The sequence below is a fragment of the Enterobacter wuhouensis genome (genome assembly GCF_004331265.1).
In the GTDB taxonomy this organism is placed as follows: Bacteria; Pseudomonadota; Gammaproteobacteria; order Enterobacterales; family Enterobacteriaceae; genus Enterobacter; species Enterobacter wuhouensis.
Genome location: NZ_SJOO01000001.1, coordinates 451,976 through 508,143 on the forward strand (window position 1 = coordinate 451,976; position 56,168 = coordinate 508,143).

Annotated in this window: 55 protein-coding genes and 1 pseudogene (2 of these 56 running past the window's edge); 35 read left to right on the top strand and 21 right to left on the bottom strand. The window is 57.4% G+C overall.

The genetic code is table 11. The features are described 5' to 3' along the window. Both cydB and E0L20_RS02325 read right to left on the bottom strand, forming a co-directional pair. Positions 1–762 carry the 5' portion of a cytochrome d ubiquinol oxidase subunit II gene (gene cydB, locus E0L20_RS02320; RefSeq protein WP_131632498.1) on the bottom strand. The gene continues 249 nt to the left of window position 1, outside the view, so the window shows 762 of its 1,011 coding nt (coding positions 1–762); it begins with the start codon at positions 760–762; the stop codon falls past the left edge of the window. Beyond that, a complete protein-coding gene (locus E0L20_RS02325) occupies positions 762–2,162 on the bottom strand; it encodes a cytochrome ubiquinol oxidase subunit I (RefSeq protein ID WP_131632499.1) in 1,401 nt (466 codons plus the stop codon). The genes cydB and E0L20_RS02325 overlap by 1 nt, the downstream gene beginning before the upstream one ends. A gap of 393 nt (positions 2,163–2,555) precedes the next feature. Between E0L20_RS02325 and ymcF the strand changes: the two genes are divergently transcribed. The 7 genes from ymcF to patD all read left to right on the top strand — a co-directional run bounded on the left by ymcF (position 2,556) and on the right by patD (position 9,876). Next, positions 2,556–2,744: a cold shock small protein YmcF gene (gene ymcF, locus E0L20_RS02330; RefSeq protein ID WP_131632500.1), complete on the top strand. Its 189-nt coding sequence runs from the start codon at positions 2,556–2,558 to the stop codon at positions 2,742–2,744. An 80-nt stretch (positions 2,745–2,824) separates the two neighbouring features. Beyond that, positions 2,825–4,234, top strand: coding sequence for an aminotransferase-like domain-containing protein (locus tag E0L20_RS02335; RefSeq protein ID WP_131632501.1), 1,410 nt, complete (start codon positions 2,825–2,827; stop codon positions 4,232–4,234). A 274-nt stretch (positions 4,235–4,508) separates the two neighbouring features. Next, positions 4,509–5,654, top strand: coding sequence for a putative ABC transporter substrate-binding protein YdcS (ydcS, locus tag E0L20_RS02340; protein WP_131632502.1), 1,146 nt, complete (start codon positions 4,509–4,511; stop codon positions 5,652–5,654). A gap of 17 nt (positions 5,655–5,671) precedes the next feature. Beyond that, on the top strand, positions 5,672–6,685 hold the full coding sequence (locus E0L20_RS02345) for an ABC transporter ATP-binding protein (RefSeq protein ID WP_131632503.1): 1,014 nt from the start codon (positions 5,672–5,674) through the stop codon (positions 6,683–6,685). Position 6,686: 1 nt separating this feature from the next. Then, positions 6,687–7,631 carry an ABC transporter permease gene (locus tag E0L20_RS02350; RefSeq protein ID WP_131632504.1) on the top strand — a complete coding sequence of 315 codons (945 nt, stop codon included), beginning with the start codon at positions 6,687–6,689 and terminating at the stop codon, positions 7,629–7,631. Further along, the gene (locus E0L20_RS02355) at positions 7,621–8,427 is read left to right on the top strand and encodes an ABC transporter permease (protein ID WP_131632505.1); all 807 of its coding nucleotides are present in this window, start codon (positions 7,621–7,623) and stop codon (positions 8,425–8,427) included. Before E0L20_RS02350 ends, E0L20_RS02355 begins: the two co-directional genes overlap by 11 nt. A gap of 24 nt (positions 8,428–8,451) precedes the next feature. After that, on the top strand, positions 8,452–9,876 hold the full coding sequence (patD, locus tag E0L20_RS02360) for an aminobutyraldehyde dehydrogenase (RefSeq protein WP_131632506.1): 1,425 nt from the start codon (positions 8,452–8,454) through the stop codon (positions 9,874–9,876). 39 nt (positions 9,877–9,915) lie between these two features. Here the strand turns inward: patD and E0L20_RS02365 are convergent, their stop codons facing one another. The 3 genes from E0L20_RS02365 to E0L20_RS02375 are packed head-to-tail and all read right to left on the bottom strand — an operon-like array spanning position 9,916 to position 10,809. Then, positions 9,916–10,098 carry a DUF1869 domain-containing protein gene (locus tag E0L20_RS02365; protein WP_131632507.1) on the bottom strand — a complete coding sequence of 61 codons (183 nt, stop codon included), beginning with the start codon at positions 10,096–10,098 and terminating at the stop codon, positions 9,916–9,918. 3 nt (positions 10,099–10,101) lie between these two features. Beyond that, positions 10,102–10,455: a TehB family protein gene (locus E0L20_RS02370; RefSeq protein ID WP_131632508.1), complete on the bottom strand. Its 354-nt coding sequence runs from the start codon at positions 10,453–10,455 to the stop codon at positions 10,102–10,104. Positions 10,456–10,482: 27 nt separating this feature from the next. After that, positions 10,483–10,809: a TehB family protein gene (locus E0L20_RS02375; RefSeq protein ID WP_131632509.1), complete on the bottom strand. Its 327-nt coding sequence runs from the start codon at positions 10,807–10,809 to the stop codon at positions 10,483–10,485. 244 nt (positions 10,810–11,053) lie between these two features. Between E0L20_RS02375 and E0L20_RS02380 the strand changes: the two genes are divergently transcribed. Then, a complete protein-coding gene (locus E0L20_RS02380) occupies positions 11,054–11,227 on the top strand; it encodes a GhoT/OrtT family toxin (protein WP_003856960.1) in 174 nt (57 codons plus the stop codon). 86 nt (positions 11,228–11,313) lie between these two features. Further along, positions 11,314–12,072: an alpha/beta fold hydrolase gene (locus E0L20_RS02385; protein WP_131632510.1), complete on the top strand. Its 759-nt coding sequence runs from the start codon at positions 11,314–11,316 to the stop codon at positions 12,070–12,072. Between the two features lie 30 nt (positions 12,073–12,102). Here E0L20_RS02385 and E0L20_RS02390 read toward each other — a convergent pair whose 3' ends face one another. The 3 genes from E0L20_RS02390 to E0L20_RS02400 are packed head-to-tail and all read right to left on the bottom strand — an operon-like array spanning position 12,103 to position 18,597. Further along, a complete protein-coding gene (locus E0L20_RS02390) occupies positions 12,103–14,274 on the bottom strand; it encodes a virulence factor SrfC family protein (protein ID WP_131632511.1) in 2,172 nt (723 codons plus the stop codon). Next, the gene (locus tag E0L20_RS02395) at positions 14,271–17,252 is read right to left on the bottom strand and encodes a virulence factor SrfB (protein WP_131632512.1); all 2,982 of its coding nucleotides are present in this window, start codon (positions 17,250–17,252) and stop codon (positions 14,271–14,273) included. Before E0L20_RS02395 ends, E0L20_RS02390 begins: the two co-directional genes overlap by 4 nt. Positions 17,253–17,256: 4 nt before the next feature. Further along, on the bottom strand, positions 17,257–18,597 hold the full coding sequence (locus E0L20_RS02400) for an SrfA family protein (RefSeq protein ID WP_131632513.1): 1,341 nt from the start codon (positions 18,595–18,597) through the stop codon (positions 17,257–17,259). A 282-nt stretch (positions 18,598–18,879) separates the two neighbouring features. Here E0L20_RS02400 and E0L20_RS02405 point away from each other — a divergent pair, with 282 nt between their 5' ends. Both E0L20_RS02405 and E0L20_RS02415 read left to right on the top strand, forming a co-directional pair. Further along, a complete protein-coding gene (locus tag E0L20_RS02405) occupies positions 18,880–20,478 on the top strand; it encodes an ABC transporter substrate-binding protein (RefSeq protein WP_131632514.1) in 1,599 nt (532 codons plus the stop codon). Between the two features lie 97 nt (positions 20,479–20,575). After that, on the top strand, positions 20,576–20,809 hold the full coding sequence (locus E0L20_RS02415; protein WP_131632515.1) for a YdcY family protein: 234 nt from the start codon (positions 20,576–20,578) through the stop codon (positions 20,807–20,809). Here E0L20_RS02415 and E0L20_RS02420 read toward each other — a convergent pair. Both E0L20_RS02420 and E0L20_RS02425 read right to left on the bottom strand, forming a co-directional pair. Continuing rightward, positions 20,806–21,255, bottom strand: a complete 450-nt coding sequence (locus E0L20_RS02420; RefSeq protein WP_131632516.1) for a DMT family transporter — start codon at positions 21,253–21,255, stop codon at positions 20,806–20,808. The two genes, E0L20_RS02415 and E0L20_RS02420, sit on opposite strands and share 4 nt — an antisense overlap. After that, a complete protein-coding gene (locus E0L20_RS02425; protein WP_131632517.1) occupies positions 21,255–21,770 on the bottom strand; it encodes a GNAT family N-acetyltransferase in 516 nt (171 codons plus the stop codon). The genes E0L20_RS02420 and E0L20_RS02425 overlap by 1 nt, the downstream gene beginning before the upstream one ends. Positions 21,771–21,920: 150 nt before the next feature. On the opposite strand from E0L20_RS02425, the gene E0L20_RS02430 reads away from it, so the two are divergent. The 3 genes from E0L20_RS02430 to E0L20_RS02440 all read left to right on the top strand — a co-directional run bounded on the left by E0L20_RS02430 (position 21,921) and on the right by E0L20_RS02440 (position 24,520). Continuing rightward, a complete protein-coding gene (locus E0L20_RS02430; protein WP_131632518.1) occupies positions 21,921–22,496 on the top strand; it encodes a helix-turn-helix domain-containing protein in 576 nt (191 codons plus the stop codon). Between the two features lie 65 nt (positions 22,497–22,561). After that, positions 22,562–23,602, top strand: a complete 1,041-nt coding sequence (locus E0L20_RS02435) for an NADP-dependent oxidoreductase (RefSeq protein ID WP_131632519.1) — start codon at positions 22,562–22,564, stop codon at positions 23,600–23,602. Positions 23,603–23,851: 249 nt separating this feature from the next. Further along, positions 23,852–24,520, top strand: a complete 669-nt coding sequence (locus tag E0L20_RS02440; RefSeq protein ID WP_131632520.1) for a GntR family transcriptional regulator — start codon at positions 23,852–23,854, stop codon at positions 24,518–24,520. A gap of 127 nt (positions 24,521–24,647) precedes the next feature. Here E0L20_RS02440 and pqqU read toward each other — a convergent pair whose 3' ends face one another. Then, positions 24,648–26,762, bottom strand: coding sequence for a TonB-dependent receptor PqqU (gene pqqU, locus E0L20_RS02445; RefSeq protein ID WP_131632521.1), 2,115 nt, complete (start codon positions 26,760–26,762; stop codon positions 24,648–24,650). A 242-nt stretch (positions 26,763–27,004) separates the two neighbouring features. Between pqqU and yncE the strand changes: the two genes are divergently transcribed. After that, positions 27,005–28,066: a 7-bladed beta-propeller protein YncE gene (gene yncE / locus E0L20_RS02450; protein WP_131632522.1), complete on the top strand. Its 1,062-nt coding sequence runs from the start codon at positions 27,005–27,007 to the stop codon at positions 28,064–28,066. A 92-nt stretch (positions 28,067–28,158) separates the two neighbouring features. Here yncE and ansP read toward each other — a convergent pair whose 3' ends face one another. Continuing rightward, a complete protein-coding gene (ansP, locus tag E0L20_RS02455) occupies positions 28,159–29,655 on the bottom strand; it encodes an L-asparagine permease (RefSeq protein ID WP_131632523.1) in 1,497 nt (498 codons plus the stop codon). 426 nt (positions 29,656–30,081) lie between these two features. Here ansP and E0L20_RS02460 point away from each other — a divergent pair, with 426 nt between their 5' ends. Next, the gene (locus tag E0L20_RS02460) at positions 30,082–31,065 is read left to right on the top strand and encodes an aldo/keto reductase (protein ID WP_131632524.1); all 984 of its coding nucleotides are present in this window, start codon (positions 30,082–30,084) and stop codon (positions 31,063–31,065) included. A 1-nt stretch (position 31,066) separates the two neighbouring features. Here the strand turns inward: E0L20_RS02460 and E0L20_RS02465 are convergent, their stop codons facing one another. After that, on the bottom strand, positions 31,067–31,957 hold the full coding sequence (locus E0L20_RS02465; protein ID WP_131632525.1) for a LysR family transcriptional regulator: 891 nt from the start codon (positions 31,955–31,957) through the stop codon (positions 31,067–31,069). A 112-nt stretch (positions 31,958–32,069) separates the two neighbouring features. On the opposite strand from E0L20_RS02465, the gene E0L20_RS02470 reads away from it, so the two are divergent. The 12 genes and pseudogenes from E0L20_RS02470 to E0L20_RS02530 all read left to right on the top strand — a co-directional run bounded on the left by E0L20_RS02470 (position 32,070) and on the right by E0L20_RS02530 (position 42,518). After that, on the top strand, positions 32,070–32,468 hold the full coding sequence (locus tag E0L20_RS02470) for a (R)-mandelonitrile lyase (protein WP_131632526.1): 399 nt from the start codon (positions 32,070–32,072) through the stop codon (positions 32,466–32,468). A gap of 74 nt (positions 32,469–32,542) precedes the next feature. Further along, the gene (locus E0L20_RS02475; RefSeq protein WP_131632527.1) at positions 32,543–33,082 is read left to right on the top strand and encodes a P-loop NTPase family protein; all 540 of its coding nucleotides are present in this window, start codon (positions 32,543–32,545) and stop codon (positions 33,080–33,082) included. Positions 33,083–33,192: 110 nt separating this feature from the next. Next, positions 33,193–34,194: an LLM class flavin-dependent oxidoreductase gene (locus E0L20_RS02480; RefSeq protein ID WP_131632528.1), complete on the top strand. Its 1,002-nt coding sequence runs from the start codon at positions 33,193–33,195 to the stop codon at positions 34,192–34,194. Next, positions 34,191–35,312 (top strand): amidohydrolase, encoded by a 1,122-nt coding sequence (locus tag E0L20_RS02485; RefSeq protein WP_131632529.1) that lies wholly within the window; start codon positions 34,191–34,193, stop codon positions 35,310–35,312. The genes E0L20_RS02480 and E0L20_RS02485 overlap by 4 nt, the downstream gene beginning before the upstream one ends. A gap of 16 nt (positions 35,313–35,328) precedes the next feature. Then, a pseudogene (locus tag E0L20_RS23980) lies at positions 35,329–37,592 on the top strand (NtaA/DmoA family FMN-dependent monooxygenase). A gap of 9 nt (positions 37,593–37,601) precedes the next feature. Further along, complete coding sequence (locus E0L20_RS02500) at positions 37,602–38,111, top strand: GNAT family N-acetyltransferase (protein WP_131632532.1); 510 nt, start codon at positions 37,602–37,604, stop codon at positions 38,109–38,111. Positions 38,112–38,120: 9 nt separating this feature from the next. Further along, entirely contained in the window at positions 38,121–39,047 is a 927-nt protein-coding gene (locus E0L20_RS02505; protein ID WP_131632533.1) for an amino acid ABC transporter permease, read from the top strand. Continuing rightward, positions 39,031–39,804: an amino acid ABC transporter ATP-binding protein gene (locus tag E0L20_RS02510; protein ID WP_131632534.1), complete on the top strand. Its 774-nt coding sequence runs from the start codon at positions 39,031–39,033 to the stop codon at positions 39,802–39,804. The genes E0L20_RS02505 and E0L20_RS02510 overlap by 17 nt, the downstream gene beginning before the upstream one ends. Before the next feature lie 9 nt (positions 39,805–39,813). Next, positions 39,814–40,701 (top strand): ABC transporter substrate-binding protein, encoded by an 888-nt coding sequence (locus E0L20_RS02515; RefSeq protein ID WP_131632535.1) that lies wholly within the window; start codon positions 39,814–39,816, stop codon positions 40,699–40,701. Between the two features lie 166 nt (positions 40,702–40,867). Then, a complete protein-coding gene (locus E0L20_RS02520; RefSeq protein ID WP_131632536.1) occupies positions 40,868–41,485 on the top strand; it encodes a glutathione S-transferase family protein in 618 nt (205 codons plus the stop codon). Between the two features lie 37 nt (positions 41,486–41,522). After that, positions 41,523–41,753 (top strand): tautomerase PptA, encoded by a 231-nt coding sequence (gene pptA, locus E0L20_RS02525; protein WP_039028695.1) that lies wholly within the window; start codon positions 41,523–41,525, stop codon positions 41,751–41,753. 129 nt (positions 41,754–41,882) lie between these two features. After that, positions 41,883–42,518, top strand: a complete 636-nt coding sequence (locus E0L20_RS02530; protein ID WP_131632537.1) for an ECs1377 family protein — start codon at positions 41,883–41,885, stop codon at positions 42,516–42,518. A gap of 27 nt (positions 42,519–42,545) precedes the next feature. Here E0L20_RS02530 and pdxR read toward each other — a convergent pair whose 3' ends face one another. Then, entirely contained in the window at positions 42,546–44,024 is a 1,479-nt protein-coding gene (gene pdxR, locus E0L20_RS02535; protein ID WP_131632538.1) for a MocR-like pyridoxine biosynthesis transcription factor PdxR, read from the bottom strand. Between the two features lie 162 nt (positions 44,025–44,186). Here pdxR and E0L20_RS02540 point away from each other — a divergent pair, with 162 nt between their 5' ends. Next, on the top strand, positions 44,187–44,642 hold the full coding sequence (locus tag E0L20_RS02540) for a GNAT family N-acetyltransferase (protein WP_427854498.1): 456 nt from the start codon (positions 44,187–44,189) through the stop codon (positions 44,640–44,642). A gap of 61 nt (positions 44,643–44,703) precedes the next feature. Here E0L20_RS02540 and E0L20_RS02545 read toward each other — a convergent pair whose 3' ends face one another. Next, positions 44,704–45,180, bottom strand: coding sequence for a GNAT family N-acetyltransferase (locus tag E0L20_RS02545; RefSeq protein ID WP_131632540.1), 477 nt, complete (start codon positions 45,178–45,180; stop codon positions 44,704–44,706). An 85-nt stretch (positions 45,181–45,265) separates the two neighbouring features. Here E0L20_RS02545 and E0L20_RS02550 point away from each other — a divergent pair, with 85 nt between their 5' ends. Further along, on the top strand, positions 45,266–46,201 hold the full coding sequence (locus E0L20_RS02550) for a LysR family transcriptional regulator (RefSeq protein ID WP_131632541.1): 936 nt from the start codon (positions 45,266–45,268) through the stop codon (positions 46,199–46,201). Here E0L20_RS02550 and E0L20_RS02555 read toward each other — a convergent pair. Then, entirely contained in the window at positions 46,196–46,498 is a 303-nt protein-coding gene (locus E0L20_RS02555) for an ArsR/SmtB family transcription factor (RefSeq protein ID WP_131632542.1), read from the bottom strand. The genes E0L20_RS02550 and E0L20_RS02555 overlap by 6 nt on opposite strands. 160 nt (positions 46,499–46,658) lie before the next feature. On the opposite strand from E0L20_RS02555, the gene fusA reads away from it, so the two are divergent. Then, positions 46,659–48,758 carry an elongation factor G gene (fusA, locus tag E0L20_RS02560; RefSeq protein WP_131632543.1) on the top strand — a complete coding sequence of 700 codons (2,100 nt, stop codon included), beginning with the start codon at positions 46,659–46,661 and terminating at the stop codon, positions 48,756–48,758. 42 nt (positions 48,759–48,800) lie between these two features. Here the strand turns inward: fusA and E0L20_RS02565 are convergent, their stop codons facing one another. From E0L20_RS02565 to E0L20_RS02575, 3 genes are all read right to left on the bottom strand, one after another. Beyond that, positions 48,801–49,253: a DUF3828 domain-containing protein gene (locus tag E0L20_RS02565; protein ID WP_131632544.1), complete on the bottom strand. Its 453-nt coding sequence runs from the start codon at positions 49,251–49,253 to the stop codon at positions 48,801–48,803. A gap of 1 nt (position 49,254) precedes the next feature. Next, positions 49,255–49,614, bottom strand: coding sequence for a CHAP domain-containing protein (locus E0L20_RS02570; protein WP_131632545.1), 360 nt, complete (start codon positions 49,612–49,614; stop codon positions 49,255–49,257). Between the two features lie 125 nt (positions 49,615–49,739). After that, the gene (locus E0L20_RS02575; protein ID WP_131632546.1) at positions 49,740–50,312 is read right to left on the bottom strand and encodes a flavin reductase family protein; all 573 of its coding nucleotides are present in this window, start codon (positions 50,310–50,312) and stop codon (positions 49,740–49,742) included. A gap of 135 nt (positions 50,313–50,447) precedes the next feature. Here E0L20_RS02575 and E0L20_RS02580 point away from each other — a divergent pair, with 135 nt between their 5' ends. The 4 genes from E0L20_RS02580 to nhoA all read left to right on the top strand — a co-directional run bounded on the left by E0L20_RS02580 (position 50,448) and on the right by nhoA (position 54,716). Continuing rightward, entirely contained in the window at positions 50,448–51,140 is a 693-nt protein-coding gene (locus tag E0L20_RS02580) for an ABC transporter ATP-binding protein (RefSeq protein ID WP_131632547.1), read from the top strand. Beyond that, entirely contained in the window at positions 51,137–52,105 is a 969-nt protein-coding gene (locus tag E0L20_RS02585) for an ABC transporter substrate-binding protein (protein ID WP_131632548.1), read from the top strand. The genes E0L20_RS02580 and E0L20_RS02585 overlap by 4 nt, the downstream gene beginning before the upstream one ends. 38 nt (positions 52,106–52,143) lie before the next feature. Continuing rightward, positions 52,144–53,799, top strand: a complete 1,656-nt coding sequence (locus E0L20_RS02590) for an ABC transporter permease (protein ID WP_131632549.1) — start codon at positions 52,144–52,146, stop codon at positions 53,797–53,799. A gap of 71 nt (positions 53,800–53,870) precedes the next feature. Continuing rightward, a complete protein-coding gene (gene nhoA, locus E0L20_RS02595) occupies positions 53,871–54,716 on the top strand; it encodes an N-hydroxyarylamine O-acetyltransferase (RefSeq protein ID WP_131632550.1) in 846 nt (281 codons plus the stop codon). A 118-nt stretch (positions 54,717–54,834) separates the two neighbouring features. Here nhoA and narI read toward each other — a convergent pair whose 3' ends face one another. Continuing rightward, entirely contained in the window at positions 54,835–55,515 is a 681-nt protein-coding gene (gene narI / locus E0L20_RS02600; protein ID WP_131632551.1) for a respiratory nitrate reductase subunit gamma, read from the bottom strand. Next, positions 55,512–56,168: the 3' portion of a nitrate reductase molybdenum cofactor assembly chaperone gene (gene narW, locus E0L20_RS02605; protein WP_131632552.1), read on the bottom strand. The gene runs 39 nt beyond the window's last position; the window shows 657 of its 696 coding nt (coding positions 40–696); its start codon lies off the right edge, out of view — the gene reads right to left on this strand; the stop codon is at positions 55,512–55,514. The genes narI and narW overlap by 4 nt, the downstream gene beginning before the upstream one ends.

A 56,168-nucleotide genomic window follows, 5' to 3' on the forward strand; every position in this document is an offset into this window, starting at 1 on the left:
AGGATTGTTCAGGCTTCGCCACTGGCACAGGCTCAGCAACACCACCAGGACAGGAACGGGCAGCAGATAAAAGAGATTTGGCAGCGTGAACCAGCGCTCGGCGATTGCCGGTTGCGCCAGCGGCGTCCACAGGCTGATTGCCGCAATAAACAGCAGCAGGACGATCAGCAGGGTTTTCGATACCTGGCGCATCCGCACCTGCAGGCTATTTCCACTTTTCATTACCAGCCACGTGGCGCCTAACAGCGCATAGGCCACGACAAGCCCCGCGCCGCAGAAAAGGTTAAATACGGTTAACCAGTCAAACGGGCCGCCGCTGTACGCGCGGCCCGTGACGGCGAAACCGTTAATCACAGCCCCCACCGTGATGCCCTGCGTGAAGGTGGCAAGGATCGACCCGCCAATGAAGGCTTTATCCCAGAAGGGACGGTGGGCCGGCGTGGCTTTAAAGCGAAATTCAAACGCTACTCCGCGGAAGATAAGCCCGATCAGCATTAACGTCAGCGGGATGGTCAGCGCGTCGACGATCACCGCGTAGGCCAGCGGAAAGGCGCCGAAGAGCGCCGCGCCGCCCAGCACCAGCCAGGTTTCATTTCCGTCCCAGACGGGGGCGACGCTGTTGACCATCACGTCGCGATCGTCGGCGTTCTGCGTTGCCGGGAACAGAATGCCAATCCCCAGATCAAAGCCGTCCATCACGATATACATCAGCGTGGCGAAGACGATAATGACAAACCAGATAATGGAAAGATCGATACCCATTATGGCTGCTCCTTATGTTCAGTTGTGACGGCAGAAAGCGGGCGCGCGGGACGTCCGTCGGACTCGGTGGCGAATGATTCATGCGGCTGCGGGCCTTTTCGGATGAGGCGAACCATATAGCTGTAGCCCACGCCGAATACCGAGGTATAGACGACGAAGAAGGCCAGTAAACTCACGCTCATGTGCAAATCGCCATGGGCGGAAACGGCATCCCTGGTTCTTTGAAGCCCGTAGACGACCCAGGGCTGACGGCCTACCTCGGTGGTGATCCATCCGGCCAGGATGGCAATTAATCCGGACGGCCCCATCAGGAGGGCAAACCACAGGAACGGTCGCGAGGTATACATCCGCTTTCTGTAGCGCAGCCAGAGCGCCGCAACGCCCAGAAGCAGCATCAGCATGCCTAAGCCCGCCATGATACGGAACGACCAGAAGACGATGGTAGAATTGGGACGGTCCTCCTTCGGGAATTCCTTCAGTGCCGGGACCTGCTTATCGAGACTGTGCGTCAGGATCAGGCTACCCAGCGCCGGGATCTCCAGGCCAAAACGGGTGCGTTCCTGTTCCATATCCGGCCAGCCAAACAGCAGCAGCGGCGTAGGCTCACCCGGCGGGTTTTCCCAATGGCCTTCTATGGCGGCAATTTTTGCGGGCTGGTGCTTTAAGGTATTTAGCCCGTGCATGTCACCCACCATCGCCTGGAGGGGTGCCACAATCAGGGTCATCCACAACGCCATTGAGAACATGGCGCGAACGGCTGGCATAGTATTGCCCCGCAGCAGGTGCCAGGCGGCGGAAGCGCCGACAAACAGGGCGCTGCTCAGGAACGCCGCAATCGACATGTGCAGCAGGCGATAAGGGAAGGAAGGGTTAAAGACCACGGCAAACCAGTCCACCGGCACCACCTGACCGTTGACGATCTCATAGCCTTGCGGGGTCTGCATCCAGCTATTTGAGGAGAGGATCCAGAAGGTAGAGATGATTGTCCCCAGCGCCACCATGCAGGTCGCAAAGAAGTGCAGCCCGGGCCCGACCTTATTCCAGCCAAACAGCATGACCCCGAGGAAACCCGCCTCAAGGAAGAACGCGGTAAGCACTTCATAGGTCAACAGCGGCCCGGTGATACTGCCCGCAAACTGCGAAAATCCGCTCCAGTTGGTGCCAAACTGATAGGCCATCACCAGGCCGGACACCACGCCCATGCCGAAGTTAACGGCGAAAATCTTCGACCAGAAATGGTACAACGAGCGCCAGACCGGATTTTTTGTTTTCAGCCACAGACCTTCCAGCACGGCGAGATAGCTCGCCAGCCCGATGGTGATCGCGGGGAAAATGATGTGAAAGGATACGGTAAAGGCAAACTGTATCCGCGCGAGATGAAAAGCATCTAAACCAAACATGCACAGCCTCAATGTCAAACGGTGTACTGTTATGGTATAGGGCCGGAAAGGGGACTATCAGACGCAGAAAAGGATTTTTTATGTATAACAGTTATCTAAAATCCGGTTTTTCCGTCATCTGATATGCCTGCGGTGAATGCATAAAAAAGTTATTTTTATGATTTTTACGCATTAAACCTCTTGCTTTGTCGTCAGCGAAGTGCGTTAATGGTCTTCTGGTTTTAAGTCCAAATAAATATCTGACGTAGTTTTATAAAGCAGTTCTCATCACGTTGTGCCTCTCCGCAGCCTCTCTTGGGTCTTTATCTACTTTCCGATTCGTTTTTGTTTAAAACCATTATTGCCCTATCGGCCCATTAGTAATTTACGTTTTTACGTTTACAGGAGAATCTTATGACTTCTTATATCCATTTCCGCTGCCCATGCTGCCATGGCTCGCAGTACCGTACCTCCGCCTTTGACGTGTCTGAGGCAAATCCGTTCGGCGCCAAATGCATTTTTTGCAAATCGCCGATGATTACGCTCGACCACCTGGCCGCTGCGCGTTCCGCACAGAGTCACGTTACCGAGTTCCGTAAATAATAACCGCGTTTTCATAACAGTTAGCAAAATCTTCTCTTTTTCTCCTGCTGATATACACTGTCGGCAATAAGGAGAATCTGATGAAAAAATACCAGCGTCTGGCGCAACAAATTATCTCGCAGATTGAGCTTGGCGTATGGCTGCCGGGCGACAAGTTGCCTTCTCTGCGAGAGCAGGTGGCGAGCAGCGGGTTGAGTTTTATGACCGTCGGCCACGCGTATCAGATGCTGGAAAGTCAGGGGCGCATCGTCGCCAGACCGCAGTCGGGCTATTACGTTGCCTCGCGCCCGACCGCGCAACAGCCTGCCCCCCCCGCGCAGGTCATGCGTGACGAAGTGGTGGACATCAACACCTATATCTTCGACGTACTGCAGGCCAGCCGCGACCCGTCCGTTGTACCCTTTGCCTCCGCGTTTCCCGATCCCCGGCTTTTCCCGCTCCAGCAGCTTAATCGTTCCCTTGCTAACGTCAGCAAAACCGCCACGGCGATGAGCGTGATTGAAAACCTGCCGCCGGGAAACGTCGACCTGCGTCACGCCATTGCCCGTCGTTATGCACAGCAGGGGATGAACATCTCTCCGGAAGAGATTGTTATCACCGCCGGTGCGCTCGAAGCATTGAACCTCAGCCTGCAGGCCGTCACGGAACCGGGTGACTGGGTGATCGTTGAAAATCCCTGCTTTTACGGCGCGCTGCAGGCGCTGGAACGCCTGAAGCTGAAAGCTTTATCTATCGCGACGGATGTTCGCGAGGGGATCGACCTGAATGCCCTTGAACAGGCCCTCAACGATTACCCGGTAAAAGCCTGCTGGCTAATGACCAACAGCCAAAATCCGCTTGGCTTTACGCTGAGCGCAGAGAAAAAAGCCCGTCTGGTTGCGCTGTTAACCCGTCATAACGTCACCCTGATAGAAGATGATGTTTACAGCGAGCTCTATTTTGGGCGCGAAAAGCCGCTCCCGGCCAAAGCCTGGGACCAGCAGGACATGACGCTGCACTGTTCGTCATTCTCTAAATGTCTGGTGGCGGGCTTTCGTATCGGCTGGGTGGCGGCGGGAAAACATGCGCGGCGCATTCAGCACCTGCAGCTGATGAGCACGTTATCCACCAGCTCTCCGATGCAGCTGGCGCTGGTGGATTACCTGGCGACCAAACGCTACGACGCGCACCTTCGCCGCCTGAGGCGCACGCTGGCCGAGCGCAAGCAGCAGGCATGGCAGGCACTTTTACGCCATATGCCGGCGGGCGTTAAAATCCATCATAACGACAGCGGCTACTTTTTATGGCTGGAACTTCCCGCCGGGCTGGATGCAGGGCTGCTGAGCGAAAAAGCGTTGCCTCATCACATCAGCATTGCACCCGGAAAGATGTTTTCAACATCCGATGTCTGGACGCCGTTCTTTCGGTTTAATACGTCCTGGGCGTGGGGGGAGCGTGAAGAACAGGCCGTGAACCAGCTAGGAAAATTAATTCGCGAGATGCTGGATTAATATTTCTCCCCCTCCCATGCCAATAATCACTCCTTATCTTTCAGATGGCCCCGCGAATATCCATCGGGGGGGCATCATAGGAAATCTGCATACTCCCGCTTACGGCTAACCCCTTGTCTATAATCCAGTTAACGGGGAATGCGCCCTCTGTCACACCTTGATGAAATTTCCTGAAGCCGCGCGGTGCGGCGCATTTGCGCGGTCTACGTTTAACTAGGGAGATATTTTTACGGCACGGCTGCCGCTAAATTTCATTGCGACAGGAGTAAACCTTATGAGCAAAAAATTTGCATGCAGCAGCCTGTGCGCGCTCGGCATGACGATCGTGACGGCGCAAGCCGCCGAGCCGCCAAAGGCAATCGGCAACGGAGAGGGGCGTCTTGATATCATCGCCTGGCCGGGGTATATCGAACGCGGTCAGACCGATAAAAATTACGACTGGGTCACCCAGTTTGAGAAAGAGACGGGCTGTGCGGTCAATGTGAAAACCGCCGCGACCTCGGATGAGATGGTCAGCCTGATGGCGAAGGGCGGTTACGATTTGGTTACCGCATCGGGTGATGCATCGCTGCGCCTCATTGCCGGTAAACGCGTTCAGCCGATTAACCCCGACCTGATCCCCAACTGGAAGACAATCGATCCGCGCATTGTGAAGGGGGCCTGGTTCAACGTGGGCGGTAAAGTCTACGGCACGCCGTACCAGTGGGGCCCCAATCTGCTGATGTACAACACCAAAACCTTCCCGACGCCTCCCGACAGCTGGAGCGTGGTTTTCGTTAAGCAGGATCTTCCGGACGGTAAAACCAATCAGGGTCGCGTGCAGGCGTATGACGGCCCTATCTATATCGCCGATGCGGCGCTGTTCGTTAAATCAACCCAGCCGCAGTTGGGCATCACCGATCCGTACCAGCTCACCGAACAACAGTATGCCGCGGTGCTGAAGGTGCTGCGCGACCAGCACGCGCTGATCCACCGCTACTGGCACGATACGACCGTTCAGATGAGCGATTTCAAAAATGAAGGCGTGGTCGCGTCCAGCGCCTGGCCGTATCAGGCCAACGCCCTGAAAGCAGAAAATCAGCCCGTCGCCACCGTGTTTCCGAAAGAGGGGGTAACGGGCTGGGCGGATACCACCATGCTTCACGCCGAGGCTAAACACCCGATGTGCGCCTACAGGTGGATGAACTGGTCACTTACCCCAAAATTACAGGGCGATCTGGCCGCCTGGTTTGGCTCACTGCCGGTGGTGGCGGAGGGGTGCAAGGCCAGCACGCTGCTGGGGGACAAAGGGTGCGAAACCAACGGCTATAACGCTTTCGACAAAATCATGTTCTGGAAAACCCCGATCGCAGACGGCGGAAAGTATGTTTCGTACAGCCGCTGGACGCAGGATTACATCGCCATCATGGGTGGTCGTTAATCGCCCGGGAGCAGAGCATGACGTACGCGGTAGAATTTAACGACGTTTCCCGTCTGTACGGTGACGTGCGGGCGGTGGATGGCGTCACCATTGGCATTCGCGACGGGGAGTTTTTCTCTATGCTGGGGCCTTCGGGCTCCGGCAAAACCACCTGCCTGCGCCTGATTGCCGGTTTTGAACAGCTCTCCGGCGGCGCGATAAAGATTTTCGGCAAAGAGGCGAGCGAGCTTCCTCCCTGGGAGCGGGATGTGAATACCGTTTTCCAGGATTATGCGCTGTTCCCCCATATGTCCATTCTGGATAACGTCGCCTACGGGCTGATGGTGAAAGGCGTCGACAGGAAAAAGCGGCACACACAGGCGCGCGAGGCGCTGGATAAGGTGGGATTAAGCTTCGCCGTTGCGCGTAAGCCTTCCCAGCTTTCGGGCGGACAGCGCCAGCGTGTCGCCATCGCGCGAGCGCTGGTTAATGAACCGCGCGTGCTGCTGCTGGATGAGCCCTTAGGCGCACTGGATCTCAAGCTGCGCGAGCAGATGCAGTTTGAGCTGAAAAAACTTCAGCAGGAGCTGGGGATCACCTTTATTTTCGTCACCCACGATCAGGGCGAAGCGCTGTCGATGTCTGACCGGGTGGCGGTATTCAACAATGGCCGTATCGAGCAGGTTGATACTCCGCGCGAGCTTTACATGCGCCCGCGCACGCCCTTTGTGGCGGGTTTTGTCGGCACCTCCAACGTTTTTGACGCCAGCTTTGCCGGGAAAGTGTGTGGAATGTCCGGCATGTATTCGCTTCGACCGGAACATATTCGCCTTAACGAAGGCGGGGAGGTTCAGGTTCAGGGCACCGTGCAGGCCGTGCAGTACCAGGGCGCGGCGACGCGCCTTGAGCTAAAGCTGGCGGACGGCGAAAAGCTGCTGGTGAGTCAGGCCAACCTCAGCGATGCCGCAATGCTAAACGGCGTTGAGCCGGGCCAGCAGGTGCTGGCGTCATGGTCGCGCGAGGCCATGGTACTGCTTCACGAGGAGAGGTGAAATGGACAGGAGCATTTCACGTTCGCCTTCATCGCGAAGCGCCTTAAGCCGCTTTACCGCGCTAGTGTGGCGTAAACCGTCGCTTGGCCTGTTCTTGCTGCTGATTGCGCCGCTGATGTGGTTCGGCATCGTCTATTTAGGCTCACTCCTGACGCTGCTGTGGCAGGGATTTTATACCTTCGACGACTTTACCATGTCGGTCACGCCGGACCTGACCTTTGCCAACCTCAAGGCGCTCTTCAACCCCGCGAACTACGACATCATCGTGCGTACCCTGGTGATGGCTATCGCGGTGACTCTGGCCAGCGCGATCCTGGCGTTTCCGATGGCCTGGTATATGGCGCGCTACACCCGAGGAAAGTGGAAAGCGTTCTTCTATATCGCCGTTATGCTCCCGATGTGGGCGAGCTATATCGTCAAAGCCTATGCCTGGACGCTGCTTCTGGCAAAAGACGGGGTAGCGCAATGGTTTCTCGGACATATGGGGCTGGAGCCGATCCTGACGTCCATTCTCACGCTGCCTGCTGTTGGGGGTAATACGCTCTCGACCTCGGGGCTTGGGCGCTTTCTGGTTTTCGTCTATATCTGGCTGCCGTTTATGATCCTGCCCGTGCAGGCGGCGCTGGAACGACTGCCAGCCTCTTTGCTGCAGGCCTCGGCCGACCTGGGCGCAAGGCCTCGTCAGACGTTTCGTTACGTCGTCCTGCCGCTGGCCATTCCGGGTATTGCGGCCGGCTCGATATTTACGTTCTCGCTGACGCTCGGGGATTTTATCGTGCCTCAGCTGGTGGGGCCTCCGGGCTACTTTATTGGCAATATGGTTTATTCCCAGCAGGGGGCTATCGGCAATATGCCCATGGCCGCCGCCTTCACGCTGGTGCCGATTGTGCTTATCTCACTCTATCTGGCGTTCGTTAAACGTCTGGGAGCATTCGATGCACTCTGAGCGCGCGCCGTTGTTCCTGAAGATTGCCGCGTGGGGCGGCGTTATCTTTCTTCACTTCCCGCTGCTGATTATTGCGGCCTATGCTTTTAATACCGAGGACGCCGCCTTTAGCTTCCCGCCGAAAGGCCTGACGCTGAAGTGGTTTAGCGTGGCGGCAGGGCGTGGCGACATCATCGATTCAGTGACGTTGTCACTTCAAATCGCTGCGCTCGCTACCGCCATTGCGCTGGTGCTTGGCACGCTTGCTGCAGCGGCGCTGTGGCGAAGCGAGTTTTTTGGCAAGAATGCCGTCTCACTTTTACTGCTGTTGCCGATTGCCCTACCGGGGATCATAACCGGGCTGGCGCTGCTGACCGCCTTCAAAACCATCAATCTTGAGCCCGGTTTCTTTACCATCGTGGTGGGGCACGCCACCTTCTGCGTGGTGGTGGTGTTTAACAACGTCATTGCCCGATTCCGGCGCACCTCCTGGAGTCTGGTAGAAGCCTCAATGGATTTAGGGGCAGACGGCTGGCAAACCTTCCGCTACGTGGTGCTCCCCAATCTGGGATCGGCGCTGCTGGCGGGGGGCATGCTGGCGTTTGCGCTCTCTTTTGACGAAATTATCGTCACAACCTTTACCGCGGGACACGAGCGCACGTTACCGCTGTGGTTGCTTAACCAGCTCGGACGTCCGCGCGACGTACCGGTCACCAACGTGGTTGCGCTGCTGGTGATGCTGGTGACAACCGTCCCCATTCTGGGAGCCTGGTGGCTAACCCGCGACGGTGAGAACCTCGCCGAAAGCGGGAAATAACGTTGAATTCAACAGGAAAATGCTATGCAAAATCTACTGCTGATTAATGGTGAACTGACTGCCGGTGAAGGGGAAAAACAGCCGGTTTATAATCCCGCCACCGGCGACGTGCTGCTGGAGATCGCGGAAGCCTCGGCAGAGCAGGTCGATGCCGCAGTGCGTGCCGCCGATCGCGCTTTTGCGCAGTGGGGGCAAACCACGCCAAAAGCCCGCTCCGAGTGTTTACTGAAGCTGGCTGACGTCATCGAGGCGCATGGCGAAGAGTTTGCCCGGCTTGAATCCCTTAACTGCGGGAAGCCGCTGCACTGTGCGCTGGGCGATGAAATACCGGCCGTGGTGGATGTTTTTCGCTTCTTTGCCGGAGCCGCGCGCACGCTGAACGGGCTGGCCGCCGGAGAGTATCTTGAGGGGCACACCTCGATGATTCGCCGTGACCCGGTGGGCGTGGTAGCGTCGATTGCCCCCTGGAACTATCCGCTGATGATGGCCGCCTGGAAGCTTGCCCCCGCGCTGGCGGCGGGGAACTGTGTGGTGATCAAACCGTCGGAAATTACCCCGCTCACGGCTTTAAAGCTCGGCGAACTGGCGAAAGATATCTTCCCTGCAGGCGTGCTGAGCGTGCTGTTTGGCCGCGGTAAGACGGTGGGCGATCCGCTTACCGGGCACGAAAAAGTGCGCATGGTTTCTCTGACCGGTTCGATTGCGACCGGAGAACATATCATTGGGCATACCGCGTCCTCAATTAAGCGCACCCACATGGAGCTGGGCGGCAAAGCGCCCGTTATCGTCTTTGACGATGCGGATCTTGATGCGGTGGTCGACGGCGTGCAAACCTTTGGGTTCTACAATGCCGGGCAGGACTGCACGGCGGCCTGCCGGATTTATGCTCAGAAGGGCATTTATGCCGCGCTGGTTGAAAAGCTCGGGGCGGCGGTGGCCGGCCTGAAGATGGGCGCGCCGGAAGATGAATCAACCGAGCTGGGGCCGCTCAGCTCCGCCGCACATCTCGCGCGCGTCTGTCAGGCTGTCGACGAAGCGAAAGCGCTGGACCATATCCAGGTAATCACCGGCGGGAGCAAAAGGGAGGGGGCAGGATACTACTTCCAGCCAACTCTGCTGGCGGGGGCAAAGCAGGACGATGCGATTGTACAGCGAGAAGTGTTTGGCCCGGTCGTCAGCGTGACGCAGTTTGACGATGAAGCGCAGGTGCTGGCGTGGGCTAACGATTCGCAATACGGTCTGGCGTCATCGGTCTGGACCAAAGATGTTGGCCGTGCCCATCGCCTGAGCGCGCGCCTGCAGTACGGCTGCACCTGGGTTAACACCCATTTCATGCTGGTGAGCGAAATGCCGCACGGCGGCATGAAGTTATCAGGCTACGGGAAAGACATGTCGGTGTACGGGCTTGAGGATTATACGGTCATTCGGCATGTGATGATAAAACACTAGGCAGTCCTGCCCGGCAGGTTATTCCGCCGGGCATTCCCTTTACCAGCCGCATACCTCGTGCTCATTTTCCGTGTCGTAGGCGCGTACCGTGTTGATTAAATCCTTCACCACGTCCGCCGCGATGTCAGGAATTAACAGCTCCATTGGGGCTTCTGTTTCGTAATCCACCGAGACACCGTTGCTGTTGTTGGTGACGGTCACGGTGTAGGTTGCCTTGCCCATGGGTTACTCCTTATGTGTGTTAACCACTTTACCGATACCGGCCCCCGTCAACGTAACGTCCGGGTCGGCAAAAAAGTCGATATTGAAATAGGTATCGTCGGTTAACAGCTCAATGCGGTGCCATTTTTGCGGCGGGGAAATACCAAATGAACCTGCTTCGATAACCAGCTCCAGATCCGGCTCGGTCGCGTCACCGTCAGCAAAGCCAAAGTAACGAACCGCACCCTGCATGACCGACAGGCGGCCATAGACGCCCGCTTTCGTATTGTGATGGGTAAATAGCGCTGCAGGCGCCGTCTCTTTGTTCCAGAAGGGGGTCGAGCGGGTATGAACAAAATTCTCAGGAATACGTAGCATAATGGTTTCCTTCTTAGCGTCTGGCGCTTACAGAGATTTCAACACCTCGGGTTCGACAAAGAAGTCGATATTGAACAGGGTGTCATCGGTCATGGCCTCAATGTGATGCCATCTCTCCGGCGGGAAAACACCGAAATGGCCCGCCTCGATAATCAATTCGCTGTCAGGCTCGGGGGTAAATTCATCAGCATAGCCCAAATAACGTACTGCACCCTGCGCAACAGAGAGGCGAGGGTAAACGCCAGGACGCGTGCCTTTGTCCAGGTGACGCTGAAAAATCCCCGCGGGTGCCGTCTCTTTATTCCAGAACGGGGTGGAGCGGGTATGAATACAACTTTGCGGAATGCGTAGCATATTTCCTCCCTTAAAAGCCTGCCTTTATTAAACCGCGTTCGGCATGTCAAAATTTATCAAAAAGTGCATTTAAGATGCATGTTATAAGAAATGATTAGTCCTGCTCCTCAAGGGATGTTAAGGGAAGTACTCAGTTGTTATTATCCTTAATATTTAAGTGGTTATGGTGTAACGAAAAAACTTGATCTGTATCAACATATGACGCATATTGCGTGCGGTTATTTTTTCGGCTCAGGTAAACAGAATGACGTTGTATCAAAAGATGTTGGTTTTCTACGCAATCATGGCGTCCATCTGTGCCCTCATTACCTGGTTCCTCTCGAAAGATCGCAAGCGCATTCGTCTGCTGAGCGCTTTTCTGGTGGGGTCCACCTGGCCAATGAGTTTTCCCGTGGCGCTGCTGATCTCGCTTTTCTGAATCACGCTTCCAGTTTTAAAAGAAGAACATAGCATTCCAGGTATGATGACTGTATAAATAAACAGTGCATCAAAAATGGAGTGCTTATGAACAGTTTTTACTCGCAACACGCTGGCTGCACCGTTCGCTGGCAAGACCTTCCCGGTTCCGGCGTACCCGTCGTGTTTATTCACGGATTAGGGTGCGCATCATCCTACGAATATCCCCGTATTGTCTGCGATGCCCAATTTGACGGACGCAGGGCCATTCTTATCGACCTTCCCGGCAGCGGTTACAGCGACAGGCCTGTGCGTTACGGCTATCGCACCAGCGAGCAGGCGCGCGTTGTTGCTGAACTGGTCGATCATCTTCAGCTCGATGCTCTCTGGCTCTACGGACACAGCATGGGCGGCAGCATCGCTATAGAAACCGCCGTTATCATGGCAGGCCGGGTAAAAGGGCTCATGGTGTCAGAACCCAATTTTCACGCCGGCGGCGGCATGTTCAGCCGATCGATTGCGGCACAATCAGAAGAGCATTTTTGCGAACAGGGGTACGACGCGTTGCTCAATGCCGAAACCTCAGCGTGGAAGGGCTGCCTGCGAAGCAATGCCCCTTATGCCGTATGGCGCGGCGCAAAAAGTCTCGTCGAAGGTGTGAAGCCCGAATGGGAGTCACTGTTCCTGTCGCTAACCTGTCCTGTGACGCTGATTTTCGGCGCGTTGTCTTTACCTGATGAAGATTTCAGTGCGCTCCAGCAGAAAGGCGTTGAGGTGAAGATTATCCCGGATGCCGGGCATTCGATGTCCTGGGAAAATCCCACTGCGTTGGCAAAAACGCTAGCGGAGTGTATGGCAGGTGGATAACGGCCCGCTCGGGTGCGGGCCGGGATTCTGCTAGCGCAATAGCGTCTGCAACGCCTTGCGGGCGGCGGGCTGGACGTCGTGCGGGTGCTGATAGTCAATGTTCTCAATGGCCCGACTATAAAGCGCAACCAGCCAGTCGTATACGTACGCGGTAGCCGCATGCACGGGTTGCTCGCCCAGGCGCGTCAGACGCGGCGTGTCACTGCTTACCACCGGCGTGACAAATATCGCCTGACCTTTATGGATTCGGCTTGCGGGGCGTTGTGCAACGGGCGTCTGGTCGTAACCCAGCCAGCCGATGAAATTGCCTATGACGGCGTGCAGCTGTGCCGCGCTGCTTTTATCCATGTCGACAATTTTTTGCAGCTGATGAGGCAGATTTAACCGGTAGCTGGTCACCACAAGAACATCGGCAATTTGCTGTAAAACTGCGGGCTCCAGCCCCAGGCGGGCGGCGGCTGCATCGTTGCGGCTCCACTGGCGCAGGTGGTTAATCCAGACTTTGTGCGCCAGGCGCGCTTTGTCCTTTGTCTGGAAAAGGCTGGCATTGTCCTGAGTGCTTTCGGCAAAGAGGTCGATGTTATCCGTGAAAAGCCCGTTTACCTGCTCCTCGCGCGGCTGCTGGACGGCCAGCAGCGTCTCAAAGGCTTTTAGCGGCGGCATTAGGCCTTCTAGCAGCTCGCCGTGGCGGGCCGCGGCGCTTTGCAGCATTCGCACCATGTTTTCTGCCTGCGCGCGTCTGATCCCCGGCTCCTCAACCAGCGGCGACAGATAGCTTTGCATGAGTGCGGAAAGCGCCTGCTTCTGCATGGACTGCAGGGTATGAAGCCGCTTCTGGCGCTGTGCGGGCAAGGTGGCCTGAGACAGCCACTCGATCACGCGCTGCATGCTATGGCTATCCAGCGCCTGTAAAGTGCCCCAGTGCAGGCCCGGTTTGCCAAGCAGATGCTGTACGGCCTCGTCGAGATTCTGTCGGGAGGTAAAGCGCGCATCCTGAGGGGTTATTGCCCATACCAGGCCCGGCAGGGCGGACTCTTCCGACGGCTGCGTCTCTTTGACCCACTGAATGAGGGCCTTCGCCTTTTTTGCCGTTTGTTCGTGCTGGGCGGTAGCATTGCAGATGACCAGCACATCGGGCTGGAGCTGCTGACGGTAATGCTCCAGCAGCCACTGGTATTTAGCCTGGCTTAACGGATCGCCGTTATCGTCTGATAAGACTGGAATATCAATGATATCAACATTATCCAGCGCGCAGCTTTCAACGGGCAATACCAGTTCTCGCGTCAGGAAGGCAAGGGTATCGACGGGAATGCTGATCGCACTCAGCGCTTCACCCTTGTTTAGCGGGTGCAGCAGCGTCTCCTGTGCCTCGGTACCGCTAAACGTGCCGTGAGTAATAAACCCTTCGCCGGGCAGGCCAAAGTTGTCGACCAGCAGGCTGAGCGGCGCGGCAAGCTCGCTGGCGTGGCTGGTCTGGTGTAGCACGTGTGCAAACTGCAGCCACTGTTGGGTTAGTTCCTGCTGCTCACCCCACAGCAACGACCAGACGCTGGCGCGCGTGCTGAGATCGAGGGATGGAACCAGCAGCGCAAACTGATGCCAAAGCGCATCATCAATTTGCTGTTTAGCGCCCGGCACCGTGCTCTGCCAGAAACGGGCGATGGCACCCACGTCCTGCGCGGTAATCCCCGGCACGCCCTGCGGCTGGCGCAGCCCGCGCCATTTTTCCAGCCGTGCCTCGATTACCGCTTTATCCACCGAGCGGATCTGCGGGTGCAGGGTAGTGCGGGCAATAAACAGCTGAACCAGCTCGGCCTCCGTTACCAGGCTCAGACGGAGTGGGAACGCTTCATCGGCGATCTCTGCGCTTTCTCTGGTGAACCGGACCGCCATATTGGTCAGGGCATGTCCCGGATTGATATGCGAGAAATAATCAAACGTCCGTTGGCCCGGCGTGACGTTAAGGCGGCCATTGCCGCTCCCGCACAGGGACAACAGCAGGTGCGCTTTCGCGTTCTGGGAATGGCCGTACAGCCCAATACTGGTCTGGCGGGTAAGTGCGCGTTCAATGGCCTGCTCACGCGCCTGCACCGCGTTGATGCGGGCGAGCAGCGCGTCGGCATCGTTATCCAGCATGGCGGCGTGGAGGCGCGTCTCGTTGATCCACCTGATTAAGGCCTGAGTGGTAGTCGTCGCAGTCATTTCAGGTATACGCTCCCGCTGTCGATCCAGTAATGGCTTCCGCTATGACGGCGATCGGCCAGGGTATTCAGTTTGAAGGTTAATGCATCCGCAGGAACCGGCGTTCCATCCTGTAGCCACGCGTCGCTAAGCTCGAAGGATTCTGGTCCTTCATGCTTGCTTCCTCCGCGCAGCTTCAGGCGCACGTTCAGCACGCCGTCTCCCGCAATGGCTTTTGCCAGCTCGGCCGAGTTGATGCTCAGGGTATAAAGCGGGGTTGCCGGCCAGCGGGCGTTTGCCAGCTGGCGGAAGCCGAGCGTCACGTTACCGCGCAGCGGGAAATGCAGACGGGCATCCAGCTTCGCGCCCGGCTTATCGAGATCGATATCCTGATACCAGACGTTTTCCTCACGCAGCGTATTTACCGTGTTATCCAGCACGCCCAGATAACGCACCGTTGAATACGCGCCAATATCGGCCGCCTTGAAGTTAAAGCGCGGCAGGCGCAGGTCAAGCGCCAGGCTGCACAGCATCGCGCCGACGGCGGCGGTTGATTTCGGGTTACCAATACGCCCCTGCTGGCTGAACGGATACCATTCGTGAACCTGGTACTTGTCCAGCCAGACGATGCGGTTAACCGGCACGGGCTGCAGGTGGCGAATCAACGCCTGAACGCCCGGCAGGCAGCCGGGACGCCCCGTGATTAACAGGATGTCGCAGCCGTAATGGGATATTGCTTCGCACACGGCATGAAGCGGTGAGGCCAGCGTAAACTGACCGGCCAGCATTGCGTCCTGCATTTCGCGGAAATTCACGTGCAGCGGGACGGCGTACAGATCGAAGGCTTCAGACCCCGCAGGCAGGGCGTGGTCAATCGCCTGCTGGAGATAGTTCATCACGTTGCGGGTTGGCTTCTGCGGCAGCAGGTCGCCAAAGGTGGCGTGCAGGCCTGCCAGCGGATCGTCAATATCGCTGGATTCCCAGGCGGCCAGAATTGCGTGACCGATCGGCATAAAGAGCTGGAGCGCCGTTTGCTGGCGCAGTACCGCCTGGGTATCAATGCGCCCGGAGTCGCCAAACAGCGAGGCCATGAGCATGGAGGCATCCGCCATGCCGGATTTCTGCAGCTGAGTTTGCAGGGCTGGCAACACGTAGCGCTGGATGACGTCCAGCAGCGTGTCATCGCCCGCAACCTTAAATCCTTCGCGGAACAGGAGCTGCGGGGTAATTTTGACGTTATTCCCGGAACCATCGTCGAGCTGATAGTGGGTAATCGCCATATCCGTAGTGCCGCCGCCGATATCGATAGAGGCCACGCGCAGCGCGCGCCCAGGCTGGACGCCCGGCTCGGGTTCGCGATCCGGGCGGGCGAGGGAGGCGAAGAAGGCCTCCGTCTGGCCGCCAAAATGTGAAATCGCTTCGTTGTACAGCCACACCAGCTGGCCGCAGCTGGCCTCGTCCCATTCCATCTGGATCTCAGGAACCGGCACCACGCTTTTTTCCTGCTGTTTGCGGCTGGCGAAATCCTCGTCCTGCGGGTGCCAGCCCATCGCCTTCCAGACGATGGCGATGGCTTCGAACATGCGGCGACGGAAGATCTCGCGCTCCTGCTTTGGCATGGCCGACGGGAGGGTGAGAATTAACGTGCGCAGCTGGCGCGGCGAGGCAGGAAAGCCCAGACGCAATCGCGTGGCGACGCTGTTAATCTGCCCCAGCGCCTGCGCCAGCAGCTCGCACAGCATGTGCGTCATGAGCGTGCTGCGGCTGTACTGCGGGGAGAACACCGGCAGACGCTCGTCCTGCGGCAGGGTAAAGAGCGGCTCGCCGTCGTCGTTCATCAGGTTCATCAGCGGGAATGCGGTAGCTAAGGGTTCTCGCTGCGTTTTGCTGTTCATCTGGCTGAAGCGCCAGTCCTGTACCACCGGCGTTTCATCCCACAGGTAGCGGCGCGGGCTGGAAATGCCGCTGTTGCCTTCGGTACCCAGACGCTGCATGGCCAGCTTGCGCGCCTCATCGCCCACGCGGACGATAGACGGCCAGACAAAGGCATCTTCCCGGCCGCTTTCAACCGAGAAGTGCTGTTTGCCGAAGCGCGCCTCGGAGAACTCCAGCCGGCTGGTAAACAAGGGTTCATTGAGGAACTGCGGTTCGCTTAACGAACGCACCTGAAGCTCGGCGGTCTGTCGAAGGCCATCGTTCGCATCCCCGTGGTCTTCAATAATAACGCCGCAGGTATGGGTGTTGCCCACGTCGAGGATCAGGTCGACGGGGATCGCGGGCGTGCTGAGCGTATGGGTAACAAACTTCACTTCAGGTACGGTGAGCTGTTCTCCGAGCATGGACAGCAGGTTAAGCCAGTGCGCCTGGTACTCAAACCCGCGCATCGCCTGATGCAGCTCGCGTTCAGAGCGGTTTTCAACGCCGTCCGCATACTGGGTAAACGCTTCCCGCAGCCAGCCGTCGATCCAGGTCTGGTCGAGGAAACTGTCTACTTCATCATCACGCCAGGCCAGGGCGAAGCGGGTCCCGTTCAGAATATCGTTTTCGACTGGCGACAGGGTTGACGTGGCATGTTCGGCAATCTGGCTGTCGAGGGCGAGGGTGACGCGGTGGGTATTGCCCGCCGTATCGGGTGCATCCAGCTTGCGTATCTGGACGCGGGCCCAGTTATCCGGCCCGTCGACGAAGGTGCGCGGTGGGTTGAAGCGCAGGAACGGAACGGGGAGCCAGACGCCGTCCAGCACCGTCAGGGACTGGTGTAGCGGGATCGTCGTTTCTGGCTTAACAACCTCGGGCTGACCGCCGCCCGAAGCCGGCAGCGTGTACCGGCCATTAACCAGGTCGAAGTCGAGACGCAAAAGCGGGCCGTTTGCCGTTTTACGCACGAAACGCCCGTTGCTGGCGGTGTCCTGCGGCGTCAGGCCAAAATCAAGAAATTGCACGCCGCTGTTGGCAATAAGCGTGACGCTCTGTTTGTAGTCGCAAAGATTTACCAGCATAGGGTCAGGCACCTGCTTTCTTAAACGTCAGTGGAACGACGGTTTTTGCATCATAACGCGCGTTACATTCAGCGATATCGCTGGTGCCTGCCTTGCAGGCAATTTCAGGCATCGGATAGCGGGAGCCGTCCGTGCAGCGGGCATTACCGCGGCTTTTAATCATCAGCTCGCCGTTGCTGTGCAGCCCGGAGAAAACCTCCACGCGGCAGACAACGTTATCGCCATGAACGACACGCGCCAGGCCTTTATTATTCTGAATCTGATAGCGCATTGACGGCGGTTTACCCGTGATCGGGTCCTTAACGTCCAGGATTGCGCGCCAGGTCCCATTCAGGAAACGCGTTGAGCCTGCCTTGACCTGGCCTGCCTCCATCACCATGGCGTCTTTCGGGATCGCTGCAATCACCACGGGCGCAGGCTCTGGGGCGGGTTCTTTCGCCTTCGTTTCCACAACCTCGGCCTGATGCAGGGGTAACGTCATTGCCAGCGGCTCAACCGACTTAATCGGTTTTGGCGCAATTGCGACAGCCTCAGGGGCCGGGGTTTGCACCGGCTCTGCGGAGGGCGCCTGATTGGGCCAAAGTAACGGCACGGAAACCGCGGCGACAATCACGGCTGCGACCGGCAGCGACCAGAGCGGGAGGCGGCGTTTTTTTGCGACAATCTCCGGCGCGCGCGCGGGTTCTTCAGCCGGAGGTAAAACTGCCCTGGCAGGTTCTGGCTCATACAGCGCGTCAGGCGTAATGCGGACCACGGTTGCAGGGGCGACCAGCGGCTCATCCGCCTGTTCAAAGGTAATGACGGGGGTCGGCTCAGGCTCAGGTTCTGGAACCTCAATGGCGACCGCTTCGGGCTCCGGGATCAAGGATTCGCGCAGGCAGTCGAGGACATCGTCGCGCGCGTTTTCATTCAGGTTTACAAAGCCCCAGAAGCAAATAACCGGCTTACCCTCAACCAGAAACAGGAAGTTTTCGCCGGGAAACTGGAAAGCCTTAGACAGCAGGGAGCCGAAAAGCTGTTGCGCGGTTTTAGGCGACTGGAGGCATTTCTTGCTCAGCGAGTCGACGCTGGCGAGGGTGTTTTCCAGATAGCGCAGGGCGCGAAAACGGTCATCCTCGTCAGCCGCCTTCCAGCTGCTTACGTTACCTTCAACCGGGGAGTACCAGTCCACGCGATCGCCGCCATCGTTGACCTGCGGAATGGCAAGACAATCGACTATAGCCTGCTGCTTGCGCAGGCGCAGCGCTTCACGGATTTGCAACGCTGATTCAAAAACGGCCTGTCCGCCGCCGCCAACGGCCTGAAAATCATCCAGATTACCGCTGCGTAAAAGAGTTTTTGCCACGATTTGATCCCATATACTTCTTCACACCGTTACTTTAACGAAACGAGAATGCAAACAAACGGAGGAAGAGACGCTAAAAGCGCCGATTTCTTGCGGCATAGATCGGAGCGGTTGTGCTTGACGGATAATGGCACTTAAGGCAAATCAACCCTTGAAGGCTGGCTGTAAAACCAGCGAAAAACGCTGATTTAGAATATCCTGATAGTGTTTCGTTATTTGCCAGGTGATAACGGCTGTGCTGTTATTACTGTCCAATATAATAAAACCGATAGGGTTATAACCATGTCTACAGGGAAAACGCTGCTCGCGCTTGCGCTGAGCACTCTTTTACCGGCAAGTGCCGCATGGGCGGCGAACAATGACACCATCATCTATTGCTCTGAGGCCTCACCGGAGTCGTTTAACCCGCAGATTGCCAGTTCCGGCCCTTCGTTTGTCGCCAGTTCTCAGGTGCTGTACAACCGCCTGATCAACTTCGATCCGGTAAAAAATACCCCCGTTCCGTCCCTGGCGGAGTCATGGACGATTTCACCGGACGGTAAAACCTACACCTTCACGCTGCGTAAAGGGGTGAAGTTCAACAGTAATAATTACTTTAAGCCGACGCGCGACTTTAACGCCGATGACGTTATTTTCTCGGTGATGCGTCAGAAAGACCCTAAGCACCCGTATCACAACGTATCCCAGGGTAATTACGAATACTTCAACGACGTTGGCCTGGATAAGCTGATTCAGGACGTTAAAAAGGTCGACGATTATCACGTTCAGTTCACCCTGAGCGAGCCTAACGCGGCCTTCCTGGCGGACTGGGGGATGGATTTTGCCTCTATTCTTTCCGCTGAATATGCCGATGCGATGCTGAAAAAGGGCACGCCAGAGAACGTCGATACCTGGCCTATCGGCACCGGCCCGTACGTGCTTCAGCAGTACAAAGTCGACTCGCTGATCCGCTATGTCGCCAACCCGAACTACTGGAACGGCGCCGTTCCGACGAAGCATCTGATCTTCTCCATCACGCCGAACGTGGAAACGCGCCTCGCGAAGCTGCAAACCAACGAATGCCAGATCGTGCCTGCACCGTCGCCGGTACAGTTTGATGTGATTAAGAAAAACAAGGATCTGACGCTGCACTCGGTGGATGCCCTGAACGTAGGCTATCTGGCCTTTAATACCGAGAAAAAACCGTTCGATAACGTGCTGGTACGCCAGGCGCTCAACTATGCGACCGACAAAAAGGCCATCGTTAACGCCGTCTTTATGGGGTCCGGCACGGTGGCAAAATCACCGATTCCGCCAAATATGCTGGGCTTTAACAAAGACCTGAAGGATTACGGTTACGATCCTGAAAAAGCGAAAGCGCTGCTAAAGCAGGCGGGGCTGGAGAAGGGCGCAGAAGTGACGCTGTGGTCAATGCCCGTGCAGCGTCCGTACAACCCAAATTCTCGCCGTATCGCAGAGATGATTCAGGCCGACTGGGCGAAGGTGGGCGTGAAGGCCAAAATCGTCTCCTACGAGTGGGGCGAATATCTGTCCGGCATGCGTAAAGGCGAGCATGACGCCGCGCTGTTTGGCTGGATGTCGGATAACGGCGACCCGGATAACTTTGCGGACGTGCTGCTGGGCTGTAACAGCATCAAAACCGGATCGAACGCCGCGCGCTGGTGCGATAAGGGGTATGATGCTCTGGTTCAGAAAGCCAAACTGACCAGCAGCCCGGCCGATCGCGCGGCGCTCTACGGCCAGGCGCAGGAAATTTTCTACCAGCAGGCGCCGTGGATTGCGCTGGCAAACGGCAAGACCTTCTACGCTACCCGCAGCAACGTCACGGGCTACAGCGTAAGCCTGATGGGCAGCGATTTCTCAAAAGCGAAGCTGAACTGATTCTGTTGCCCGGTGGCGCTGCGCTTACCGGGCCTAGGGTTCCCCCTGTAGGCCGGGTAAGGCGAAGCCGCCACCCGGCAATTCACAAGGAGTGACAATGTCACATTTAAACGAAGTTACCGCCCGTGTGGATGCCGCCATCGAAGAGAGCGTGATTACCCACATGAATGAACTGCTGATCGAATTAAGCGATGACGCTGAGCTGAGCCGTGAAGATCGCTACGCGCAGCAGCAGCGTCTGCGCACCGCGATCTCACATCACGGTAAGCAGCATAAAGACGAGATGGACGCGCGTCAGGAGCATCTGACGAAGGGTGGCACCATCCTTTAAAACTGCCGTCTGGCCACCAGCCATGCCCCCACCACCAGCATCGCTGCGCCGCACACCGGGCCGACCAGCGCGCGCAGTGGAATGCCGTTGCTTCTCAACACGTCCATTACCAGACCACCAATCAGCTGGCTTGCCACCAGCACGGCGATAGTCGTCGCCGCGCCGACATTCTGGTATCCGCTGATGCTGGCAAAGACAAAAAACGACCCCAGCAGCCCCGGGATTAACGTCCACCAGCGAACCGTAGAGGCCAGCTCGCTAAATCCGGCCCCCCCCTGTTTGAACCACAGGATGCTGACAAACAGCACAATGCCCACCAGCGAATTCAGCAGCATCGCGATAAGAATGGTGGAGGAGGTCTGGGTGATACGCACCATCAGGGTGTTTTGCACCACCAGGCCAATGCCCGCCGCCACCAGAAACGCCAAGGTCAAAGACTGATTCATTAAATCGCATCCGGATCGCTGCGCTCATCAAGCTGCAGCTGCATAAAGGTTAAGTCCAGCCAGCGTCCAAACTTCGTACCCACCTGCGGCATTTGCCCCGTGGTCACAAAGCCCAGCGTGTCGTGAAGATGAATGGAGGCATGATTTTGTGATTCGATCCCGGCTACCATCACGTGTTTACCTATCCTGCGCGCTTCGATAATCAGCGCATTCATCAACGTACGCCCAATCCCCTTGCCCTGGTGGTCCGGGTGGACATAAACCGAGTGCTCAACCGTGTGGCGAAATCCGTCAAAAGCGCGCCAGTCGCCGAAGGAGGCGTAACCGGTGACGATGCCGTCTTCGTCACTCACCAGTACCGGATAGCCTGCGAGCGCCCGCGCCTCAAACCATGCGATACGGTTATCGGTATCCACCGTCTTGTCGTTCCAGATAGCGGCAGTATGCACCACCGCGTGGTTGTAGATCTCACCGATAGCGGCGCAATCTTCTTTGCAGGCATGACGGACGATCATGATTTACCCTCTGAGTGTGTTGTTCACTATAGTATTACGCGATAGCTAAGATAGTACACAACCGTGATACCAAACCGCTACGGCATAAGCCATATCTTTTTGTTATGAAAACACCGTTGAATTGCCATCCATACACTATAGTATGACGTTATGAACACTATGACAGACACGATGAATCAACGGATTAGCGCCCGAATTCGCATTGAACGCGAGTCGCGAGGATGGTCCTTGAGCGAGCTTGCCGACCGGGCCGGCGTCTCGCGGGCAATGATCCACAAGATTGAACGCGGGGACAGCAGCCCTACGGCCACGCTGCTTGCCCGCCTGTCGGGTGCGTTTGGGATCAGCATGTCGACCCTTATTGCCAGAGCAGAGATGCAGGAAGGGAAGCTGCTGCGTCTCGCCAATCAGCCCGTCTGGCGCGATCCGCAGACCCACTATCTTCGCCGCCACGTTTCACCGCGCACCGATCTGCCGATAGATCTTGTTCAGATTGAGTTACCCGGCGGCAGCGATGTTCCCATGCCGGCATCATCCTATGCCCTGGCACGCCAGCTGATCTGGCTCCAGTCCGGCCGGCTTGTGTTTCTGGAAGGGGATACGCGGCACGAGATGGAGGCAGGAGATTGTCTCGAACTGGGGCCGCCAAATGACTGCCGATTTATCAATGAAACCGATCAATCCTGCGTTTATCTGGTCGTGCGGCTTAATCAGTCTGGCTCGTAATGGTAATGCACGATGCGGAATAATAAACCAGGCTTTAATGACATTTGCACAAGAAGGCGTTCCTTATGAATCAATCTGTTTCGCAAAATCGTCGCTGGGTACTGGCTTCACGTCCGCAGGGTGCACCGGTTGCGGATAACTTCCGCCTGGAAGAGCAGCCCATCCCCGTTCCCGCGTCGGGGCAGGTTCTGCTGCGTACGATATGGCTTTCGCTGGACCCCTACATGCGCGGGCGAATGAGCGATGCGCCATCCTATTCCCCGCCGGTGGAGATCGGCGCGGTCATGGTCGGGGGCACGGTCAGTCGCGTTGAGCAGTCAAACCATCCCGATTTCAGGCCCGGTGAATGGGTATTGAGCTACAGCGGCTGGCAGGAGTACGACCTCTCTGACGGCAGCGGGCTGGTGAAGCTTGGTGAAAACACCACTCATCCATCGTGGGCGCTGGGCATATTGGGCATGCCGGGCTTTACGGCCTATATGGGGCTGTTGGATATCGGGCAGCCGAAAGCGGGCGAAACGCTGGTCGTTGCTGCTGCAACAGGGCCAGTCGGCGCAACGGTCGGGCAAATCGGTAAGATCAAAGGTTGCCGGGTCATTGGGGTTGCCGGTGGGGCAGAAAAGTGCCGCCATGCCGTCGAGGTTCTGGGATTTGACCAGTGCATCGACCATAAGGCAGATGATTTTGCCGAGCAGCTGGCGAAAGCCTGCCCGAATGGCATTGATGTCTACTACGAAAACGTGGGCGGGAAGGTCTTTGATGCCGTACTGCCCCTGTTGAATACCTCGGCACGCGTTCCGGTCTGCGGGCTGGTGAGCGGCTATAACGCCACGGCGCTGCCTGACGGGCCCGATCGCCTGCCGCTGCTGATGGGCACGATCCTGAAAAAACGTATTCGTATGCAGGGATTTATCATCGGTCAGGATTACGGTCACCGCATCCAGGAGTTCCAGGAAGAGATGGGACGCTGGGTAACCGAGGGCAAAATCCACTATCGCGAACAGGTGACGGACGGGCTGGAAAACGCGCCGCAGGCGCTGATTGGCCTTCTGGAAGGGAAAAACTTCGGTAAAGTCGTGATTCGCGTCGCGGACGATAAAAAATAAAATCAACTATGGCGGGTATTCCCGCCATATTTATTTGAGAAAGTACGATATATTGTCTTTAATTAAATCGGCTTACACATAAACGCATCATCACAGATGAGCGATCCAGACAGAAAAGATTGTCGACGTTTCTTATTTTTTTTTGCGCATTCCCAATACCAGGCATGAAGATACAGGATATATCTAACCGGCATCGATGTTTTGCATCGACGCTGATAATAACGTTTTGTTTGGTTACAGGAATTGAACATGCTTGATTTGGATCATTTAGAGAAAGCGCAAAGAATCAGTCTCACCATGCAAGTTGAGTTAAGCCTTAAAGGAGCGTTAATTACCGGCTCCCTGAAGCCGGGGGCGAGACTCATCACCAAAGAAATTGCCGATAAATTAGGCACCAGCATTACGCCGGTGCGAGAAGCGCTGCTGCGGCTGGTTTCCGCCGGGGCGTTACATGCCACGCCGGCGCAGGCTTTTCTGGTGCCCGAGGTCACGCTGGATCGCTATAAAGAAATTAACGCCATCAGAAAGCAGCTTGAGCCGATGGCCGTTGCAGCCGCGTGCGCGCAGATGTCCGAAAGCAGGCTGGACGCGCTGCGCGAGCTGTCGGACAAATTCCACGAAGCGATGCAAAAAGGGAATGTTCAGCAGGCGCTTCACGCCAATCGTATTTTTCGTTTTACCCTCTATCAGTATGCAGAAATGCCTACCCTGAGCGCATTAATTGAGCAGCTGTGGGTTCGCATCGGCCCCTGCATCAACTATCTGCATGAAGAGCTGAAGGATGTCCCGGTGAAAACGTATCACTATGCTGAGTTGCTTTCCGCCCTTGAGCGAAAAGATGTTGAAGCGAGCCAGAAGGCGATTGACCGCCTGATTGATGAAGCGGATATTCTTTTACAGCGGCAATATTTTAGCTAAGAAATTATTTAACAGCGCGGCTAATGTGTAGTGATATTTATTTTGTGAATATTTCCTGATGGCATTACGCCATCAGGAACGTTATTTCATTTTTTTACGACGGAAAAGAACAGCCGTCGGTTAATTATTACTCAAAGCGATAAGACACTGACATCCCCACGCCATAGTTGCGGCCAGGGGCGGGTTCGTAATAACGCCCGTTGGACTCGTTCACGATCACCGAGCCAACATACTCCTTGTCAAACAGGTTATCGACGCGGCCAAAGACGTCCATTCCCCAGTTGCCGTAGCTGAATTTATACCCGGTATTCAGGCCCACCACCGTGTAAGACGGTGCTTTCGCCGTGTTTTCGTCGTCCGCCATGATATCGCTCATGTAGCGCACGTCGGTGCCGGCATACCAGCCTTCTTCCGGCTGCCAGCCAAACGATGCGTAGCCCATGTTGCGGGCAATGCCCGGCATACGGTTGCCGTTACAGTCTCCATCGCTGCACACGTTGGTACGATAGGTTGCATCCAGGTAGGTCCAGGCCATCTTCAGCTTCCAGCTTTCAGCGAACTGCTGATCGAGGGAAAGCTCAACGCCCTGACGGCGCGTTTTGCCGGCGTTTTTATAGCTGGTACGCCCGCCGGAGCTGGCGTCTGTTACGATCTCATCGTCGGTGTCGGTGCGGAACAGCGCCGCGGTGAACAGGCCATTGCCGACGCGCGTTTTGCTGCCGACTTCATAGGTATTGTTGGTGGACGGCTTAAGACCGATGTTTAGCCCGCCCTGATTGTCCGAACGGTAGGAGAGTTCATTGATGGTCGGCGTTTCAAACCCGCGTCCGGCCGCTGCGTACAGATTCCACGCGTCGGTCACCGCATATTTCACAGAACCCGCCGGGAGCCATTTGTGATAGCTCGCATCGCCGCTGTCGTCGCCGTTGCCCGGCGTTACGTAATGGTCGTTGGAATCAAACCACACGGAGCTGTAGCGCACCCCCGCGTCGACGGAGAGTTTTTCCGTTAGCTGCCAGCTGGTTTGCAGATACGGGTCAACGTTCCACATCAAATTACGTTCGTTGCGGCGTTTGTCACCTTTTACGCCGTATTCAGGCACGCCGTTGTTCATCACGAAGTTTTCATACCCGCGACGATCTTCGCTCAGGTTTTCGTAGTTCAGGCCGGTGGTGAAGGTCACCGGCACCAGCAGCTCGCCGCGATGCGTCCAGCGGGTATCAATGCCCTGATAATGGCGCTGCATGTCAATCACGCCGCCGGAGTGGGTTGGCTTCAGCTGCGGCTGATATGGAATTGACTGGTACTGCGTCATTTCGCGCTCGCCGGCGTACATCATCACGCTGAGATCGTCCTGCTCGCTGAGCTGGCGGTCATAGCGCAGTCCCGCCTGGGTCTGCTTGATGGTCTTACGGGTGTTGTACTGGTCGCCGCGCGGAGACTGGCGCGGGTTATTCCGCCACTCCTGATAGTCAAGGCCGCCCGGATCGTTGGCCTTCATATCCACGCTGTTAAAGATCAGCGTCAGCTTGCTGACGTCATCAATACGCACGCCGAGCTTGGCGTTAGCAAGGTTTTTACGCGCGCCGCTGTGGTCGCGGTAGCCCTTTGTGGTGAAGCTGGTAGTGGAGACCGTGTAATCCACGTCGCCCGCGTGCGTGCCGTCGCCCATCGCGCCGGTGGCTTTCATCCCGTAGCGCCAGGTGCCGTAGCTGCCGTAATAGCTGCTGGCCTCAATGGTCGGCGGCTGTTGCCCGGTCTGAGTGTTGATATTAATCACGCCGCCGGAGGCATTGCCGTAAAGGGCAGAGAAGGGCCCGCGCAGCACTTCAACGCTATCCACGCTGGTGAGATCGATGTTGGAGGTCTGGCCTTGACCGTCCGGCATGGTTGCCGGAATACCGTCCACGTACATGCGAATGCCGCGCACGCCAAAGGTTGAACGCGCACCGAAACCGCGCATGGAAAGCTGCAGATCCTGCGCATAGTTCTGACGATTCTGAATCTGCAGGCCCGGCACGCTGCCGAGGGATTCCGACAGGTTAATGCGCGGGGCGGCCTGACGCATATCGTCGCCGTTCACGACGCTGACCGCCGCAGGCGTATCCAGCTCGGAGACGGTCTGCGGCGAGGCGCTGACGATCATGGTCTGTTCTTCGGCACCCAGTGCAGCCAAAGGCGCTACGATAACGGGGACCAGCAGCAGCGGGAGAGTTGCCTTACGGGCATATATGATTTTCATGAATAAACCGGTTGTGGAATGAAAACGAACCAAATGGAACATGTGCGTGTATGTTAAAACTTTTGTAAATGTTTTGAAAACTATAACCGCACATTGCGTTAAGTAAAAACGCGCAGGGAAAGAAAAACTCCACATTCATCAGATTAATGATTACTATTCTCATTAAAACAGCGGCGACGCCATGACGTTGCCTGCCGGAAGCGATGTCAGCAGTACACCCCCTCTTGTAAAAAGGAATTGTTATGTCTTTACGTCATCTGTACTCGCCGCGCCTGCGTGGTTCTCTGCTCTTAGGCTCTTTACTCATTGCCGGTTCGTTCCAGGTTCATGCCGCCGAAGAGATGCTGCGCAAAGCGGTAGGAAAAGGCGCGTATGAAATGGCCGTGAGTCAGCAGGAGAACGCGCTGTGGGTCGCGACGTCGCAAAGCCGCAAAACGGATAAGGGCGGCATTGTCTATCGCCTCGATCCGGTTACGCTGGAAGTGACGCAGGCTATTCATAACGATCTTAAGCCGTTTGGCGCCACGATTGATCAAGCCACCCAGACCCTGTGGTTTGGGAACACCACCAACAGCGCGGTAACCGCTATCGATGCGAAAACCGGTGAGGTCAAAGGACGCCTGGTGCTGGATGAGCGCAAGCGTAGCGAAACGGTCAAGCCGCTGCAGCCGCGACAGCTGGTGGCGGATGACGCCACCAACACGGTGTACATCACCGGTATCGGCAAAGAGAGCGTGATCTGGGTGATTGATGGCGCAACGCTGAAGCTGAAAGACACGATCGCCAATACGGGCACATATGGCACCGGTCTGGCGCTGGACGCCCAGGCAAAACGTCTGTACACCACCAACGCCGACGGCGAACTGGTGACGATTGATACGGCAACCAACAAAATCCTGAGCCGCAAAAAACTGCAGGACGACGGGAAAGAACACTTCTACCTGAACCTGAGCCTGGATACCGCCGGTCAGCGTGCGTTTGTGACGGATTCAAAACAGCCTGAAGTGCTGGTGGTGAGCCTGAAGGATGGCAGCGTAATGGAGAAAATCGCTGCGCCTGAATCGCTGGCGGTTCTGTTTAACCCGGCGCGCAATGAGGCCTACGTGACGCATCGTGAAGCAGGGAAGGTGAGCGTGATTGATGCGAAAACCTACAAAGTGACGAAAACCTACGATACGCCGGTTTATCCGAACAGCCTGGCGCTGTCCGCAGACGGTAAAACCCTGTACGTGACGGTGAAACAGAAATCTACCCGTCAGCAGGAAGCCACTCAGCCTGACGACGTCATTCGTATCGCGCTGTAAGGCTTGAATTGCCCGGCGGCGCTGCGCCTGCCGGGCCTGGAAAACCATGAGATGTAGGCCGGGTAAGGCGAAGCCGCCACCCGGCTTTATTATTAACGCGAGGTTTCTTCAACCAGCGGGCCGTCATCGCGTTCATCGTCATGATGAACCGGCGCGGTGCTGTGAATTTCGTTAACGCGTTTACGCACGCCAAACCAGCCTGCAATGAGCAGCACGGCCAGCAGCGGAATGGTGGCAACGGTGTACGTGCCGTTCGGATAGTCGAACGCCATCAGCACCAGCACGCTAAAGAGGAACAGCAGGGTGAGCCACGAGGTCACCGGCGCGCCCGGTAGCTTGAATTTAACATCAGCCGCTTTACCTTCTTTAATCGCCTTACGCAGGCGCATCTGGCAAACCACGATAAAGGCCCAGGAGGCGATAATGCCCAGCGCGGCAACGTTCAGCACGATCTCAAATACCTGCGACGGAACAAGGTAGTTCAGGAACACGCCAAACACGTAGACCACCAGCGTCGCGAGGATACCCGCGTAAGGCACCTGCTGCTTGCTCATTTTAGACATGAACTTCGGCGCTGAGCCGCCCATCGACATGGAGCGCAGGATGCGGCCAGTGGAATACAGGCCCGAGTTCAGGCTGGAGAGCGCCGCGGTCAGCACCACGATATTCATGATGCTGCCCACGTAAGGTACGCCCAGCTTAGAGAAGAAGGTCACGAACGGGCTTTGGCCCGCCTGATAGGCGTTCCACGGCAGAAGCAGAACCAGCAGCACCACGGAACCCACATAGAACAGGCCGATACGCCAGATCACGCTGTTGATGGCTTTTGGCACCATGGTCTGCGGATCTTTACACTCCCCGGCAGCCGTACCCACCAGTTCGATAGAGGCAAAGGCAAACACCACCCCCTGAACCAGCACCAGCGCAGGCAGCAGCCCGTGCGGGAAGAAGCCGCCGTTATCGGTTATAAGGTGGAAGCCCGTGGCATTACCGTCCAGCGGCTTGCCGCTGCCGAGGAACACCGTACCCACCACGAGGAAAATCACGATGGCCAGCACTTTTACCAGCGCAAACCAGAACTCCATTTCGGCGAACCACTTCACGCCGATCATGTTCATGGTGCCAACGATCGCCAGCGCGCCGAGGGCAAATACCCACTGCGGCACATCGCCAAACGCGCCCCAGTAGTGCATGTACAGCGCAACGGCGGTGATGTCGACGATACCGGTCATTGCCCAGTTAACGAAGTACATCCAGCCCGCCACGTAGGCGGCTTTTTCACCGAGGAATTCACGGGCATAGGAGACAAAGCTGCCGCTGGACGGGCGATGCAGTACCAGCTCGCCTAACGCACGCAGAATAAAGAAAGAGAAAATTCCACACACCAGATAGACCAGTGCGAGCGCGGGGCCCGCCATCTGAAGACGTGCGCCAGCGCCTAAAAACAGACCTGTACCAATAGCGCCGCCGATGGCGATCATTTGAACCTGACGGTTGCCCATCGCCTTGTGGTAGCCCTCTTCGTGAGAGTTCAACCAGCGACGTTTCGCAGCATGATGATCGGCTGCGCTTTTATTGCTTGTTTTCATTGAGTTACCTGTTTGCCTGTCTGAACCATTAACGTGATAGTCCTGCCTGGCAGCGAGCGAACCAAACGATTGCTTCTGCCCCGGCACATGCCGCCTTTCCAGTCATTCTGTGTATGGATAAGGTGAAACATGGCGTGGCATCCTACCCGCAATTCATAAGTGACGCAAAATATAACCGTGACGAAAGTGATGCTCGTCGAAGGAAATCGTGTGGTCAGAGCAGACGGGGATCGCAACGCGCTGAATCGTGGTGATATTTTAGACAAAACTGTCAATGAGATGCTGCTCTAATCATCAGGTTCGCTTAACAATTGCAGGCTGTAATTGATGAATTGAATTCATAACGATAAGCGGAACTGCACTGTAGTGCTCATAAAAAATTATGCCTAAAGTAAAGGCATCATAAACAGAGGCATGAGGTGAATGATGCAGAAGCGACAACTAGGGCAGCAGGGTTTAACGGTATCCGCGCTGGGATTCGGATGCATGGGGCTAAGTTTTGGCTATGGCCCGGCAACCGAAAGGCAGCAGGCTATCGCGCTTATCCGTGCCGCCGTCGAACAGGGTGTGACGCTTTTTGATACCGCTGAAATCTATGGCCCGTATCTGAATGAGGACGTTGTGGGCGAGGCGCTCGCGCCGTTTCGCGATAAGGTGGTGATTGCCACCAAGTTTGGCTTCGATTGCGACAGGCCGGGTCAGGTGCTCAACAGTCGTCCGAAACATATTCGTTCATCCGTCGAAGGTTCGTTAAAACGGCTGAAAACCGACTGTATCGACCTCTATTATCAGCACCGTGTCGACCCGGATGTTCCCGTGGAGGATGTTGCAGGTACCATCGCCGATCTTATTACTGAGGGTAAAGTGAAGCATTTTGGCCTCTCAGAAGCGGGGCCTGAAACTATCCGTCGCGCGCACGCCGTCTGCCCGGTGGCAGCCTTGCAGAGTGAATATTCGTTATGGTGGCGACAGCCTGAACAGGAGATCCTGCCTTTGCTGGCTGAGCTGAATATCGGGTTTGTACCTTTCAGCCCGCTGGGCAAGGGCTTTTTGACCGGCGCCATTGATGCCAGTACGACCTTCGACAGCAGTGATTTTCGCAACATTGTGCCGCGCTTTAGCGAAGAATCACGGATGGCGAATCAGCATCTGATAGACGTGGTGAAAGAACTGGCCGCCGGGCAGGGCGTCACGCCCGCACAAATTGCGCTGGCCTGGCTATTGTCCAAAGCGCCGTGGATTGTGCCTATCCCGGGAACCACTAAACTGCATCGGCTGGAGGAGAATCTGGGCGCAGCAAACGTGACGTTGTCACCCGAAGCGATCGGCAACATCAACCGCGCGTTGACGCAAATTGATGTCGTTGGCGACCGCTATCCGCAGCATCTTCAGGCGCGTGTCGGAAAATAGACTACCCATTACGCAGCGCCTCAACCAGTAGGGCAAAGGCCGTGGTGTGCTGGCGGCGGCTTGGGTAGTACAGGTGATAGCCGTCAAACGCCGGGCACCATGCCTCCAGCACCCGGATTAAACGTCCCTGCGCGATAGCCTCCGCGACGGTGTCTTCCGGCACGTAGGCCAGCCCCAGCCCGTTCTCGGCGGCGTCAATGCGCTGCGGCAGACTGTTAAGCGTGAGCTGCCCCTCAACCCGCACGCGGATCTCGCGCCCGTCGCGTTCAAACTCCCAGGCGTACAGCCCCCCGCGCGTGGGCAGGCGCATATTGATGCAGCGGTGCGCGGCCAGCTGCTCGGGCGTTTCCGGCACGCCGTGGTGCTCAAGATAGTTAGCCGAACCCACAACGGCCATGCGCATATCCGGTGCGATCCGCACGGCTATCATATCCTTCGCCACCTGTTCCCCCAGGCGAACCCCTGCGTCGAATCGACCATCCACGATATCCGTCAGGCCATTATCTACCGTTACCTCAACGTGAATGTCGGGATACTTCATCATAAAGGGTTTCAGTACCGGCCACAGGACGGCGCTCATCGCATGTTCCCCGGCGGTGATGCGGATATTCCCGGCGGGTTTGTCGCGGGTGTCGCGCAGCGCGGCCAGCTCCTGCTCAATCTCCACCAGATGCGGGCTTAAGCGCATGAAGAGCCGTTCCCCGGCCTCGGTAGGGGCAACGCTGCGGGTTGTGCGGGTCAGCAGGCGAACGTCCAGACGCGCTTCAAGGTTTCGCATCGCGTGGCTTAACGCCGATTGCGAAACGCCCAGCTGCGCTGCCGCGCGGGTGAAGCTGCGCTCGCGGGCGACAACCATAAAAGAGAGTAAATCGTTAAAATTGTCTTTAAGCATCGCGGCTTACCTCATTTATGAATTGTGCTCATGGTTCCTTTCTGATTATGCAGTCTAATGCTCACGGCACCTTTGCGCTACTGTTAGCGCAACAGCCAACGAGGAGAAAAGTATGAAAATTATTCGTAGCGGTTCATTACCTTCCGTTCAGGGGCCAGAAGCCTGGTTCACCGGCACCGTGCGCATTGATGCGCCGTTCCAGGCGACGGAGCCGGCAAAAGTAGGCGGGGCCACGGTGACCTTCGAGCCGGGCGCGCGTACTGCCTGGCACACCCATCCGCTTGGGCAAACGCTGATCGTCACCCAGGGGCGCGGCTGGCTGCAGGAGTGGGGCAAAGAGGCGGAGCCGCTGAACCAGGGCGACATCGCGTGGATCCCGCCGGGCGTCAAGCACTGGCACGGCGCGTGTGCGCAAACGGCGATGACCCATATTGCCATCGCCGAAGCGGTAAACGGCAGTCCGGTTGAGTGGCTGGAGAAAGTCACCGACGCGCAGTATCAAAACGAATAGCCGTTTAGCGTTTCGATAACAAAACGAAAACGTTATGATGCGATCCGTTTTCTTCAGCATGGCCAGGCGGAACGGTGAAAATCAATATTATCGGTACCAGCGGGAGCGGAAAAAGCACGCTTGCCCGACGCATCGCGGCGGAGCTGGCGCTTCCCTACATTGAGATGGACCGGCTGTACTGGCGGCCCGACTGGCAGGGAACGCCCGATGAGGAACTGCTTGTAACGCTGGCGAATACGCTGGACGCCACGCCCGGCTGGGTGCTCGACGGCAACTACAACCGCACGCGCCTCGTGAAGTGGCGCGATGTGGATCGCGTGATATGGGTGGACTGCGGGTTTGCCCGTACGCTCTGGCAGGCGGTCACGCGTGCGTTCAAGCGTGCATGGCGCCAGCAGGAGCTGTGGCCCGGCACGGGAAATCGCGAAAGCTTTCGTCGCTCCTTTTTCAGCCGGGAGTCAATCATTATCTGGACGATCAAAACCTGGCGCAGTAATCGCGAGCGTTATGAAGCCGATATGCAAAACCCGCAGTATGCCCACATTCATTTTGTCCGCATTACCTCCCGGCAGCAGGCCGACGCGCTGATTTCATCGCTAAAATCACACCGTTAGCAGGGTTATGCATTTCTGATTTCCGGGAAACCAAATGTAAATTAATTGTTTCTCAGTGGTGAAATTCGCCTTTAATAATGACGACATGTTAAGTCAAACGAGAACGCAACATGTCCTGGCGAATCAGCATTCTTGATAAAAGCCCTGTCGCAGAAAATGAAACGGCCGCCGATGCGCTGGCGCGCACCCTGAGCCTGGCGCAGCAGGCGGAAACACTGGGCTATCATCGCTTCTGGATTGCCGAACACCACAACACCCCGCAGCTTGCCAGCCCCTCACCGGAACTGCTGATTGCCTGGATACTCGGGCAGACGAAGCGCATCCGCGTAGGATCGGGCGGCGTCATGCTGCAGCATTACAGCCCTTACAAAGTTGCTGAAAACTTCAACGTGCTGGCCGCACTGGCGCCGGGCCGCGTGGATCTGGGCGTCGGAAAAGCCCCTGGCGGCCTGCCGCTCTCAACCCGCGCGCTGCAGCACGGCCTGAACCCGCAGGAAAAGGGCAGCTTTGCCGAGCAGCTCACGCAGCTGGACGGCTGGATCCGACCTGAAAATCAAACCGCTGAAGAGGCCGTGCGCGCCACGCCGCTGCCGCCGGTACCGGCGCAGGGATTCCTGCTGGGTGCCAGCACGGAAAGCGCGCTGCTCGCGGCGTCGCTGGACTGGAACTTCGTTTTTGCGGCACACCTGAACGGCGATCCGGAGCTTCTGCGCGAGGTGGTCACCACCTGGCGTCAGAACAGCGTTCGCGATGTGATCGTGGCGGTGCAGGCGATTATCGCGCCGACGCAGGCCGAGGCTGATGCCCTGGCGCAAAAGGTCGAGGTGTGGGGCGTGGAGCTGGCAAACGGCCAGCGCGTCACTGTCGCCAGCGAAGAGCAGGCCTATGCCTTTGCGCGTCAGGCGGGCTGCGAACCGATTCGCATCGCGCGCCGCGCGCAGTCCCTGCTGGCGGGCACCGCGGAGTCGGTGCTTGAGCAGCTCAACGCGCTCCATCAGCAGTGGGGTATAGACGAATTTATCATCGACACGCCGGTTGCGGAGGGGGCAACGCGCGTCGCGTCGCTGCGCCTGCTCGCCGAGGCGCGTCTTAACAGGGAGGTCACCGCATGAGCTTTGGCGAACAGCTGATTGCCTGGCGGCGTGAGCTGCATCAGAACCCCGAGCTGTCGGGTCAGGAAGTCGAAACCACTGCGCGCCTGCGCCAGTGGCTGACGAATGCCGGCATCACGCCACAACCTTACGACCTGTCGACCGGACTGGTGGCGGAAATTGGGACCGGCAGCAGGCTGATTGCGCTGCGCGCGGATATCGATGCCCTGCCGATTGAGGAGCGCAGCGGCGTGCCGTTTAGCTCACAGCGGCAGGGCGTGATGCACGCCTGCGGGCACGATATCCACACCAGCGTGATCCTCGGCGCGGCGCTCAAGCTAAAAGAGCGTGAGGCCTCGCTGAACGGACGGGTACGCATTCTGTTTCAGCCAGCCGAAGAGAACTTTGGCGGTGCGAAAAGCATGGTGCGGGCCGGCGCGCTACGCGACGTTAGCGCCATATTCGGTATGCATAACGAGCCGGGGCTGCCAGTGGGCGAGTTCGCCACGCGCGGTGGCCCGTTCTACGCCAACGTTGACCGCTTCGTGATCCGCATTACCGGCAAGGGCGCCCACGCCGCGCGTCCACACGAAGGGAATGATGCCATCGTGCTGGCAAGCCAGCTGGTCACGGCGCTGCAAAGCGTTGCCAGCCGCAACGTCAACACGCTGGATTCGGTGGTGCTCAGCGTCACGCGCATCGCTGGGGGAAATACCTGGAACGTGCTGCCAGAGAGCGTCGAGCTTGAAGGCACGCTGCGCACCCATCGCACGGAGGTGCAGCAGAACGTGAAGGCCCGCGTCGGTGAAATCGCCGCCGGATTTGCCAGCGCCTTTAGCGCTCAGATCGACATCACCTGGTACGCCGGACCGACCGCGCTGGTCAACGACGAACGCTGGGCCGACTTCGCCAGCTCCGTCGCCAGAGAAGCCGGATACGAAACCCGGCACGCCGAGCTGCACATGGGCGGGGAAGATTTCGCCGTTTATCTGCAGCAGATCCCCGGGGCGTTTGTCAGCATCGGTAGCGCCAGCCCGTATGGTTTACATCATCCGGCATTTAATCCAGATGAAGCACTGATTGAGCCCGCTGCCCGCTATTTTGCACAGCTTGCGGAAAAAGCCCTGCAACACGTTTAATTCATAAGAGGTGAATATGTCTGCAACCCGACAGCTGCGGCTGGGGACCATTTTGCATGGTGCATCCGGAAATATGTCCGCCTGGCGTCATCCAGCGGCGACCGCGGATGCCAGTATTAATTTTACTTTCGTCAAAGAGACGGCGCTAAAAGCGGAAGAGGGCAAGCTCGATTTTTTATTCGTTGCCGACGGTCTCTATATCAACGAGAAATCGATCCCGCATTTTTTAAACCGTTTCGAACCCTTAACCGTGCTGTCCGCGCTGGCAAGTATCACCTCGCGCCTGGGGCTGGTCGGCACGCTATCGACCTCCTACAGCGAGCCGTTCACCACGGCGCGCCAGTTCGCCAGCCTCGATCACCTGAGCAACGGACGCGCGGGCTGGAACGTGGTGACCTCTCCGCTGGAGGGGTCGGCGAAGAACTTTTCTCGTGAAAAGCACCCGGATCACGCGCTGCGCTACCGGATTGCCGACGAGTATCTTGACGTGGTGAAGGGGCTTTGGGACTCCTGGGAAGGCGATGCCTTTTTGCGCAATAAGGAGAGCGGGCAATTCTTTGACCCGGCGAAACTGCATACCCTGGATCATCACGGTGATTTCTTTCAGGTCGCCGGACCGCTGAATATTGGCCGCACGCCGCAGGGTCGTCCGATTGTCTTTCAGGCGGGCGCGTCGGATGACGGGAAAAAGCTGGCGGCGAAACATGCGGATGCCATCTTTACCCATCACGAAACCTTCGATGAAGCCAGAGCGTTTTATCAGGATGTAAAACAGCAGCTGGAAGCAAACGGCCGCCGCGCGTCAGACTTACATATTTTCCAGGGCGTCAGCGTCATCGTCGGTAACGATGCCGACGATGTGGAAAACCAGTACCAAACCACCGCGGCGCTGGTGTCGATTAAGGATGCCCTGAACTATCTCGGGCGTTACTTCGAGCATCATGACTTCAGCCAGTACCCGCTCGACGAGCCGTTCCCGGATATCGGCGACTTAGGTAAAAACAGCTTCCGCAGCACCACCGATGAAATCAAGCGCAATGCCGCCGAGCGAGGCTTAACCCTGCGTCAGGTGGCGCTGGAAGCCGCATCGCCGCGCCCGCGCTTTTCCGGCACGCCGGAGGAGGTGGCTGACGGGCTGCAGGCCTGGTTTGAAGGCTTCGCGGCGGACGGCTTCATCATACAGGGCGGCACGCCGGACACCTTCCCGCGCTTTGTTGAGCAGGTGGTGCCCGTTCTCCAGGCCCGCGGCCTGTTCCGCACCGAGTATCCTGGGACTACTCTGCGCGAGAGCCTGGGCCTGGACGAACCCAGAAACCAGTACACACAACAATAAAAGAGAACACCGCTATGCAGAAAACATCGCTTATTCTGGCGCTCGCGCTGGCCTTTACCCCTGCCGTCTGGGCAGAGAATGTGAATATTAACGGTACCGGCGTGAGCATCGAGGCCAATAAAACGCCGGTCAACACCGCCAAAAACAGTGACGCGGTGGCGCAGCTGCCGAAAGACTATCGTTTTGCCGTGCCGGGGAAATTTACCGTGGCGGTGGCGGGGCTGAACCAGCCGCCGCTGACGGTGTTTTCCGATGACAACAAAACGCTGCTGGGAAGTGAAGTTGACGTTGCCCGCCTGGTGGCGGACAGCCTCGGGCTTGAATTGAACGTGGTGCCAACATCGTGGGAAGACTGGCCGCTGGGCGTGGCGTCCGGGAAGTACGATGCGGCCATCAGCAACATCACCGTCACCAAAGAGCGTAAAGAGAAGTTCGACTTCGCGACCTATCGCAAGGATTCCCTTGGCTTCTACGTGAAGTCGACCAGCCCGATCAAGAAGCTTGAGAAAGCGGAAGACATCGCCGGGCTGCGCATTATCGTGGGCTCCGGGACCAATCAGGAAGCCATCCTGCTGGCGTGGAATGCGGAAAACCTGAAGAAGGGGCTGAAACCCTTTACGCCGGTCTACACCAAAGACGACGCGGCCCAAACGCTGGCGCTCCAGTCCGGACGCGCGGACGCCTACTTCGGCCCGAACGTGATTGGGGCATGGAAAGCGGCGCTGAACGGGAAAACCAAACTGGTCGGCAGCGTCGACGGCGGCTGGCCGAAGGCGGCGCACATTGCGGTGACGCTGAAAAAAGGCAGCGGGCTGGTTGAGCCGGTGCAAACCGCGCTGAACGGCGTGATTAAAAACGGTGACTACGACAAAGTGCTCAACCGCTGGGGGGAAGGCGTCGAGCGCATCCCGAATTCAGAAGTAAACCCGGCAGGCCTGGGCGACTAAGGAGGCGCTATGCGCGAACAATTTCGTGACGTTTCGCCGGAAGATGCCGAACTTCAGCCCATTATCGACGGGCTGTTCGGTGAGTACGCCGCGCGCTACGGGGACTACTTTTCCAAAGATGCGGAAGTAGAGCTCACCGAATGGTATCTGGCGCCGCAGGGGCTGTTTATCGTCCTGGAGCGCGACGGAAAAATTATCGCCACCGGCGCGTACAAACCCTTCGACGATCGCACCGCGGAAATCAAACGCATCTGGACGGACAAAACGCTGCGCCAGCAGGGGCTCGCGGGCCGTGTGGTGCAGGAGCTGGAGCGCAGGGCGGTGCTGGCGGGCTACAGCCAGATCTACCTCACCACGGGGTTCCGACAGCCGGAAGCGGTGCGGCTCTATCTCAGCCAGGGGTATCAGGCGCAGTTCGATCTCAACCGCGATCCGGAAGAGTACAGCCAGCCGCCCTTTGACGGTCGGCTGCGCTTCACAAAAACGCTGGTGCGCGAAGCGTACAGTAAAACCGCATGAGGAACGACGATGAGCAACGTTGAAACCATTAAGGTGGTCCCGGCACGCTACCCGCTTCGCGCCGCCGGGGCCGTGGCTGCCCTGTTTGTGCTGGCGGTCGTGATCCAGTCCGTCGCGTTTAACCCGCGATGGGAGTGGGCGGTGTTTGCCCGCTGGTTCTTTGACCCGGTGATCCTGGAGGGCGTAGGGCAAACCCTGCTGCTGACGCTGATCGGTACCGCGCTGAGCGTGGTGATTGGCGGGTTGCTGGCGCTGGCGAGGCTCTCCTCGTCCTGGCTGCTGAGCAGCCTGGCGTGGGGCTACATCTGGCTGTTTCGCTCGCTGCCGCTGATCGTGGTGCTGATCATCCTCTACAACTTCTCGTACCTGTACGACACGCTCTCCCTGGGCGTGCCGTTTACCGGCATCACCTGGGGCAGCTTCGACACCATCAACGTGCTGGGGCAGTTCTCTACCGCCGTGGTGGGGCTGACGCTGGTGCAGAGCGCCTATACCGCCGAGATCATCCGCGGGGGCTTCCTCGGGGTGGATCACGGCCAGTATGAAGCGGCCGCCGCGCTGGGCCTGCCGGCCTGGCGCCGCACGCTGCGCATCATTCTGCCTCAGGCGCTGCGCACGATTTTGCCATCCGGCTTCAATGAGATCATCAGCCTCGCGAAGGGGACGGCGATGGTGTACGTCCTGGCGATGCCGGAGCTGTTCTACACCATCCAGATGATCTACAACCGCACCCAGGAGGTGATCCCGCTGCTGATGGTCGGCGCCGTCTGGTATCTGGTGATTACTACCGTGTTGTCCGCGATTCAGCACGTTGTAGAGCGCGGACTCGCCCGCAGCGAACGCCGATCTGCCGTTAACCAGAGCCGGGCCACCAGCCGCGCCCGCTCCGTGACCACCACGCAAACGCAGGAGCCCGTCCATGCAAGCCTCTCCTGAAGGACATATTTCCATTACCGGCGTCAGCAAGTTTTTTGGCCGCCACAAGGCGCTCGATAACGTCTCGCTGGAAATACCGCCCGGCTCCGTGACGGTGATCCTCGGCCCGTCCGGTTCCGGCAAATCAACCCTGCTGCGCACCATTAACCACCTGGAGCGCGTCGACGAAGGGTTTATTCAGATCGACGGGGACTACATTGGCTATCGACGCCAGGGCGACAGGCTCTACGAGCTGAAGGAGAAGGAGATCCTCAGGCAGCGCGTCAACGTGGGCTACGTGTTCCAGAACTTCAATCTCTTCCCGCACCTGACGGTGCTGGAAAACCTGATTGAGGCACCCATAGCGCACAAGAAGTTCAGTAAAAAAGAGGCGGTTGAAAACGCCTACGGCCTGCTGGACGTGGTCGGGCTGCGGGATAAAGCCGATGCCTGGTCACGGCATCTTTCCGGCGGCCAACAGCAGCGGATCGCCATTGCCCGCGCGCTGGCGCTGCGCCCCCGCGTGATGCTGTTTGATGAACCCACCTCGGCGCTCGACCCCGAGCTGGTCGGCGAAGTGCTGGACGTGATCAAAAAGCTCGCCCGTTCCGGCACCACGCTGGTGGTGGTCACCCATGAGATCGGCTTTGCCCGCGAGGTGGCGGATCAGGTGGTGTTTATGGTCGACGGAAAAATCGTTGAGCAGGGGAGCAGCGACGAGGTCTTGAACCGCCCGTCGCACCCGCGAACGCGACAGTTCCTCTCTAAAGTGCTGTAAGGAGCGCAGATGAAATATGGACTTCTGGCAGGGCTAATCTTCACCACCGCAAGCCACGCCGGCATTGATGTGAAGGCCAATGAACAGCCGCTGCCGGTCACGCGCGATCCTCAGGCGGTGGAGAAGATCCCCGCAAATTACAAATTCGTTGAGCCGGGTACGCTGACGGTCGCTGTTTCGGCCCTCAACTCTCCGCCGCTGGCGCTGCTGGCCAGCGATAACCGTACGCGCATCGGCAGCGATCCGGATATCGCGCGCCTGCTGGCGGGCAGCCTGGGGCTGAAGCTAAAGCTGGTGCCGACGGCATGGGAAGACTGGCCGCTGGGGATTGCCTCCGGCCGCTATGACGTGGCGCTGGTGAACATTGCGGTGACCGAACAGCGCAAAGAGAAGTTTGATTTTGCCACCTACCGCGTCGATTCCCTGGCCTTCTCGGTGAAGTCCACCAGCGATGTTCAGTCGATCAAAAGCGCGGAGGATCTGGCGGGTAAAAAGGTGATTGTTGGCTCCGGCACCAATCAGGAACGTATTCTGCTGGGCTGGAACGAGGAGAACAAAAAGGCGGGGCGTGAACCCGCGCTGCCGGTCTATCTGACCGACGATGCTTCCGGGAATTTGTACATTCAGTCCGGCAGGGCGGACGTGTTCTTTGGGCCGCAGTCGGTGTCGGCCTATAAGGCGGCGCTGACCGGCAAAACGCGCGTGGTGGGGCTAGGCCCGAAAAAAGCCTATGTCGCAACGACCACCAAAAAAGGCAACGAGCTTGTCTATGCGCTGCAGGCCGCGCTGAACGGTGCGATTGCGCGCGGGGAGTACCAGAAGGTGCTGGCGCGCTGGGGCGAGCAGGGCGAAGCGGTGGCGCAGTCGGAGGTTAACCCGCCTGGGATAACCTACTAAAGGTGCTCTATACCCAAAATAATTCGAGTTGCAGGAAGGCGGCAAGGGAACGAATCCCCGGGAGCGTACATAAGTACGTGACTGGGGTGAGTGAGTGCAGCCAACGCACCTGCAACTTGAAGTATGACGGGTATACACTTAGGGTTTTCATCCTGGAGGGGGCTTCATGATAAAACTCTATGGCGTACCCGGCTGGGGATCGGCAATCAGTGAGGTGATGCTGACCCTGGCAGACATTCCTTATCAATTTATCGACGTGGACGGGTTCGACCAGCCCGGCCCGCAGCGCGAGCTGCTGCAAAAGCTCAATCCGCTGTGTCAGGTGCCGACGCTGGCACTGGAAAATGGCGCGATCGTCACCGAAACGGCGGCGATTGCCCTGATGGTGTTGGACAGATGTCCCGACCTCGCTCCACCCGTCGGCCAGGCCGAACGTCAGCAGTTTCAGCGTTTGCTCATCTGGTTTGTCGCAAACGTCTATCCCACCTTTACCTATGCCGACTATCCGGAACGCTGGGTGCCGGATGCGCCAGAACAGCTAAAGAAAAACTGCATCGAGTACCGTAAATCACTCTACCTGTGGTTTGACAGCCAGCTGAAAGCCTCACCCTTTGCGTTTGGTGAACGGCTAACCCTGCTGGATGTGTATATTGCGGTCGCACGTACCTGGGGACCACGACACGAGTGGTTCGCTGCAAACACGCCCAATATCACGTCGATCGCAGATTCGGTCTGCGCGCTGCCGGAACTGCACAAGGTGTTAAAGGCAAACGAGATTATCTGATAACGTGGAACGCTCACTCACAACAGGAAGCCTGCACATGCCACACGTTGATATCAAATGTTTTCCCCGCGATCTGAATGACGAACAAAAAACCGCCCTGGCGGCGGATATCGCCGAGGTGATTACGCGCCATCTGAACAGCAAGGACCGCTCTATCTCCGTTGCGCTGAATGAAGTTCAGGAAGCCGACTGGAAAGCGCAGGTATGGGACACCGAGATCGGCCCTAAGCTGGATGAGCTGATCAAGAAGCCGGGTTATTCGATGTAATATTTGCCGGGTAGGGCAAAGCCGTCTGTCGGAGCAGGCGGCGTTTTGGTATCTCTGTGAATTATCTCACTATCTGGAAAAGTGAGCGCAATGCTAGAATCTTTACATCCACAGCGACGGGATGTAAACATGGCCGGAAGAGTTGATTATCATATTGAAAAATATCTCCTGACGGAATCCGCGGAGCCCGAGCGCCTCACGCGCCAGTGGGCTGAAGTGCTGGAAGAATGTCGTGAGCAAGGGTCCGGTGCAGAAGATCGCCTGCGCCTCGCGTTGCTGAATGTGGACTATGTGACCAGCTTTGAACTTCCCTTCAGGCTGCTGCTCACCCGCGCACCTCAGCTTATTGACGGCGTCAGGAACGAGCTGCAGCTCAGCCAGAAAAATGTTCTGTTTAACGGCAAAAGGTTCGGCTGCGTTTACAGCCTGAAAATGAATCTTGAGGGGATCCCCGACGAATTTAGCTATCACCTTAAGACGCGCATTCATCGAAGCGAAGCGAATGGCGGGAGTGAAGCCCCGTATCGTGACATCGCCCGGCAGGTGAAAGCCCCCAGGGAACGTCTCAGGCTGGCACTCGAAAACGGGCTTACCGTGACGGCGCTCGACGGGCTTTTCTGGTTTGGCATTCAGCGCATCGCGGCCGATGTGCAGAGGTTAAGAAAAGCAGGCGTGAGGATTGTGACGTCAGAAACCGAGGTGTTCGATACGCTTACGGGAACAAACCGGCGGGTCCCCGCGTATAGCCTGGCTCAGCCGGAATGAGTATCGCTCGCAGAGCCGTAGGCCGCCTCAGAGACGGTGAAAAATGGCGGCGAGCTTTTTGACTGCGTCTTCTATTTCCTTTTCCGTGTAGGCGGCAAACCCCATCAAAAACCCTGTTGAATCCGGGCTTCCCGTATATAAATCGGTAAGCCCCAATATATCAACCCCCGCGCGGCGGGCAGCGGCGGCAATCGCTTTCTCAGATATTCCGCGCTTCAGGTGACAGGGCATTTGCATTCCCCCCGCTGGCGATTCACAGGTGACGTAATCAGAAAGATATGCCTCCATCATGCCTGCCAGCATGTCACGACGAGCAACATAAATTCCCCGCATCTTACGAACATAGGCGCTGAAATGGCCTCCTTCCAAAAATTTAGCCAGCGTCAATTGGGCTATCGAAGCGGTGTGCCCATCCAGTAATGTTCTTGCCAGGGTAAAGGGCTCTGCAAGTTCGGAGGGAACGATCGCATAGGCAATACGCAGCCCGGGAAACAGGGACTTGGTGAACGTGCCGATATAGATTGTCCGGCCGTAGGCGTCCAGCCCCTGAAGGCTGGCCATGGGCTTCCCGTCGTAGTGAAATTCACTGTCATAATCATCCTCAATGATCCAGGCCGCGTGACGGTTCGCCCATTCAACAACAGCCAGCCTCCGGTCAAGAGAGAGCGTTACGCCAGTAGGATACTGGTGAGAAGGGGTCAGGTAGATAGCCCTGGCGGGCTCTGTCAGCGAATTGAGGCCGTCAATGGAAATACCGTTGTCATCAAGCGGAACCGGGATACAGCGCAGACCGGCAGCGCGAAACGCCTTGTGTGCACCTTGATAGGAAGGATCTTCAATGACAATGCCGTCCCCGCCGTCCATCAGCACCTGGGAACAGAGCGCAAGCGCCTGTTGAGAGCTTGTCAGAACGATAACCTGTTCGGGCCGCGCTCGGGTCCCGCGCTCAAGATTGACGTATTCCGCAATTGCCTGCCGCAAATGCGGAATACCCTGCGGCGGGCTTTGTTCTAACGCCTGATGTTTAAACTCCTTCATGACCTGTCGCTGGAGCCGCTCCCAGAGCGGGATGGGAAACAGGCGGGTCTCAGGAATGCCGGGCGCAAGGGGGCGAGGGGAGGAAAACTCGCGGACCCCGCCGCTTTCATAAACGACCCTTCCCCGAGCGCTGAGCTTTGCTTTTCGTATCTCAGCGGTGGGCTGCCGCCGTCGGGGTTGGGGTTTTAAAAACCGTGCGCTTGAAGAGACGAAGCTTCCTCTGCCCGTTTGTCTCTCAATAAAACCTTCGGCATGCAGGCTGGAGTAGGCCGCTTCAACGGTATCCCGGGAAACGCAGAGAGACGCCGCCAGGGCACGTGATGCAGGCAGGGCCTTACCGTGAGATAAGATCCCTTCCAGTATCAATGTCCGTATTGCTCTCTGGATCCTTTCATGTAGCGGTAGCGATCCGTTAGCGGGGTCGATGATCCATGCCTTAACCGTTTCAAGCTGCGCGTGCTTAAACATCAATTTTTCCACTCTTGCTCTGACCGTCTTCATTCTAAAGCAATACCGCGTTCAGGAGCATGAGAATTGGTCTGCTTAATTCACGAAAATTGGCAGGGAAAAACCTGCCATTTAGCGAATACACTTTTGCATAAGCGAATAATGAATGGACAAAGAGGCAATATGAACAATACGAGCGTGACGATTGAGGCAGTTCAAGAAAGTGATTTTGACAGCTGGATGCCGCTGTGGAGAAAATATCAGGAATTTTATAACGTCGATCTCTCCGCGGAGATCACAACACGAACCTGGCAACGGTTTTTTAGCACGGTTGAGCCGCTATTCTGCGTAGTGGCACGATCGCAGGGGGAGATCGTTGGTTTTGCGCATTATCTGTTTCACCTTTCCACGTGGGCGGAGAACAATTACTGCTATCTCGAAGATTTATACGTCAGCGAGGCCGTCAGGGGCAAACACATCGGCAAGCAGCTCATTGAGCATGTTCAGAAAGAAGCAAGAAAACATCCTGCCGCCCATCTTTACTGGCATACGCACGAAGCCAACTACCGCGGTCAAAAATTGTACGACTGGGTGGCGAAAAAAAGCGGAATGATTGAATATCGAATGCAGGTGAGATAACGCTTGTCGACTGACAATACGCCCCTTAGATACGCGGGGCGTTTTTTAACAGCGTGCATCGCTATTCAGCAAATGCCCGTAATGCTTCACCATCCAGGCGATAACGTACCCATTCTGACTGCGGCAACGCACCGATGCTCAGGTAGAAATCAATGGCGGGCTGGTTCCAGTCAAGCACGCTCCATTCCAGTCGGCCACAATGGCGCTCCACTGCGCACTGCGCGACCTTTTTCAACAGCGCCTTGCCTGCGCCCTTGCTGCGGTATTCCGGGGAAACGTACAAATCCTCCATATAGATGCCGTTGCGACCAAGCCAGGTGGAATAGCTGGTAAAGAACACGGCATAGCCGACAACGTTCCCGGCAAACTCGGCGATCAGCGCTTCGGTCTTACTTTCTGCGCCAAAAAGCGTGTTTCGGATCTCCTCCGGCGTGGTGATCACCTCTTCTGGCGCTTTTTCATACACCGCAAGCTCATAAATCATGTCGTAAATTGCCGCTGCATCTTCCGGTCTTGCCTGACGAATCGTGATGCTCATCCGTTTCCCTTTATCTCTGTTTGATGTTGATGGGGCACAGCATAAAGGGTAATGTCAGAAGAATTAAGTGCAATGAAATCAACAAATGATGAATATTATGCATCCGGCATTACGGCGCCTGGATTTAAACCTCCTGCCGGTTTTCGACGCGATTTACCGTCATCGTTCGGTTCGACTGGCGGCGGATGAGCTGGCGATGAGCACCTCGGCGCTCAGCCATGCCCTGTCCAGGCTACGCATTTCTCTTAACGATCCCTTATTCTACCGGGAGGGGCACCGAATGTGCCCCAGCGTCTATGCCACTCAGCTTGCGCCTGTTATTGCATCGGCACTGAAGGTGCTCAACCAGGAGCTGTCTCCGCAGCGGCAGTTCGACGCCGCCGTGAGTACGGAATGTTTGCAGATTGCGATAACCGACTTTACCGCGTTCTGCATCTTCCCCGCGCTCATGAACACGCTTCAACACGCGGCACCGGGCCTGCGCCTGGAGCTGCGTTACTTGCCGCACAGCCCGGCATTAACCGAGCTGCTGGCAGGTGAGGTGGATCTGGCTCTCGGATTTAGCACCGCAGAGGATATCCGGTATCCCGAGCTGGAAGAGATAAGCTGGTTTCAGGATGAGTATGTCGTGATTAGCAACGTCAGCCGGAGCGCGTTAACGCTGGAGGATTATCTCGCCGCCCGGCATCTGGTGGTTACGCCGTGGAACGAGAAGCAGGGGGTACTGGACCTGCAGCTTGAACGCATGGGCTACACCCGACAAATTGCAATCAAAACCCCGTCCATGCTCAGCGCGCCGTTCGTCGTCGCAGAAAGCGACCTGCTGATGGCGCTGCCTCGCTTCGCCGCCGAAAGGTTAATGCTGGCGGCAAATATCAAGCTCTTCGCATTGCCATTCGACATTAGCCCATTTGAGGTAAAGATTTATTCGCATAAACGCAGCGGCAAGCGCGACGCCACGAACTGGGTAAAGACCACGCTGCGCACCCTGGCCGAAGGGCTATCGTCAGTACGCTTATGATTTTGCCTGTAGCAGGATCGCCATCAGCCCTGGAAAGCGGGCGTCCAGATCCTCTCTTCGTAAAGAGATTAAGTTCTCCCGCCCCTGGGGGCGCTGCCAGATCACGCCGCTGTCGCGCAGCACGCGCCAGTGGTGGGTCATGGTTGATTTCACCACGTCCTCCGGGCGCAGCGCGTTGCAGCTCAGTTCGCTGCCGTCGGCCAGCCTGCGGATAATCGAGAGCCGGAGCGGGTTGCCGAGGGCAAACAGCACATTTTCCAGCAGTATTTGTTCAGGTTCCGGGTGGTTAGGGATCATCGTTTTCCTGCGCCTCACGTCAGATTGAGCTATATCAACAATAGGTCAACCGTTAAAAAATAGTTCGATAATACTCGTACAATAGGACTATTATAGCAAATGAACGAATGCGCGACCATCCCGGTCGTCACTGACAAGTCACAGGACTTAAGGAAATATCATGCCCCGACCCATCCCCCTCGAACGTTATCGCAACATCGGTATCTCCGCGCATATCGATGCCGGTAAAACTACCACCACCGAGCGCATCCTGTTTTATACCGGGATGAGCCACAAGCTGGGTGAAGTACACGATGGCGCGGCAACCACCGACTGGATGGCGCAGGAGCAAGAGCGCGGGATCACCATTACGTCCGCCGCCGTAAGCTGCTTCTGGCCGGGTATGGACGGAGGCTTTGAGCCGCACCGGATCAACATCATCGACACCCCGGGGCACGTGGATTTCACCATTGAGGTGGAGCGATCCATGCGCGTGCTTGACGGCGCCGTAATGGTGTATGACTCGGTTGGAGGCGTGCAGCCCCAGTCCGAAACGGTCTGGCGTCAGGCGAATAAGTACCACGTCCCGCGCCTCGCGTTTGTCAACAAAATGGACCGCCCGGGCGCGGATTTCTTCCGCGTCGTGCGGATGATGCAGGAGCGCCTGAAGGCCAATCCGGTGCCGATTGTGATCCCCGTGGGCGCCGAGGAACATTTCACCGGCGTAGTGGATCTCATCAAGATGCGCACCATCCTCTGGGACGATGCGACTCAGGGCATGACGTTTAGCTATGCGCCGGTGCCTGACGCTTTGCTCGCTAGCGCGCAGGAGTGGCGGGAAAGAATGGTCTCAGCGGCGGCAGAAGCCAGCGATGCGCTGATGGATAAGTACCTTGAGACCGGCGATCTCGATGAAGCCGAGATTATTCAGGGGCTGCGTATTCGTACCATTTCCGGCGAGATCCAGCCTATGCTGTGCGGCAGCGCGTTTAAAAATAAAGGCGTGCAGCGCATGCTTGACGCGGTTATCGAGCTGATGCCGTCTCCGCTGGACGTGCCGGCCATTGACGGCGTGGATGAAAAGGGCGAGCACGCGGAGCGTCACCCAAGCGATGACGAACCCTTCTCGGCGCTGGCCTTTAAGCTGATGAGCGATCCGTACGTCGGGCAGCTCACCTTCATCCGCGTGTACTCAGGCGTGCTGCGCAAGGGCGACGCGGTGTATAACCCGGTAAAAGGGAAGAAAGAGCGCATCGGGCGAATCGTGCTGATGCACGCCAACGATCGCCATGAGGTGGATGAACTGCGTGCGGGCGATATCGCGGCGTGCGTTGGGCTGAAGGATGTCACGACAGGCGACACCCTGACTGACCCGAACGCGGTGATTACGCTCGAACGGATGGAGTTCCCGGACCCGGTGATCTCTCTCGCCATCGAGCCGAGAACCAAGGCGGATCAGGAGAAAATGGGCCTCGCGCTGCAGCGTCTGGCGGCGGAAGATCCGTCGTTCCGCCTACATACTGACGAAGAGTCCGGCCAGACGATCATCTCCGGAATGGGCGAGCTGCACCTGGAAATCATCGTCGACCGCATGAAGCGCGAGTTTGGCGTCGAGGCGAACATCGGTCGTCCGCAGGTCACGTACCGCGAAACGCTGCGTAAGGCGGTGAAGGAGATCGAAGGCAAATTTGTCCGTCAGTCCGGCGGTAAAGGACAGTACGGCCACGTGGTGCTGAGCCTTGAGCCGCTGGCGCCGGGAAGTGGTTTCGTCTTTGAAGACGCCACCAAGGGCGGGGTGGTGCCGCGCGAGTATATTCCATCCGTGGAAAAAGGCCTGCGCGAAGCCATGAACAGCGGCGTGCTGGCGGGCTATCCGGTGGTCGACGTGAAAGCGACGCTGACGTTTGGTTCGTATCACGACGTTGACTCCTCGGAGATGGCCTTCCGCATGGCGGCGATCCTCGGCTTTAAAGAGGGGGCACGCAGAGCGGACCCGGCGATCCTGGAGCCCGTGATGCACGTTGAGGTGGAAACGCCGGAAGAGTACGCCGGCAACATTATGGGCGATCTCTCTTCCCGCCGCGGCATGGTGCAGGGAATGGCCGAGCAGTACGGCAGCCAGATCATTCGTGCTGACGTGCCGCTGGCGGAGATGTTTGGCTATGCCACCACGCTGCGCTCGATGTCGCAGGGGCGTGCGACGTACACGATGGAGTTCCATCACTTTGCGGAAGCCCCGCGAAATGTGGCGGATGAAATTATTGCACGGCGCGCGAAGTAGTTTATTCCACACGGCAGCTTTAGGGCTGCCGTGTGGTTTGTGTTATTTCAGATTTTCGTTACGCAGTATTTCTTGTCGCGAAACGGACTGAACCTTCCAGATCCCTTTTTCTTTGACCATACAGTCGATGACCGTATACTCCTGGTTTTTACCAAACGACACGTAAATATTCGTGCAAACCGGATCGTACTCGGATGAAACCACCGTCACATTCTCTGCCCAACCTTCCTCAATATCCTGCGCCTTAAGGAAGAAATCAGCATCATAAAACTCGTCGTCAGCGAAACGAGGGTCCTGCGCATGCCTTAATTTCTTCATGGTATCTGCAGTGACGTACTCTTCTATTTTCGCATTGTCCATAATGGGGAAATTATTAGCAGCATATTGACTGATGTACCATTTATTAAACCTTAATGCGGTTTTAGCTGCGTTATCAATCTCTTCGGCATGTGCAGCGCTGGTTAATAACAGAATAAAAATTAAGGCGGCTTTCATATTAATAGTGCCTGTAAAGCTGAAACGGTGGATGAGCTTTTCTGTATGCGGATCCAGGATACAGAGTGCGCTGAGCGAAATCGCTTAGCCATTGATGACCATCATAAATACAAACATGACCATCGGGATGATTTTCTATGGACTGTATAACAACCACGTCGCCTAACTGTGGGGCACCAGTGATTTTTTGAAACCCAACCTGAGACAATGTCAGCCCCATGTTCTTTGCTGACCCGGTTCCATGTATAGGTAGGCCGCCAGCAATGATGGCATTTTTCACAAAGAGCTCACATTTTCGATGGCTTTCGTGATAGACATGATTTTTTGCATACTCGACTGCAGCATATTTATTCCATGACATAGATATTTCCTTATCGATAGGTACAACTTCAATCGCATCAGAAATATCCTCCGTTTTACATCGCCATGGTAAACATTAAATGCCATAGGAAGTTTATATATATCAGCAATATATAATCATTAAAATCAATCCAGCGCCTTCACCATCTTGCCGCTCGTCACAAACGTGCCGGCCCCCAGATGATGCAGCGTGTTCAGTTTATCCCCATCAAACTGCCATCTTCCGGCCACAAACGCGCGTTCATCGGCAGCCGCACTGACCACTTCCCCAAACAGCGTGTCATATTTCTCTGCCGCTGAGGTTACAGGTAATAAGCGGCACTCCATCCACGCCAGGCATTTATCTTCTATCACCGGCAGGCCCAGTTCCGGTCCGTTTACAACCGGTATCCCGTAGCAGTTGAACTTATCTTCATCGCGCCCGCTGACGCTGCCCACGGCGTACGTCCAGTTGGCCGCCGCGACGCCCGGAATGACGATGCCAAACGTGCCGCTGCGCTCAATCAGCTCCCGCGACCAGGCGCTTTTGTCCACCACAATCGCAATGCGCGGCGGCTCAAACTCGACGGGCATCGACCACGCGGCGGCCATCACGTTACGCCTGCCGATGCGCTCATCGCGGCTGGTAATAAGCACCGTAGGGCCATGATTCAGTAAACGGCTGGCATGTTTTAATTCAACAGGGCGAAACGCGCTCATCGTTTTTCCTTTCAATAATTTTTTTGCAGTAAACGCCTCAAGGATAGCCGAAATCAAGCCGCAACATTAACGTCATGGTTTCGTCACACTCGCTCCCTACAGTGGCGGACAGTAAATCCCAAAGAGGATAACATTATGCTGACCTCCATAACGCTCAAAAGCGTCTCGTATGCTTTTGGCGCGAACACCGTTTTGAATCAAATCGATCTGCACATTGATGCAGGCAGCGTGGTAGCGCTGCTGGGGCCATCAGGCTGCGGGAAAAGTACGCTGTTACGGCTGCTGGCAGGGCTAACGCAGCCGGCCGGGGGCGAAATCCACTTTGGTGAACGCCAGGTCGCGAAGCCGGGCTGGTCGCTGCCGCCAGAGGCACGCGATATCGGCATGGTCTTTCAGGACTATGCGCTCTGGCCGCATATGACGGTGGCGCAGAACGTGGCCTTCCCGCTCAGAATGCGCAATATCCCACGCCAGCAACGCGATGTTCGCGTGGCTCAGGCGCTCTCCCGCGTAGGGCTAAGCGCGTTTGCCGATCGTAAACCGGCGGGGCTGTCCGGCGGGCAACAGCAGCGCGTGGCGCTGGCCAGGGCGATCGTTGCCGAACCTCGCGTGCTGCTCTTCGACGAACCGCTCTCCAACCTCGACAGCGAACTGCGTGAATCACTTTGCCTGGAGATGGCCACACTGCTGCGCCAGCTCGGCACGACCGCCGTGTATGTTACCCACGACCGCCGGGAGGCTGAAATCCTGGCCGACCGCATCGTGCATTTATCTGCCGGCAGCGTCGCTGCCGATCGTTTGATTTCATCCTCAGGGGAGTTTGCATGAAAGCCACCATGTCCGTGAAAAAAGGAGTTCTGCTCGCAATGGCGTTATCTTCCGTCATGATGTCCAGCGCCCATGCGCTAACTGTCTACACCGCCGGGCCGGGTTCGCTGGCAAAAAATCTGGCTAGCGGATTTGAAAAGAAAACGGGCGTGAAGGTCGATATCTTCCAGGCAACAACCGGGAAGGTGATGGCGCGTCTGGAGGCGGAGCAGGCCAATCCCCAGGCTGATATTTTGATCTCAGCCTCCTGGGATACGGCTGAAGATCTCCATACCCGCGGCTGGCTGCTGCCCTACCAGAGCGCCAACGCCGAAAAAGTACCTGCCGATCTGAAATCCGCAGATTACGTGGCGCAGGGCGTCTCGGCGCTGGGTATCGTCTGGAACACCAAAAGCGGCACGCCGGAACCAAAAGAGTGGCAGGATCTGACCACTGACGCGTTCAGGGATAAAGTGACCACGCCAGACCCTGCGCTTTCGGGCGCATCGCTGGATTTGCTGATCGGGTTACAAAACGGCATGGGCGATAACGCCTGGGCGCTATTTGACGCGCTAAAAAAGAACGGCATGGTGGTCAGCGGCCCGAACGCGCAGGCGGTTACGCCGGTCATGCAGGGCGCCAAGGCCGCGGTATTTGGCGCGGTGGACTATGTCTCCTTTGGCAACATCAGCCAGGGCGAATCCCTGAAGGTGATCTTCCCGGCCAGCGGCACGGTGATTGCGCCGCGTCCGATGATGATCCTCAAGTCGACGCAGCACGCCGACGACGCGAAGGCCTTCGTTGATTATGTTCTGTCGCCAGAAGGTCAGGCGATGGTGGCTGATGCGTGGCTGATGCCCGCGCGTAATGACGTCAAAGCGAAGCGCCCGCTGCTTAACGAATTGCACGTGCTGCCAACCAAAAGCGACGGCACCAGCACGCGCAGCGATATCCTCAAGCGCTTTAACGCGATTTTCTCTCTGTAATTCACCTGACGGGGGCAACCCCGTCTTCAGGATTGCCCGTGAATCAACGAATGTTATCGGTGATGACGCTGGCGCTGCTGGTTATGCTGGTGGCGTTACCGCTGTCGTTTATCGCGCTGCAGGCGGTGTTTCCGCAGTTTAGCGCAGGCGTTTTAACCGGCGCATTTAGCGGCGTGCAGACGCTCCTCGCTGAACCGCAGCTGCCCACGATGCTCGGCGGCACGCTTCAGGTGGGGATCGGCGTCGCGCTGGTCAGTGCGCTGATAGGATTCCCCCTGGGCGTGGCGCGCGGCCTGCTGAACCTGCCGCTGCCGCGTCTCTGGGACGTGCTGTTTTTGGTCCCGTTCCTGACGCCGCCCTACATTGCGGCGCTTTCGTGTATGCTGGTGCTACAAACCAATGGCTATTTGCAGCAGCTCACCGGCATCAGCCTCAACGATCTGCTGTTCAGCAAAACCGGCATCGTGCTGGTGATGGCGCTGAATATTTTTCCCGTGGTCTATTTTGCCGTCTCGCGCAGCCTGCTGGCGAGCGGGCAGCGTCTGGCGATGGTCGCCCGCGTCCACGGCGCAAGCGCGGGGAGGGCGTTCTGGCATATCACGCTGCCGATGCTGTCGCCGTCGCTGGCCGCCGGAATGCTGCTGGCGTTTACGCTGGCGATTGAGGAGTTCGGCGTGCCTGCCGCGCTCGGCACGCGCGCGGGCGTGCTGATGCTGACAACGGACATCGAAAAGAAGCTGGCCGACTGGCCGGTCGATCTGTCCGGGGCGTCCATGCTCTCCGTGGTGCTGGTGTTCATTGCGCTTAGCGCCTGGGCGATACAAAAAAAGCTGACCGGTCATCACGACGTAACCAGCATTACCGGCAAACCCACGGAAAACACGGGCGCGGATGCAGGCGTTTTCACGCTGCCGATTGTGGTGGTAATGGCCGCGGTGGGTATGCTCGCCGCGATCCTGCCCGGCGTTTCAATGGCGCTATCCGGCGTGCTGGGAACATTATCAGGCGGTGTGTCGTTCGAAAACGTGACGCTGTCACACTACGGGGCGCTGTTCAGCCAGCAGGGGGATGCGCTTTCCGCCCTGGGAACCAGTCTGTCGCTGGCGCTGGCTACCGCTCTTTTCACCGGAGCCTTAGGCTTGCTGGCCTCCTGGCTGGTGGTGGTGCAGAAGATAAAAGGGCGCGGCGTGCTGGACGCGCTCTCGCTGATGCCCGCCGCGCTGCCGGGGATTGTGGTCGGCGTTGGGCTGATCCTGCTCTGGAACCGTCCTTTCTGGCCGGTTTCGCCCTATAACAGCTGGGTGATTTTGCTGCTTTCCTATTGCTGTCTGCTGCTGCCGTGGCCGGTGCGCTACGTAGGGAGCGCGCTGCGCCAGCTTGGGGGCAATCTTGAGCCCGCCGCGCGGGTTCACGGCGCGTCGGCATTTCAGGCGCTGCGCTTTATCGTGATGCCGCTGGTGTCGCCCGCGCTGCTGGCGGCGATGCTGATGGTGTTTGCGATCGCCTCGCGCGAGCTGGTGACCTCTCTGCTGCTGGCCCCCGCAGGCACCCAGACGGTCTCGGTCTTTATCTGGCGTCAGTTTGAGCAGGGATCGGTCGGACAAGGCATGGCGATGGCAACCCTGACGCTGCTCACGGGGCTGGGGCTGATGCTAAGCGCGCTTGGCATCCTGCAGCGCACAGCGCGACGTTAAAAAGCACTTTTGCGCATATGGGCGTGAGAAAATAGTTTATAAACAGGGAATATCACATCAAGGAGCGAACCATGTCCCCATTTTTGAGTGCTTATTTTGCCCGAACAGGCTGGCAACAGCCTGCTCAGGTTGATATCGACACCCTGCGCGCGCTGCATTTACACCACAACTGCGCGATCCCCTTCGAGAACATCGACGTCGTTTTGCCCCGCGAAATTCACCTTGACGATCAATGCCTGGTGGACAAGCTGGTGACGGCGCGCCGCGGCGGATATTGCTTCGAGCAAAACGGACTGTTCGAACGCGTACTGCGCGAGGTAGGGTTTACGGTGCGCAGCGTTCTGGGGCGCGTGGTTCTTGCTAATCCACCGCAAATGCCGCCGCGCACGCATCGCCTGCTGCTGGTTGAGCTGAACGGTGAGCGCTGGATCGCCGACGTGGGGTTTGGCGGCCAGACGCTGACGGCGCCAATTCGCCTCATCGCCAACGAGGCGCAGGAAACGCCGCACGGTCTGTACCGTTTGCTGAGTGAAGGGAACGACTGGGTTCTGCAGTTCCGCCACCACGAACACTGGCAGTCGATGTACCATTTTGACCTTGTGACGCAGTACTTCAACGACTACGTAATGGGTAACTTCTGGTCGGCCCACTGGCCGCAGTCGCATTTCCGTCACCATTTATTGATGTGTCGCCATCTGCCCGACGGCGGCAAGCTGACGCTGACCAACCTGCACTTTACCCACTGGAAGAACGGGCACGTAGAGGAGCAGATCCACCTGCCGGATGCGAAGGCGCTTTATGCGCTGATGCAGGAACGATTTGGGTTAGGCGTTGACGATCCCAAACACGGTTTCTCGCTGGCCGAGCTGACGGCGGTCATGGCGGGGTTTGAAACGCATCCGCAGGCGGGGAAATAGGGAATAATGGACCCTGCAGGCTGATGCCCTCACCCCGGCCCTCTCCCACAGGGAGAGGGTGCAAACATAAAACGGCAACGAAGGTTGCCGTTCTACTTTTACCTCGCCACCCGACGTATTAACGGCGCGATCTCACCACCTGATACCGACGAGTAAAATACTCAAACGGCGCGCTCCACACGTGCACCAGACGCGTGAACGGGAAAATCAGGAAGATGGTCATCCCCAGCACCAGGTGAAGGCGGAAGATCGGCGCAACGCCGCTCAGCATCTCAGACGATCCGCCCTTGAAGGTCACGATCCCCTGCGCCCAGCCGACCAGCTTCATCATCTCGCTCCCGTCGGGATACTGCGCCGAGAAGGGGATCGTAGTCAGCCCCAGGATGCACTGGAAGAGCAGAATGCTCATGATAATGATATCCGGCGTGGTGGAGGTGGCTCTTACGCGCTGGTTGAACAGGCGGCGGTAGAGCAGCATCGAGCCTCCGACCAGGGTCAGCACGCCGCAAACCCCGCCCGCAATCATCGCCAGCTGCTGTTTCACGGCAACGGGTAAAAACCAGGCGTACATCCAGTGCGGGGTTAACATCCCGAACAGGTGCCCGAAGAATATCCCCAGGATCCCGATATGAAACAGGTTAGACGCCCAGTTCATCCCGCGCTTGCTCAGCAGCTGGCTGGATGAGGCGCGCCAGGTATATTGCCCGTAGTCATAGCGCAACCAGCTGCCGAGGAAGAAAACGGTCGCGCAGATATAGGGGTAAATGTCATAAAAAAACACGTTGAGGTAATGCATCATTTTGGGCCTCCGGCGCTGACGTCCACGTACTGCGGCGCGACGTCCTGGCTAAAGCGTCGTTGATATTGCTGCATCGGCGAGCTGTCGCACGACGTCGCGTTGTCTTCGATAAACTTCACCTGTTCCTCTTCCCAGACGGCGTCGAGCGCCTGACGGGTGTCATCCCGCTTTTCACCTGAAACCTGTTTCGCCACGCTGTCGCTGGTCAGCCGCGTGCCTGCCAGCGTCAGAAGGGCGTCAAAAAGTTGATACTGCGCCACTCCGCGCTGCTTCAGGCGTCCGCCAATCAGCGCCAGAATAGGCGCGACGTTTTGCAGACCCTCCCGCGCCTCCTCGTCGGTCACGATGCTGAGATATTCCAGGTAGAGCGGCAGATAGTCCGGCAGCTCGCGGCAGTCCAGCTGCAGGCCGGCCTTCTCGTACTGGCTCATCAGGTCGACCATCGCCTGACCGCGATCGCGGGACTCGGCGTGAACGTGCTCAAACAGCAGCAGCGAGGTCGCGCGACCGCGTTCAAACACTTCACACCATTCGGCCTGCTTGTCCAGCAGCGGGGCGCTCAGGTGCTGCTGCGCAAACGGCAGCAGCATGGGCGCATCCTGCTCAACCAGAGAAAGCGCCTCATCGCGGTTTTCCCACAGCAGCTCATCGGG

Bases quoted from the DNA above. Each gene is read 5' to 3' on its own strand.
- E0L20_RS02545 (WP_131632540.1), bottom strand. From the start codon at position 45,180: ATGAGCATCACGATTCGTCAGGCAAGACCGGAAGATGCAGCGGCAATT.
- E0L20_RS02570 (WP_131632545.1), bottom strand. From the start codon at position 49,614: ATGTCATGGAATAAATATGCTGCAGTCGAGTATGCAAAAAATCATGTC.
- pdxR (WP_131632538.1), bottom strand. From the start codon at position 44,024: ATGTTTAAGCACGCGCAGCTTGAAACGGTTAAGGCATGGATCATCGAC.
- E0L20_RS02420 (WP_131632516.1), bottom strand. From the start codon at position 21,255: ATGAATCAGTCTTTGACCTTGGCGTTTCTGGTGGCGGCGGGCATTGGC.
- E0L20_RS02460 (WP_131632524.1), top strand. From the start codon at position 30,082: ATGCAGAAGCGACAACTAGGGCAGCAGGGTTTAACGGTATCCGCGCTG.
- E0L20_RS02345 (WP_131632503.1), top strand. From the start codon at position 5,672: ATGACGTACGCGGTAGAATTTAACGACGTTTCCCGTCTGTACGGTGAC.
- E0L20_RS02550 (WP_131632541.1), top strand. From the start codon at position 45,266: ATGATGAATATTATGCATCCGGCATTACGGCGCCTGGATTTAAACCTC.
- E0L20_RS02510 (WP_131632534.1), top strand. From the start codon at position 39,031: ATGCAAGCCTCTCCTGAAGGACATATTTCCATTACCGGCGTCAGCAAG.
- E0L20_RS02485 (WP_131632529.1), top strand. From the start codon at position 34,191: ATGAGCTTTGGCGAACAGCTGATTGCCTGGCGGCGTGAGCTGCATCAG.
- E0L20_RS02390 (WP_131632511.1), bottom strand. From the start codon at position 14,274: ATGACTGCGACGACTACCACTCAGGCCTTAATCAGGTGGATCAACGAG.
- E0L20_RS02555 (WP_131632542.1), bottom strand. From the start codon at position 46,498: ATGATCCCTAACCACCCGGAACCTGAACAAATACTGCTGGAAAATGTG.
- E0L20_RS02405 (WP_131632514.1), top strand. From the start codon at position 18,880: ATGTCTACAGGGAAAACGCTGCTCGCGCTTGCGCTGAGCACTCTTTTA.
- ymcF (WP_131632500.1), top strand. From the start codon at position 2,556: ATGACTTCTTATATCCATTTCCGCTGCCCATGCTGCCATGGCTCGCAG.
- ansP (WP_131632523.1), bottom strand. From the start codon at position 29,655: ATGAAAACAAGCAATAAAAGCGCAGCCGATCATCATGCTGCGAAACGT.
- E0L20_RS02385 (WP_131632510.1), top strand. From the start codon at position 11,314: ATGAACAGTTTTTACTCGCAACACGCTGGCTGCACCGTTCGCTGGCAA.
- E0L20_RS02335 (WP_131632501.1), top strand. From the start codon at position 2,825: ATGAAAAAATACCAGCGTCTGGCGCAACAAATTATCTCGCAGATTGAG.
- narI (WP_131632551.1), bottom strand. From the start codon at position 55,515: ATGATGCATTACCTCAACGTGTTTTTTTATGACATTTACCCCTATATC.
- pqqU (WP_131632521.1), bottom strand. From the start codon at position 26,762: ATGAAAATCATATATGCCCGTAAGGCAACTCTCCCGCTGCTGCTGGTC.
- yncE (WP_131632522.1), top strand. From the start codon at position 27,005: ATGTCTTTACGTCATCTGTACTCGCCGCGCCTGCGTGGTTCTCTGCTC.
- E0L20_RS02325 (WP_131632499.1), bottom strand. From the start codon at position 2,162: ATGTTTGGTTTAGATGCTTTTCATCTCGCGCGGATACAGTTTGCCTTT.
- E0L20_RS02515 (WP_131632535.1), top strand. From the start codon at position 39,814: ATGAAATATGGACTTCTGGCAGGGCTAATCTTCACCACCGCAAGCCAC.
- E0L20_RS02540 (WP_427854498.1), top strand. From the start codon at position 44,187: ATGAACAATACGAGCGTGACGATTGAGGCAGTTCAAGAAAGTGATTTT.
- E0L20_RS02530 (WP_131632537.1), top strand. From the start codon at position 41,883: ATGGCCGGAAGAGTTGATTATCATATTGAAAAATATCTCCTGACGGAA.
- E0L20_RS02480 (WP_131632528.1), top strand. From the start codon at position 33,193: ATGTCCTGGCGAATCAGCATTCTTGATAAAAGCCCTGTCGCAGAAAAT.
- ydcS (WP_131632502.1), top strand. From the start codon at position 4,509: ATGAGCAAAAAATTTGCATGCAGCAGCCTGTGCGCGCTCGGCATGACG.
- E0L20_RS02575 (WP_131632546.1), bottom strand. From the start codon at position 50,312: ATGAGCGCGTTTCGCCCTGTTGAATTAAAACATGCCAGCCGTTTACTG.
- E0L20_RS02355 (WP_131632505.1), top strand. From the start codon at position 7,621: ATGCACTCTGAGCGCGCGCCGTTGTTCCTGAAGATTGCCGCGTGGGGC.
- E0L20_RS02520 (WP_131632536.1), top strand. From the start codon at position 40,868: ATGATAAAACTCTATGGCGTACCCGGCTGGGGATCGGCAATCAGTGAG.
- E0L20_RS02395 (WP_131632512.1), bottom strand. From the start codon at position 17,252: ATGCTGGTAAATCTTTGCGACTACAAACAGAGCGTCACGCTTATTGCC.
- E0L20_RS02425 (WP_131632517.1), bottom strand. From the start codon at position 21,770: ATGATCGTCCGTCATGCCTGCAAAGAAGATTGCGCCGCTATCGGTGAG.
- E0L20_RS02375 (WP_131632509.1), bottom strand. From the start codon at position 10,809: ATGCTACGCATTCCGCAAAGTTGTATTCATACCCGCTCCACCCCGTTC.
- E0L20_RS02380 (WP_003856960.1), top strand. From the start codon at position 11,054: ATGACGTTGTATCAAAAGATGTTGGTTTTCTACGCAATCATGGCGTCC.
- E0L20_RS02465 (WP_131632525.1), bottom strand. From the start codon at position 31,957: ATGCTTAAAGACAATTTTAACGATTTACTCTCTTTTATGGTTGTCGCC.
- E0L20_RS02365 (WP_131632507.1), bottom strand. From the start codon at position 10,098: ATGGGCAAGGCAACCTACACCGTGACCGTCACCAACAACAGCAACGGT.
- fusA (WP_131632543.1), top strand. From the start codon at position 46,659: ATGCCCCGACCCATCCCCCTCGAACGTTATCGCAACATCGGTATCTCC.
- E0L20_RS02415 (WP_131632515.1), top strand. From the start codon at position 20,576: ATGTCACATTTAAACGAAGTTACCGCCCGTGTGGATGCCGCCATCGAA.
- nhoA (WP_131632550.1), top strand. From the start codon at position 53,871: ATGTCCCCATTTTTGAGTGCTTATTTTGCCCGAACAGGCTGGCAACAG.
- E0L20_RS02585 (WP_131632548.1), top strand. From the start codon at position 51,137: ATGAAAGCCACCATGTCCGTGAAAAAAGGAGTTCTGCTCGCAATGGCG.
- E0L20_RS02350 (WP_131632504.1), top strand. From the start codon at position 6,687: ATGGACAGGAGCATTTCACGTTCGCCTTCATCGCGAAGCGCCTTAAGC.
- pptA (WP_039028695.1), top strand. From the start codon at position 41,523: ATGCCACACGTTGATATCAAATGTTTTCCCCGCGATCTGAATGACGAA.
- E0L20_RS02580 (WP_131632547.1), top strand. From the start codon at position 50,448: ATGCTGACCTCCATAACGCTCAAAAGCGTCTCGTATGCTTTTGGCGCG.
- E0L20_RS02435 (WP_131632519.1), top strand. From the start codon at position 22,562: ATGAATCAATCTGTTTCGCAAAATCGTCGCTGGGTACTGGCTTCACGT.
- E0L20_RS02565 (WP_131632544.1), bottom strand. From the start codon at position 49,253: ATGAAAGCCGCCTTAATTTTTATTCTGTTATTAACCAGCGCTGCACAT.
- E0L20_RS02430 (WP_131632518.1), top strand. From the start codon at position 21,921: ATGAACACTATGACAGACACGATGAATCAACGGATTAGCGCCCGAATT.
- E0L20_RS02440 (WP_131632520.1), top strand. From the start codon at position 23,852: ATGCTTGATTTGGATCATTTAGAGAAAGCGCAAAGAATCAGTCTCACC.
- E0L20_RS02500 (WP_131632532.1), top strand. From the start codon at position 37,602: ATGCGCGAACAATTTCGTGACGTTTCGCCGGAAGATGCCGAACTTCAG.
- E0L20_RS02370 (WP_131632508.1), bottom strand. From the start codon at position 10,455: ATGCTACGTATTCCTGAGAATTTTGTTCATACCCGCTCGACCCCCTTC.
- E0L20_RS02505 (WP_131632533.1), top strand. From the start codon at position 38,121: ATGAGCAACGTTGAAACCATTAAGGTGGTCCCGGCACGCTACCCGCTT.
- E0L20_RS02470 (WP_131632526.1), top strand. From the start codon at position 32,070: ATGAAAATTATTCGTAGCGGTTCATTACCTTCCGTTCAGGGGCCAGAA.
- patD (WP_131632506.1), top strand. From the start codon at position 8,452: ATGCAAAATCTACTGCTGATTAATGGTGAACTGACTGCCGGTGAAGGG.